Genomic DNA, 55,077 nt, shown 5'->3' with positions numbered 1-55,077 from the left:
ATCTGCTGTCCGCGCAGGTAGCGCTTCAATTCTGGAATGGCGATGGCGCCGCTGTGGAACACACTGGCCGCCAACACACCGTCGACGTCGGCCTGGTCGAAGGCGTCGGCGAAGTGCTCCATCGCTCCGGCACCACCGGAGGCAATCAGCGGCACCTGGCACAGCGCCCGCGCCTGCTGCAGCTGCACGACATCGTAGCCACGGCGCACACCGTCGCTGTCCATGCAGTTCAGCACGATCTCACCGGCTCCACGCCGTTGCGCTTCGACGATCCAGTCGAGCGTGCGCAGCGGCACCGCCTGGGTCTTGTCCGGATCGCCGCTGAAACGACGCACCCGCCATTGCCCGTCGGCCTCGCGCACCGAATCGACCCCCACCACAACGCACTGCACGCCGAACTCGTCCGCCAGCTCGGTGATCAGCTCCGGCCGGCCCAGCGCCGGCGAATTGATCGACACCTTGTCGGCACCGGCGAACAGCACGCGGCGCGCGGTTTCCACGCTGTCGATGCCACCGGCCACACAGAACGGAATGTCGATCAGGCGCGCGATGCGCTCGATCCAGGCGACGTCAACCGACCGTGCCTCGGGACTGGCGCCGATGTCATAGAACACCAGCTCGTCCGCGCCCTGGTCGCGATAGCGCTGTGCCAACTCGGCGATGTCGCCCATGTCGACGTGATCGCGGAAGCGCACGCCCTTGACCACGCGGCCATCGCGCACGTCCAGGCACGGAATGATGCGGCGGCTCAACATGCCAACGCCTCGCTCAGGTCCATGCGCTGCTCCAGCAGTGCCTTGCCGAGGATGGCACCGCCGCAGCCGGCAGCACGCGCCTCGGCCACATCGGCCACGTCACGGATGCCACCGGACGCCTGCACCACCACACCCGGCAACAGCGCCGACAGGTGCTGGTAGAGGCTGATGTTGGGCCCGGCCAGCATGCCGTCGCGGGCGATGTCGGTGCACAGCAGATGGCGCATGCCGGCGCGCGCGTAGCGCCGGGCCAGGTCATCCAGGGTCACCCCGGCGTTCTCGGTCCATCCGTGCACCGGCAGCTGCCACTGCCCCTGTGCGTCCTGGCGCGCGTCCAGCGCAATCGTGATGCGATCGGCGCCGAATTCCTCCAGCCAGCCGACCACTTCATCGGGACGACGCACCGCCAGCGAACCCACCACCACGCGGCCGGCGCCAGCGTCGAGGATGCGCGCCACATCGTCGCGGCCGCGCACGCCACCGCCGGTCTGCACCTGCAGCGGGGTCTGCGCACGAATGGATGCCAACAGCGGCGCCAGCGTGTAGCCACCGGCCCGTGCGGCATCCAGGTCGACCAGATGCATCCACTGCGCGCCCTGCGCGGCGAAGGCCTGCGCGCGCGGCAGAGGGTCATCCCCATAGGAGGTTTCCTGCGCGTAGTCGCCCTGGCGCAGCCGCACCACGCGGCCGTCGCGGATATCCAGCGCGGGGTAGACGATGAAACTCATGCAGCAGTGCCCTCGAGGAAGTTGCGCAGCATCAGCGAGCCGGTCTCGCCGGAGCGCTCGGGATGGAACTGTGCGCCGTAGTAGCGCCCCTGCTCCACCACGGCGGTGAACAGGCCACCGTGGTCGCAGGCAGCGACGGTGTGGGTATTGAGCGGCGCCGCATAGCTGTGCACGAAGTAGGCGCTGGCGCGTTCCGGCACGCCCTGCAGCAACAGCGATTCGCGCAGCGGCAGCAGGCGGTTCCAGCCCATGTGCGGCACGCGGATGCCACAGGCCGGCACCAGCTTGCGTACCACGCCCGGAATCAGTCCCAGTGTCTCTACGCCCGCTTCCTCGGAGCGTTCGAACAGCAGCTGCATGCCAAGGCAGATGCCCATCAGCGGCACCTCCAGTCGCTGCAGCGGTTCCACCAGGCCCTGAGCGTGCAGGCGCTGCATGCCGGGACCGGCGGCGCCGACGCCGGGCAGGATCACCCGCCGCGCACCAACCAGGCCGTCCGCATCGCGCACCAGCCGCACCGTCGCGCCCAGGCGCTCCAGTGCGTAGCGCACCGAGCCCAGGTTGGCGCCACCGGCATCGATCAGCGCAACATCGCTCACAACGCCCCCTTGGTACTCGGCAGTGCCGTGCCCTGCCGGGCCAGCGCCGGACGCAGCGCGCGCGCCAGCGCCTTGAAGCAGGCCTCCACCTTGTGGTGATCATTGTCGCCGCGCACCTGCAGGTTGAGGTTCAAACCGCTGGCATCACACAGCGAACGGAAGAAGTGCGGCACCAGCTCGGTCGGCATATCGCCCACGCGCTCGCGCTTGAACTCGCCCTCGAACACGAAATAGGGACGGCCGCTGAAGTCCAGCGCAGCGCTGGCCAGGGTCTCGTCCATAGGCAGGGTGAAGCCGTAACGGCCAATGCCGCGCTTGTCGCCCAACGCCTCGCGCAGGGCCTGGCCCAGGGCCAGCCCGGTGTCCTCGATGGTGTGGTGCTCGTCGATGTGCAGGTCACCCTCGGCCTGGATGTCCAGCGCGAAGCCGCCGTGCTTGCCGATCTGCTCCAGCATGTGGTCGAAGAACGGCAGGCCGGTGGCAATGCGTGCATCGCCCGCGCGGTCCAGGTCCAGCTCAACGCGGATCTTCGTTTCTTTGGTGTTGCGCTGGACAACGGCGGTGCGCGGCGCGTCGGCCAGCGCATGGGCGATTCCCGGCCAGTCCCACTGCCCACCAAACTGCGCGGTGCGCAGCTGGAAACCACGGATGTTGAGGTTGGCGGCAAACTGCAGGTCGGTGATCCGGTCACCGACCATGCCCGAGCGTGCCCAGTCGATGCTGCGGTCCTGCAGGTAGGCGGTCATCAGGCCGATGCCCGGCTTGCGGGTCGGCGCATTGTCCTGCGGCCAGCTGGAATCGATCAGCACGTCACGGAAGGTGATGCCCTGGCTCTCGAAGATCTGCAGCATCAGGTCGTTGGGGCCATCGAAGCTGGCGCGCGGGTAGCTGTCGCTGCCGAGGCCGTCCTGGTTGGTGACGATCACGAACTGGTAGCCGGCATCACGCAGCTTCAGCAGCGCCGGGATCACCTGCGGCACGAAGCGCAGCTTTTCGTAGGCGTCGATCTGGAAGTCGGACGGCTCCTCGATGAGGGTACCGTCGCGGTCAATGAACAGGATCGGGGTCATGCTGCGGCCCTCCGCGCCGACAGGGCCGCAAGCACGCGGTCATTCTCTTCGGGGCTGCCGATGCTGATGCGCAGCGCATCACCCAGCTGCGGCGCAGCGCGCTGGTCGCGCACCACCACGCCCGCAGCCAGCAGCGTATCGAACGCGGACTGGGGATCGGCGAAGCGGACCAGCAGGTAGTTGCCGGCCGAGGCATACACCCGGCACACGCCGGGCAGGCCGACCAGGGCTGCACGCAGGCGCTCGCGCTCGGCGATCACCGTGGTCACGCGCTCGGCGGTGCGCGCCAGCGCGGCCGGCTGCAGTGCCTGCACGGCCAGTTCCGCGCACGGCGTCGGCACCGGGTACGGCGCCTGGCAGCGACGCAGCAGGGCAATCAGCTCCGGGGCAGCGATCAGCGTGCCAACGCGGGCGGCCGCGAGCGCGTGCGCCTTCGACAGCGTGCGCAGCACCGCCAGATTGGCGTGCGCGGCCAGCAACGTGGTCGCCGACGGCCGTTGTGCATACTCGACATAGGCCTCGTCCACCACGACCAGCGCCTGCCCGCGCAGCGCAACCGCCACGCGCTCGACCTCATCCAGGGCGATGTCACTGCCGGCCGGGTTCGACGGCGCACACAGGAACACCAGCTTGGCACCCTGCGCCTTGGCCGCGTCGATCACCGCATCCAGATCGGTGCGCAGTCCATCCTCGCTGTCCACCAGCGGCACTTCAATCAAGGCGGCACCCTGCAGGCGAGCGCAGACGGCGTACATGCCAAACACCGGCGGCGTGACCAGCACGCCATCGCGACCCGGCACGCACAGCGCGCGCACCAGCAGATCAATGGCTTCGTCGCTGCCGCGACCGATCAGCAGCTGCTGTGGCGTCACGCCGTACAGCGCCGCCAGTCCCTCGCGCAGCGCGAGCGGCTGCGGCTCCGGATAGCGCCGGCTGCTGCCTGCGGGATCGGCCGCATTGGCCCAGGCCGACTCATTGGCATTCAACCAGACCTCGCCCTGCACCGCCGCGCTGCGTGCCGAGCTGTAGCCGGCGAAGGCCTGCAGGTCCGGGCGCACCAGTGCCAGCACCTCATCGATCGCCGCGCTCATGCCGCCACCTCCATGCGCAACGCAACGGCACGCTCGTGCGCATCCAGGCCTTCGGCACGGGCGATGATGCGCGCGCAGCCGCCGATCGCGGCCAGGCCGGCGGCGCTGGCGCTCTGCACGCTGATCAGGTTCTGGAAGCTGGCAACGCTCACGCCGCTGTAGGCACGCGCGGCACCGGCGGTGGGCAATACGTGGTTGGTGCCGCTGCAGTAGTCACCCAGTGCTTCGGGGGTGTAATCGCCCAGGAACACCGAGCCGGCCGCCTGCACCTTGTCCAGCCATGCGCGCGGATCACGCAGGGCCAGGATCAGGTGCTCTGGTGCATAGCGGTTGCTGATCGCGAACGCCTCGGCCAACGCATCGACCAGGATCAGCCGAGACGCCGACAAGGCCTGCCGTGTGATCTGCTGGCGCGGCAGCAGGGCGACCTGGCGCTCCACCTCGGCTTCGACCGCGGCCAGCATCGCCGCATCTTCGGTCAGCAGCAGCACCTGCGAATCCGGGCCGTGCTCGGCCTGCGACAGCAGGTCGGCGGCGACGAACGCCGGATTGGCGCCAGCATCGGCAATCACCAGCACCTCCGAAGGACCGGCAGGCATGTCGATGGCGGCGGCGCCGTCCTGTGCGACCTGCTGCTTGGCTTCGGTAACGAAGCTGTTGCCCGGCCCGAACAGCTTGTCGCAGGCCGGAATGCTGGCCGTGCCATAGGCCATCGCCGCGATCGCCTGCGCGCCGCCCAGCTTGAACACGCGCTGCACGCCGGTCAGGCGGGCGGCTACCAGCACTGCCGGATCGGCACTGCCGTCGGCGCGCGGCGGGGTGCACAGCACCACCTGCGGGCAACCGGCCAGCTGCGCCGGAACGCCCAGCATCAACGCGGTGGACGGCAACGGCGCGCTGCCAGCCGGTACGTACAGGCCCACCCGGCCGATCGGGCGCAGCATGCGTTCGCAGACCACGCCCGGCGCGGTTTCAACTGCATAGCCTTTGCCCATGCCAGCGGCGTGGAAGCGCGCAATGCGTTCGGCGGCGTCCACCATCGCCTGTCGCAGTTCGGCGGGCACGGCGGCTTCGGCAGCGGCGAATTCGGCTTCGGAAACTTCAAACGAGGCCAGCTCGACGCCATCGAAACGCGCCGTAATCGCACGCAGCGCATCGTCGCCCTGTGCACGCACCTGCGCGATCAGGGCCGCTACGGCATCGCGGGTCTGCTGCGCCACGGCCTGCACCGGGCGGGTCAATGCCGCGCTGCGCGCGGCCTCATCAAGTCGGGACCAGATCAGACGGTTCATGCCAGCGATCGCTCCACGCTCAGTACCATCAGGCCCTGCGCGCCCGCGCGCTCGAGTTCTTCCATGCGCTGCCAGCTCAGCGGGCCGGGGCACATGGTCTGCAGGCGCAGCGCGCCACCATCGGCCGGCAGCCGCACCAGCGGCTCGGCATCGGCCAGCAGCTGCGCCAGCGCGTCGACGCGATCTTCGCTGGCACGGAACATCAGCAGCTTGCGGTCCTGGCGCTGCACCACGCCGTCGAGGCGGCGCAGCAGCATCGCGCGCAGCGATGCACGTGCGTCATCCGGCACGCGCATCGCACCAGCCAGCACCGCCTCGCTGTCGAGCAGGTTGTGTACCGGGGTCAACTGGTTGGCACGCAGCGTGGCGCCGCTGGAGACCAGATCGCAGATCAGGTCGGCGGTACCCAGGCGCGGGGCGATTTCCACCGACCCGGACAGCTCGACCACCTGCGCGTCCACGCCCTGCTCCGCCAGCCACTGCTTGAGGATGGCCGGGTAGCTGGTGGCGATGCGGGTGCCGGCCAGCTGCGCCGGACCCTGCCACTGCCATTCCTCGGGCACCGCCAGCATCAGCCGGCACTGGCCGAAGCCCAGCCCGCGCAGCGCCTGGTAGGCGTCCGGCAGGCCGATCTGGCGACGCGCTGCGGCCTGCTCGTCCAGTTCATTGCGACCGACGATGCCGAGGTCGCAGACGCCATCGGCGATCAGGCCGGGGATGTCGTCGTCGCGCACCAGCAACAGGTCCACCGGCAGCGATTCGCCGTAGCAGAACAGCTTGTCGCGGCTTTCGCGCCAGCTCAGACCACAGGCGCTGAGCAGGTTGCGGGCGGGCTCGGCCAGCCGGCCACTCTTCTGGATGGCGATACGCAGCCGGTCTCGTGCCGGCGCTGCCTGGGTTGCACTCATGGGGGAGGTCTCGAAGTTCGGAACGGGGCGCGGATCAGCGCGAAGCAAGGCGGTCGATGGCGGCGGCATAGCCTCGATGGCCATGCTCGAGCGTGCGTGCCACACGTCCGGTGGTGGTCACGCTGACGCCGGTGCGCTCGTGGATCTCGCGGTACGGCACGCCCTGCTGCAGCAGCGGCACCACCTTCCAGCGGTCGGCCATGGCCTCCAGCTCGGCCGGGGTGCACAGGTCGCGCAGGAATGCCTCGACCTGCTCCGGCTCGCGCAGCGCGGCAAAGGCCCGGGCCAGGGCTTCCAGGTCGGCCTTCGGGTCTTTGGCGGCAATCTCGGGGCGGGCTTTCACGGGGTCGGGTCCATGCATCAATGTAATAGCGCGTTAGTACATTAGCGCATTCTTGCGCAGTGCGTCAAATCGGAGCCTCATGGGGTCAGGTCCGTTTTCCAAAGGAAAACGGATCTGACCCCTGGACCGGATGCCGGAAATGCAGAACGCCCACCAAAGGGCGGGCGTTCTGCTTTCAAATCAATAACCTGGCTCGACTCAGGGCAGGCAACGCACCTCCGCCTGCAGCGTCCCGCGCCGCGGGCACTCCCCGAACAGGCTGCCCTGCCGGCTCGGCAGGGACTGGATGTTCTGCAACGCCCCTGCACCCGCCGGGCACGTCCGCGAGGCCAGGGCCCGCAGGTCGCCCTCAAGCTGCGCGCGGTCGATCACGTGACAGCGATCAACCTGCAGCCGGTACTGCGCCGGGCCCAGCCGATCACTGCGCAGCACCGGGTCACTCTGGCAGCCCGCCAACAGGAGCACGGTGAGTACCCCTGCGACGGCCGGCTTCACACCATCGCCCTGGACTGCTCCAGCTCCACCAGCAGGGTGCTGGCCAGCTCGTCGCGCGACACTTCGAACTGCTGTTCACGCAGCAGGTCCTTCACCGCCACCACGCCGCGCGCGAGCTCGTCTTCACCGGCCAGCACCACGAAGCGGATGCCGGCCTTGGCCGCGTACTGGAACTGCTTGCCGATCTTCTTCGGCTCCATCTGCACTTCGGTATTGATGCCACCGGCGCGCAGGCGGCGCGCGATGTCCAGCGACTGCGGCATGCCCTGCTCGTCCATCAGCGCCACCAGCGCCTGCACGCTGCTGGCTTCGATGCCGTCGATCAGGCCCGCCTCGCGCAGCTGCCAGAACAGGCGCGACAGGCCGATGGAGATACCCACGCCCGGCAGCTTCGACTTGCTGTAGTGGCTGGCCAGGTCTTCGTAACGGCCGCCCGAACAGATCGAGCCGATCTGCGGGTGGTCGGTCAGCGTGGTCTCGTAGACGGTGCCGGTGTAATAGTCCAGGCCGCGCGCAATGGAGAAGTTCAGGCAGTATGCGGTTTCCGGCACGCCCAGCGCCTGCACCAGCTGCAGCACTTCGCGCAGTTCGGCGACGCCGGTACGCAGGATCTCCGAAGAACCGGCGTCGGCTTCCAGCGTGGCCAGCTGCGCCAGCGCATCGGCATGGCCCTGCGAACGCACAGCGACGAAGGCCAGGATCTTCTCGACCTGTTCTGCCGGGATGTTGAAGCCCTCGCCCACCAGCGTCTCGCGAACGTAATCGGCGCCACGCTTGTCCAGCTTGTCCACTTCGCGCAGCACCGCCAGCTGGCGCTCGCCTTCAGCCACGCCCATGCTCTCGAAGAAGCCGCGCATCAGCTTGCGGTTGTTCAGCTGGATGCTGAAGTCACCGATGCGCAGTTCCGAGAACACCGCATGGATGACCGCCAGCACTTCAGCGTCGTACCGCACGCTCAGACTGTCCTTGCCGATCACGTCGATGTCGCACTGGTAGAACTCGCGGAAACGACCGCGCTGGGCACGCTCGCCGCGGTACACGCGCTGCATCTGGTAACGGCGGAACGGGAAGGTCAGTTCGTGTTCGTGCTCGGCCACGTAGCGTGCCAGCGGCACGGTCAGGTCGAAGCGCAGCGCCATTTCCGGCAGCGAACGGTCGCCCGACTCGGCCGCGTTGGCCAGCGCGCCGGTGGACTGCACGAAATACACCTGGCGCTCGGTCTCACCACCGGACTTGGTCAGCAGCACGTCGGACAGCTCGAACACCGGCGTCTCCACCGGCAGGAACCCGAAGCGCTCGTAGTTGCGGCGGATGACGTCCAGCATGCGCTGGAACGCAATCTGCTCGCGCGGCAGCAGCTCAAGGGTGCCGGGCGGGGTACGGGGCTTGATCACGGGCGGAACTCCTGCTGGAACGGGACGTGGGAGGGGGCAACATTCTAGCGCCCCCGCCTCCGGCAGGGTCGAACGGCCGCTTGAAGTATCATAAGGCCCTCCCCGCCCGCGATACGCCCCCCGCAACATGTCACGGCCTTCCGGCGCTCCGCCCGCCACCAACGATCCCGCCTCGCCGTCCTGCACCACGCTGGACTGCCTGCACTGCTCGGTTCGGCACCTTGCGGTGTGCTCGGCGCTGTCGCCAGACGAAGTGCAGGCGCTGGAACAGGTCACCGTCTCGCAGCAGGTCAGCATGGGCAGCACGCTGGCACGCACCGGCGAAGAGCGCGACCATGTCTATACATTGACCGCCGGCGCACTGCGCCTGGTGCGCACCCTGGCCGACGGCCGGCGCCAGATCAACGGTTTCGTGCTGCCCGGCGACTATCTGGGCCTGAGCGGCAGCGACCACCATCGCTACGACATCGAGGCCATCGCCGACAGCCGCGTGTGCCGTGTCGCGCTGCCACAGATGAAGGCCCTGCGCAGCCGCTTCCCGCACCTGGAGCGCAAGCTGCTGCAGCGCGCCTGCCAGGAACTGGATGCCGCACAGGATGCTGCGCTGGCGCTGGCACGCCTGCAGCCGGCCGAGAAGCTGGCCGATTTCCTGCTGCGCCTGGCCGCGCGCGAGGCCAAGCTGGGGGGCGACGGCCTGCGCGTGTCGCTGCCGATGGGCCGCGGCGATATCGCCGACCATCTGGGCCTGACCATGGAAACGGTCAGCCGCACCTTCACCAAGCTGCGCCAGCAGGGGCTGATCGCCCTGCCCCACCTGAACGTGGTGGAGATCCTCGACGAGGATGGGCTGCGCACGCTGGCCGGTGAAGGGTTGATCTGACCGCATCGCGGTTGGTTGGGTTGCCGGCCAGCGGCCGGCACTACCGGACGGATGCAACACGGGTAGTGCCGGCCGCTGGCCGGCAACCGCCTCCATCTGCGATCAACGCAGCAACACCTCGCGCAACGCCGCGTAATCTGCCGCCAATGGTTCGGCGTGCGCCGGTCGCTGCAGCAACGCATCCAGCGCAGGCGGCACCGCCACCGTTTCGCCGATCAGCGGCTCGACCACAGCCTCGAACTTGGCTGGATGCGCCGTAGCCACCACCGCCCAGTCGCCCTTGGCACCGCGCGCGCGCAGATCCTGCAGCACCTTCACCGCCGTCGCCGTGTGCGGGCAGAACAGCTCGCCGCGGCTGGCATGCGCTGCCGCAATCGTCGCGCGGATGGTCACGTCATCCACTGCGAACGCGCGGAAAGCTGCACGCAGTTCTGCGTCGTCGCCGTGGTAGAGCCAGCGCAGTCGCTCGAAGTTGCTCGGCGCACCCACGTCCATTGCATTGGCCACCGTCGCCACACTGGCCTGCGGCTGGTAGTCGCCACCATTGAAGTACGCCGGCAGCACGGCATTGGCATTGGTGGCCAGCACGACCTGGCCGATCGGCACGCCCAGCGCGCGCGCCAGCACGGCCGCCATCGCGTTGCCCAGATTGCCGGTCGGCACCACCAGGTTGAGCCGGCGACGATGCGCGGCGTAGTGGGTCAACGCTGCATGCGCGTAGTAGCTCATCTGCGGCAGCAGTCGGCCCAGGCTGATGCTGTTGGCCGAGCTCAACGGCACCTGCGCCTGCAGTTCGCGGTCGGCCAGCGCCTGCTTGACCATCGCCTGGCAATCGTCGAATGCGCCCGTCACGCGCAGGGCCTGGATGTTGTCGCCGAAACAACCGAGCTGATGCGCCTGGCGCGGAGACACGCGACCCTCCGGATACAGCACCACCACGCGCACGCCCGGCTGGCGATGGAAGGCCGCAGCAACGGCGGCACCCGTATCGCCGGACGTGGCGACGACGATCGTCAGATCGCGATCCTTGCCGACCTGCAGCCGCGACAGCGTACCGGCCAGGAAGCGCGCGCCGATATCCTTGAATGCCGCCGTCGGCCCATGGAACAGCTCCAGCAAATGGTCACCCTCGCCGAGCGCACGCAGCGGCACCGGGAAGTCGAACGCTTCGCGGCAGATCCCCGGAAGCGCAGTCTCGAGTGCATCGCCCGCAAACAACGGTGCCAGCAGATCGGCGGCGGTATCGGCCAGGGTCGCCCCGGCCTGCAGCTCGCGCGCGGCCGGCAGATGCGCGGGAACATACAGCCCGCCATCGGGCGCCAATCCGGCGGCGATCGCCGCGCTGAGGCCAACGGCGGGCGACTGGCCGCGGGTCGAAACAAATTGCATGGGATCGGTTTCCAGAGAAGGGGAAGGATTCAGCACAGCCGGGCTCCCGGCGCATCCAGCGGCGATACCCAGGCGTCACTGTCGAAGCCGGCCGCAGCGAACGCTGCCTGGACCGGCGCCACGGCGGCACGGGCCTGGTCGGCATCCTCGAACCAGGCGAACACACTGGGTCCGGCACCGGAGATGCCCGCGCCCATTGCATGGGCCGACAGCGCTGCATCACGGGCGGCCTCGAAGCCGGCAATCAATCCGGCCCGTCGCGGTTCGACCAGCACGTCGCGCAGTCCCGCGCGTACCAGCGTCGCATCACTGCGATGGCAACCACTGAGCACCAGCGCGAGGTTCGCGCTCTGGGCCACGAACTCGCCCAGCGCATAGCTGCCCTGCAGGGCCTGGCGGGCACGGCGCGTTTCCAGCACCGCGTGCGGATGCACCAGCAGGCTGTGCCAGCTGGCAGGCACAGGGACCGGCAACAGGCGATCGGCCGTACACAGCGCCAGACCACCCAGCAGCAGCGGGCCGACGTTGTCACCGTGACGGCCACCACTGGCCACCGCCTCACCGTCCAGCGCATAGGGGTAGAGCGCCTCGCGCGGCAACGGGGCCTGCAGCAGCGCATTGGCGGCGACCAGCGCCGCGACACTCGACGCTGCCGAACCGCCCATGCCGGAACCGAACGGGATGCCCTTGTCGATCTCCACCGCGAATCCGAAATCCAGGCCCAGCCCTGCGCGCAGCGACATCAGCGCAGCCCCGGCGGTGTTGCCGGCGGCGTCCAGTGGCAGCGCGACAGCACTGCCACGGATCGCATCGATCCGCACCGCCGGCTCGTCGATGCGGCGCACGCTCACGGTGTCGCCGATACCGGCAATGGCATGGCCGAGAATGTCGAAGCCCACTGCCACGTTGGCCACCGAGGCAGGCGCGAACGCACGTGCGATCACAGCCGCGCTCCTTCACCGGCGGCGACCCGCAGCAGGTCCGCGAACACACCCGCTGCCGTCACCTCCGGACCCGCACCCGGCCCCTGCACCACCAACGGGTTGTCGCAGTAGCGACGGGTGCGGAACTGCACCACGTTGTCGGTCAGCCGCAGGTTGGCGAAGGCATGATCGCCCGGCAGTTCCTGCAGCCCCACCGAGGCGCCGTCGGCACCCAGCTGTGCCACATAACGCAGCACCGCACCACGCGCCCGCGCATCCTGCAGGCGTTGCAGCAGGCTGGCGTCGGACTCGCCCAGCCGCGCCATGAAGTCATCCACGCTGCCCTCGCGCAGCAGCGCCGGCACCAGGCTTTCCACTTCCACCTGCTCAAGACTGAGCGCGTGGCCGGCTTCGCGGGCCAGGATCACCAGCTTGCGCGCCACGTCCACGCCCGAAAGATCGTCACGCGGGTCCGGCTCGGTGTAGCCCATCGACCGCGCCTGCGCGACCAGCTGCGAGAACGGCTGGCTGCCATCGAAGCGGTTGAACAGCCAGGCCAGCGTGCCGGAGAAGATGCCTTCGATGGCCAGCACCTCGTCACCGGTATCGACCAGGTCACGCAGCGTGGTGATCACCGGCAGGCCCGCGCCCACCGTGGCCTCGTAGCGGAAACGCGCACCACTGGCCGCCGCCGCGGCGCGGATGCGCTGGTAGCGCGGCAGCGGCCCGGCGCCGGCCTGTTTGTTCGGGGTGACCACGTGGATGCCGGCTGCCAACCAGCCCTCATAGCGCTCGGCCACCTCGGCACTGCCACTGCAGTCGATCACCACCGCATGCGGCAGGTGCGCGGCCAGCAGGTGTTCGGTGAAGCGATCCAGATCGCTGGCCTCACCCGCCTGCTGAAGGGCTTCGCGCCAGTCGGCATGCAGCCCATCCGCATCCAGCCGCATGCGCGAACGCGAGGCCAGTGCGCGCAGGCGCAGGTCGACATTGGCCTTGGCCAGCAACTGCGGGCGCGCGGCCAGCAGCTGGTCCAGCAGCGCGGCACCGACGTTGCCAGGCCCGATCACACCCACCGCGAAGGTCTGCGGCGACAGCCAGAAGCCGGCATGCGCGGCGCGCAGGGCGCGGGTGGCATCGGCACTGTCCACCGCCACCGAAATGTTGCGCTCGGACGAGCCCTGCGCGATTGCCAGGATGTTCACCTGCGCGCGGCCCAGCGCCTCGAACAGGCGCGCCGCCACGCCAGGTTGGCCGGCCATGCCGTCGCCCACTGCCGCCAGAACGCTGACGCCCTCGCTGACCTGCACGCGCTGCACCTGGCCCACCGACAGCTCATGCGCAAACGCATGCAGCAGCGCCTCGCGGCCACGTGCAGCTTCGGCGGCGCGCACCACGCAGCAGATCGAATGTTCCGACGAACCCTGCGAGATCATCACCACCGACACCTGCGCCTGGCGCAGGGCAGCGAATACGCGCTCTGCAGTGCCTGGCACGCCGATCAGGCCGGTGCCTTCCAGGTTCAACAGGGCCAGGCCCGGGCTCAGGGTCAGGCCCTTTACCGGCCCACGCGGCGAGCGCTCGGCACTGATGCGCGTACCCGGATGCGCCGGTTGGAACGTATTGCGGATGAAGATCGGCAGGCCCAGGCGGATCGCCGGCGACATCGTCTGCGGGTGCACCACTTTGGCGCCGAAGTAAGCCAGTTCGCAGGCCTCGTCGTAGCTGAGCGATTCGAGCTGCACGGCTTCGGGTACCAGGCGCGGGTCGGCTGACAGCACGCCGTCGACGTCGGTCCAGATGTGCAGTTCATCGGCATTGAACAGCGCGGCGAAGATCGCGCCGGAGTAGTCACTGCCGTTGCGGCCCAGGGTGGTGATGCGGTCATCACGGTCACGCGCGACGAAACCGGTGGCGACCAGGCGCGGCTGAGGATGTTGAAGGCGCCATTGCGCGAGGCGGTCGGCGCTGGCTTCCCAGTCGACATCGACGCCCAGCTCGCCATGCCCGACCACCAGCACATCGCGCGCATCGAGCACCGCACAGTCTTCGCCCAAGGCACGCAGGTGGGTGCCAAGCAACTGCGCGGAGAACACTTCGCCCAGGCCCTGCACGCGGTCCAGCACCTCGCGCGGCAGCTCGCCGATCACCGCCAGCGCCGCCAGCACTTCGGCCAGCTGATCGAAGCGGGCGTCGATCCATTCGACCGTCTCGCCGACCTGCTCGCCCAGCAGCGCCACGGCGGCGCCACGGTGGCGCGCGCGCAGGGCATGCCAGGCCTCGCGCCAACCCTGGTCACCCTTTGCCGCCAGCTGCGCCAGATCGATCAGCGCGTCGGTGACCCCCTTCATCGCCGAGACGACAGTGACCTGCAGCGACTCAGGACGGGCCAGCAGCAGGCCGGCAACATGGCGATAGCGTTCGGCATCGGCCACCGAGGTGCCGCCGAACTTGTGCACGACAGTGGACGGTGCAGCCAGATCGGCCGGGGCAACGGGATGGGCGGGGGCGTGGGAAGACATGCAGACCTCGGTAGGAGGCCCCGTCGCATGCAGGTGTCGAGTTTCCCCGCCACCTGGATGGTGCGGGGCCGTGGTTTTCGGGAGTTACACGAAGACGACGGGCCGCACCAGGGCAGTGGTGACGGTGGTGGTGGTAATGGTGGTGGTGGCGACCGGCGCAGTCGGACGGCCCGCAATGGCGGGGGCGATCAGGCTGGCGTGGGCGGCATCAAGGACCATGACGCACAGAAAACACTGTGCGCCGGTCCGCTGTCAAGTGCTGCGATGCAAAAAATCATTGCGGCGATCATCGGCCAACGTGCCGGCATTTGGTTGCATCTGAGACCAAGCCGGCATCAGCACGCTTGACGCCCACATTCAGCCTGCATGTTCGGCGATCGCCCGTGGCGAGCGATGGGCATGCGCGCACAGCATCACGCCGGCCACCAGGAACACGATCGCCAGCGCCTCCAGCAGCGAGGGCCAGCGCTGCTGCCAGGCGAAGGCATACGCCAGCGCGAACAGCGTCTCGAACACGATCATCTGCCCGGTCAGGGTCAATGGCAACAGGCGGCTGGCACGGTTCCAGAACGCGTTGCCGAGGATCGAGGCCACCACTGCCACGCCGGCGCTGATCGCCCAGAAGCCACTCCACTGCGCCGCGGTGTGGGTACCGCTGTGGCCGATGAAGGCCATCGGCACCAGCAGCAGGGCCAGGCCGCCAGTGGTGACGCCGGTCAGAAACGACCAGTCGTGGCTGGACAGGTCCGGCCGGCGCGCCAGCCAACGACTGTTGCCGATCGAGTACAGCGCCCACGAGAACAGCGCACCGAACGCACAGAGCAGGCCAATCAGGCGCTGCCGCCACGGTGTTGCGAGGTGTTCGGACATCAATGCTTCCCAGCCCACCAGCGCCACGCCGAGCACGCACAGGCCCAGCGCCGGCAGCAGCTGCTTCAACGGCACCGCGCTCTGCTCGCGCACGCCAACCACAGTGACCACCACCGGAATCAGGCCGACAATCAATGACGCCGCCGCGCCACCGGCCCACTGCACCGCCGTGGCCAGCAGCAGGAAGTACACCAGGTTGCCGGCCAGGCTCAGCCACAGCAGCCCGAACCATTCGGCGCGGCCCAGCCGCGGTGCCAGCCGCTTCCAGCGCGGCAGCAGCAGAGCGATGGCAATCAGGCCATAGACCAGGTAGCGACCGGCGGACAGTTGCAGGGCATTGAACGACTGCAGCACGGCGGGCGCGAGAAAGACCACGCCCCACAGCGCGCCAGCGGCAACGCCATTGGCGATGCCCAGGGCCATCGGGTTGTTGCGCATTCGGGTTCTTCGGGGGAAGAGAACGGGCCGCGCAGTGTAAGCGCTGGCCAGCGGGCGCTCTTGACCGAGGCTATTGCCTTGTCATCTCTGTAGAGCCGAGCCAATGCTCGGCTGCGATTGGCCGCTGTGCAGATAAGGGCAGCCGAGCGTGGGCTCGGCTCTACAGGTCAGATGGCGCCCCTGCGCCAGGCGGCCGGCGTCTGCCCGCACTCACGACGCAGCGCACGGGTCAGTGCACTCTGCTCGGAATAGCCTGCCGCCAGCGCGATATCGCTGATCGGCGCCGCACTGGTACGCAGCTGGTGCTTGGCCCAACGCAACCGGCTTGCACTGAGCCAGGCCTGCGGGCTCAGCCCGAACTCCCGCTGGAACAGCGCATGCAACCGGCTTTCGCTGACGCCGACGAAGGCGGCCATGCGTGCTACCGGCCACGCCTGGCCAGGATCAACCTGCACCGCCGCGCACAGGCCCTGCAGGCGCGCACCACTGCCCGCCGGTGCGAACACCTGGAGCAGTTGCGGCAACAGGGCCGGCAGTGCCTGGCCCTCACACACCTGCGCCAGGCGCTGTCGCAGCGCCAGTGGCAGATGCAGCCAGCGCTGGCGGCACAGGTGTTCCTGGGTACCGTCATCGAGCACACCCGGGGGGCAGTCGACGATCACGAAAGCATTCGGGCCATCGGCCATCTGGTCGTGTGCTTCGCCAGCCGCGACGAAGGCCCCCTGCAGCAGGTCCAGGCGACCACCGCGGCCTTGCATCTCGAACTGCAGTTCGCCCTGCAGCGGCAGCACCCACTGCGCGTAGTCATGGCGGTCCAGGCCGGTGGCCTGGCCGTAGTGCCGCAGATGGAAGATCGCGCCCATATGACGAGTGTGCGCGTGCTGGCATTTCCCTGCAACGCGGCCCCGGCACCGGCCATGCTATGTTCCAGCCAGTTACAGACGCAGGGATGGCAGGATGAACAGCATGATCCGATTGCTTCCGCTGGCACTAGCCAGCGCCTTACCCCTGGCCGCCCTGGCCCAGGCGCCATCCGCGCCATCGGCCGCCGAGCGCATCGCACCTGCACCGCACTGCCTGGACGCACGTGACGTACGCCAGGTCGAGCAGGAGACACCGACCGCCATCGCGGTCCGTGACGGCAGGGGCCAGGCCTTCCGCATCGACTTCAGCGCAGCCTGCCCGGGTGTCAACGAAGCCAGCACACTGCGGCTGGAGGCGCCTTCGGGCTGGGCCTGCGGCCGCCCCAGTGAACAGGTGATGGTGGATGGCCGCCGCTGCGGCGTCGGCAGTGTCACCCCCATCGACAACCGGGAGTTCGCCAGCACCGCTCGCCAGAGCAGCCGCCTGTACGCGGCCACCCTGCCGCCGGTGAACGTGACCGCCACAGGCAAGCCCAGCCGTGGCGGCAGCAGCCCGCGCCATACCTTCCAGGCCTCGCCAGCGTTCTGCTTCGCCACCCGCCATGTGCGCAGCTGGAACGAGGATCCGCAAGGCGTGGTGGTGGAGACCAATCCGCGCCGCAATGGCGGCAATCGCTACTACCGCGTCGAACTGGCCGGCAGCTGCTCGATCCTGGCCGGGGCGACCTCGGTGGAATTCCAGTCCGGTTTCCAGAACGGCCTGATCTGTGGCAATCCGGGCGATCGCATCGTGGAGACGCCGTCCGGAATCCCCGGCGACATGCGCGCCAGCACGCCGCGCTTCGCCCGCCCGGGCTGCAGCGTGCTGGCGGTCTATCCGAAGAACGCGCCGGACCAGGCCTCGCGCTAGCCGTCCACGCCGAGGAAGGCGAACGGTGCACTGGGTACGAAGTGACCCAATGCATCGCCGGCGAACGTGTTGCGCTGGTCCTTGCCAAGGTCGAGCTTGAGCACCTGGCCGCCGAAATCGACCTTGTTCAGATCGATCCAGAAGGTGTTGGGGGTCAGCGCCGATTCGAAGAAGTACAACCGCCGCTTGTGGTCGGCCACCGTGCGCCAGCGCGTCGATGAGATGTTCGGCTCGCCCGGCGTGGTGATGCCATACGGCACCGACGCATTGCGGATCACGCTGAACACGCTGGCCAGCGCTTCCACCGGGTCCTCGGCCTTGGGAATGGCATTGATGTAGAACGACGCACGCGCGAAGCGGTCGGACGAGCGGTTGGTACCTGGCAGCATCACCGTGCCACCGATCTGCTGCCAGTAGCTGTTGAGTGCCAGCTGCTGCTCGAAGATCGGCGAGTTGGTCATCACCTGGTAGCGCCGGTCATGGTGGATCACCTGGCGCCCCCCGATGTACTCGACGATGGCACTGTCGCCGCTCGCGTCGGACAGCGACAGATGCAGCGTTGCCTGGCGGTCCTCGCCCGGCACCTTGTCGGTGACGATCGAGTACGGCTCACGCTTCAGCGCCGCCACCGCCTCGTCCACGGTCGCGAAATTGTCCAGCACATACTGCGCCCACAGCGAAATCGCCAGTCCCGGCTTGTTGCCGCGCTGCTGCGGATACTCCGATTCGACCAGCCACAGCAGGTTGGCCACCAGGCCCTTCTCGTTCATGCCATCGGTGGTCGACACGTCGTAGCCGGTGGCCACCACCGAACCATAGCGCGCTGTCCAGGCCAGCGACTTCGGTCCGGCCTGGCCGGTGCGCGCGATGCCGCGCGGCAGCACATAGAGGTTGGTCGCCACGTCGACCTTCCAGTCCATCGAGCGTGCGGTGATCACATCACCGTTGTCACCCAGGTACACCGCGCGCGTGCAGGCCAGCGCCGGTGCCACCGCAGCGGCCAGTGCGACCGCCAGCATTGCCCTGCCCGTCCACTTCATCCGTACCATGTCGTTGTGCTCCTTTCCCCGTGAACCCCGGATCTGACCGCACGCAGGGTGACACAGGGGTGAAGCCTCAGCGTACGACCCGATCGTGCAGCCAGAAACCTGCAAGCATTGCAGGCACGAACCACAGCGCTTCACGCGATGCGACTGCCAGCCCGGCGATGGCCGGTCCCGGGCAATAGCCAGCCCATCCCCAGCCGATACCGAACAGAGCGGCACCCAGGAGCAGGCGCGCATCGACATCACGCGCACTGGGCAGCTGGAAGCGCACCGCGAACCACGGCTGCGCGCGGCGCAGCACCCAGCGCTGGCCGACCGCACTGACCAGCAGCGCCGCGCCCAGCACCCACACCAGGGTGGGATCGAAATCACCTGCAATGTCGAGGAAGCCGAGCACACGGCGCGCGTCGGTCATCCCCGAAAGCGCCAGCCCCGCACCGAACAGCGCACCCGCCGCTGCCGCGGCCCCTGTCGCGCGGCTCATGCCGGGCCTCCGCCGTGGCGGATGAGGAACGTCGTCAGCATCGCGCAGGCCATGAACACCAGCACCGCCAGCAGCGAGCGCTTCGAGCCGCGAGCCATGCCACAGACGCCGTGACCACTGGTACAGCCACTGCCCAAGCGGGTGCCGAAGCCCACCAGCAGGCCGGCGCCGATCAACTGCCAGGCAGGCAAGGCATCGCGCAACTGTACCCGCGGCAACGCTTCGGGCAGCGACTGCCACCACAGCACCAGCCCGGCCGCCGCGAGCAGGCCAGACAGGAAGGCCCAGCGCCATCCGCGCTCGCCTTCCGCTGCGCGCAGGCTGCCTGCGGCGATCCCGCTGATACCGGCCACACGCCCGAGGGTGGCGAGCAACAGCACTGCGGCGGCGCCGATCAACCCACCGCCGGCTACCGCAGTCCACGGCAGGTTCATGCCCCGCCCTCATTCACGCCCTTCATGGGATTGCCCTTTTATTTAGATTTATCTAAATTAGACACGTCTAAACAAAAAGGTCAACCATGCCCAGCACCCCGCTCGACAGTGCCGCGATGGCCAAGCACGCCGCGCAGGCCGCTGCCCTGCTCAAGCGCCTGGCCCATCCTGCCCGCTTGCGCGTGCTGTGCCGCCTGGTCGAAGGCGAAGCGCCGGTACCGGAGCTGCAGGCGCTGACCGGATTGAGTGCGTCCGCGCTGTCGCAGCACCTGGCTGTGCTGCGCGATATGGACATCGTGGCGACCCGGCGCGAAGCACAGGCCATCCACTACCGCATGCAGGAAGGGCCCGCATTGGGCGTGCTGCAGGCGCTGCATGCCGCCTATTGCGGCGGCGGCACCTCGGGCTGACGCTCAGCCGGCGTGCAGTGCTGGCTGCACAACGTTGTCGAGCAGGTCCACCGGCGTCGGCGCGGAGCGATCACCCTGCAGCGTACGGGTAAAGCCCGACCAGTCACAGGATGACAGCTGGCGCAACAGCGCCTCCTCCACCGGCAGCGCGCGCATCGACCAGTACGGAAACTGGCGCTGGCCCAGGCGGCCGCGCGCCAGTTCAATGATGTCGATATGGCTGCCGGCCTGCAGGATGCGTTCGTAGACCGAACCGATGCCATCCGGCGGCCCTTCGATGTACTGCAGGAAACGCCCGCCGTCGTGCAGCAGCACGCCGGTCACGCCGGCCATCTTGTTGAAGCGGGCCGCATCGTCGACCAGCGCCTGCAGCCGTCGAGCGGAGAGATCCGGCAGCGCCCGGCTGACATAGGCGATCGCACGCAGTGGCATGGTGCTTCCTTGGCAATATCTGCCGCCACGGTAGCAGTTGCGGACGAGCCCGTCTCAGATCCACGCGTCGCTTGCTGAAGGATTCAGCTGGCCGCCGTTGCCGGGCCTTCAGAGCGCCGTGGCAGCGTCGCCTCGAACACCACCTGCCCCGCCTCGTTGCGCGCGCCGATGTGGCCGCCGTGCGCGCGGACGAACTGATCAACGATGTACAGGCCCAGCCCCAGGCCATTGCTGGGGTGGAAACTGGCCTTGAACGGCTCGAACAATCGCGGCAGCAGCGCGTCGTCGATCCGCCCGGCGTTGCTTACCCGCAGCAGCACGCTGCGCGGATCGCGGCCGTCCACCTCCACCCTCGCCTCGCTGCCATGGGTAAGCGCGTTGCCGACCAGGTTCGCGGCGACCTGGCCAAGCCGATCCAGATCACCCTGCAGGCGGGTATCGCCCTGCATGTCGAGATGCACCCGTGCGTGGCCGTGGGCGCTGCCCGCTTCGGCCACCACGGCACGCGTCACCTCCGCAAGATCGCAGGCACTTGCCTGCAGGCGCAGGCCGCCGCTGCGGATCCGCGAGAAGTCCAGCAGCTGCTCGACCATCCGCGCCATGCGCAGGGTGCTGGCTTCCAGGTGCTTCAGGGTCTGCTGCGCACCGGCATTGTCCTCTGGAAGCTCCAGCGCCAGCTTGTCGGCACACAGCAGGATCGCCGACAGCGGCGTGCGCAGGTCATGGGTGAGCACGGCCGCCATCGTCTCGTTGAGCTTGAGCGAACGTTCCAGCGCCTCGTTGCGCGCCTTCAGCAGCTGGCGCTGCTGGTAGAGCTCGATGAAGACGTTGACCTTGCTCAGGATCACCTGCGGTGCGACCGGCTTGTGCAGGAAATCGACCGCACCGGTTTCGTAGCCCTTGAAGGCACGCACCGGGTCATCCGGCGAGGCGGTCAGGAAGATGATCGGCACATCGCGGCTGCGGTGCGAACCGCGCATCAGCTCGGCCAGGGTGAAACCATCGATCTCCGGCATGTGCACATCCAGCAATGCCAGCGCCACCTCGTGCTCCAGCAGCAGCTCCAGCGCCTGCGCACCCGAGCCCGCAAGCAGCAGGTTCACGCCCTCGCGCTGCAGCAGCGCCTGCATGGCTACCAGGTTCTGCGGCACGTCATCGACGATCAGCAGGTTGACCGGGGTCTGCGACTGCGCAGGGTCCGGTGGCAACAGGTTCATGCAAACAACTCCTTCAGGCGACGGCACATCAGTTCAAGGGGCAGCACGGCATCGGCGCCAGCGTGCTGCAGGGCGGAGGCCGGCATCATCGATGCCTCGGCCTCCTCGGGACATTGCAGCCAGGCGCGGCCACCAGCGGCGCGCACGGCGGCCACGCCTTCGCTGCCATCACTGCTGGCACCGGTCAGCAGCAGGGCCAGCACCTGCGCGCCGAACACCGCTGCCGCCGACTCGAACAGCGGATCGATGGCCGGGCGAGAAAACAGCACCGGGGCGTCCACCGACAGCGCCAGCGAACCGGCGTCTTCCACCAGCAGGTGATAGTCCGGTGGCGCAAAGGTCACCGTGCCAGGCTGCAGCGGCTGCTTGTCTTCGGCCTCGCGCACCGGCAGCGCGCAGTACGGCGCCAGCACTTCGGCGATGCGGCTGCTGCGATCGCGTGGCAGGTGCAGCACTGCCAGCACCGGCGCCGGCAGTGCCGCAGGCAGCGCGCCAAGCACCGTCTGCAGCGCTGCGACCCCACCCGCAGAGGCCCCGATCACCAGCACGGCCGGTCGTATCGGCAGGCTCATCAGGCGACTTTCCGGTACAGGCGATGCTCGCGCGAACAGACCTCGAACGCACCGTGGTGGCGCCCGAACTGCAGCGACTCCTTGCTGCCCAGGCCAAGGAAGCCGCGATGCACCAGCGCATCACGGAACAGGCCCACCGCGCGATCCTGCAGGTCGCGGTTGAAATAGATCAGCACGTTGCGGCACGACACCAGGTGCACTTCGGAGAACACGGTGTCGGTGGCCAGGCTGTGGTCGGCGAACACCACGTTGCGGCGCAGCTGGCGGTTGAACACCGCGCCATCGTAGGCCGTGGCGTAGTAGTCGGAGAGCGAAGCGGTGCCGCCGGCCGCCAGGTAGTTGCGGCTGAACTGGGCCATGCGGTCGATGCCATAGGCGCCGGCTTCGGCGGTGGCCAGCGCTGCCGGATTGATGTCGGTGGCGTAAACGATGCTGCGCTCGAGCAGGTCTTCCTCGTGCAGCAGGATCGCCAGTGACCACACTTCCTCGCCCGTACTGCAGCCAGCCACCCACAGCTTCACCGAGGGATAGGTGCGCAGCACCGGCACCACCTGCTCGCGCAGCTCACGGAAATAGGCCGGGTCACGGAACATCTCCGACACCTGCACTGTGAAGAACTGCATCGCCTGCGCGAACAGGTCCGGCTCGTGCAGCAGGCGGTGCTGCAGGTCGGCCAGCCGCTCGCACTCGTAGCGCTGCATGGCCTGGCGGATGCGCCGCCGCAGCGACGATACCGCGTAGCTGCGGAAGTCGTAGTGGTAGCGCTGGTACAGCGCTTCCAGCAGCACCTTCAGTTCCAGGTCGAACAGCGCCTGCTCGTTCATTGCCGCGAGCACCAGACACGGCACAGCGAGACCAGCTTGTCGACATCGATGGGCTTGGCGATGTAATCGTTGGCACCGGCCTGCAGGCATCGCTCACGGTCGTCCGGCATGGCCTTGGCGGTCAGCGCGATGATCGGCAGGTCCTGCAGGTGGCGCTGCGCGCGGATCTCGCGCATCGCGGCCAGCCCATCCTTCTCCGGCATCATGATGTCCATCAGCACCAGATCGACCTCGCGCTCGGCCAGGCGATCCACCGCTTCCTGGCCATTGCGCGCGATCTCCAGCGTGACGCCGAGCGGTTCGAGCACGCTGGACAGCGCGAAGATGTTGCGGACATCGTCTTCGGCCAGCAGCACGGTACGGCCATCGAGCACGGTGTCGCGACGGCGCGCTTCGCGCAGCAGGCGCTGCTGGTCGGTCGGCAGGCTGGCCTCGACGCTGTGCAGGAACAGGGTCACTTCATCCAGCAGGCGTTCCGGCGAACGCGCACCCTTGATGATGATGCTCTTGGAATAGCGGCGCAGGCGCTGCTCTTCCTCGCGGCTGAGCGCGCGGCCGGTATAGACGATCACCGGCGGGAAACCGACCTCATCGTTGCCGGCCATGTGTTCAAGCAGGTCGTAGCCGCTGCCGTCGGGCAGCGACAGGTCCATCACCATGCAGTCGAACGTGACCGTGCTGAGCTGTTCCAGTGCATCGGCCAGGGTGCCCACCGCGACGATCTGCAGCTGGTCGCGGCCCAGCAGCAGTTCCAGGTTGCTGCGCAGCTCGCTGTCGTCCTCGACGATCAGCAGGCGCCGCACGTCGCGCTGGCTGGTCTGTTCCAGCTGCTCGATGGCCGTCACCAGCCGCTCGCGCGTGGTCGGCTTGATCGCGAAGCCGATCGCGCCCAGCTCGCGCGCCACCTGGCTGCGGTCCGTTGCCGAGACCACATGCACCGGGATGTGCCGGGTTTCGGGGTTGCGCTTCAGGCGCTCCAGCACGCTCAGGCCCGACACGTCCGGCAGGCCGATATCAAGCAGGATGCCGTTCGGACGCAGCTCACTGGCGAGCGTCAGCGCTTCTTCCGCCGTACCCGCCACCACGCAGTCGAAGTCCAGTTCATGGGCCAGGGCCACCAGTGCCTCGGCGAACGTGGCATCGTCCTCGACCGCCAGGATCAGGCGCCCGGCGCGCTGGCGGCGGCCGCGGTCGTCGGCCACGCCGGCCGACGCAGTGGCCGGCGCCGACGCAGTGGCAGCGCGCACCGGCGCCGGCGGCAGCACGGCCGGTGTCCGTGCCGGCGCCGGCACTGCCACGGGGGCCTCGGCAGCCTCGGCTGCGCTCGCCGCGGGGGCGCCCTGCAATGGCAGCTCCAGGATGAAGCAGCTGCCGCGCCCGGGCTCGCTGTCGACCTGGATCTGGCCGCCCATGCGCTCGGCCAGATCGCGCGAGATCGACAGGCCCAGGCCGGTACCGCCGTAGCGACGGCGGGTGCTGCCGTCGGCCTGGCGGAAGGCTTCAAAGATGACGTCCAGCTGCTCGCGGGCGATGCCGATGCCGGTGTCGCACACCTCGAACCGGATGCGGCCGTTGCCGGCCGCACGCACGTGCAGGCTGACCTTTCCGTGCTCGGTGAACTTCACCGCGTTGGCCAGCAGGTTCTTCAGGATCTGCTGCAGCCGCTGGCTGTCGACCACCAGCTGGCTCGGTGCCAGCGCATCGGCTTCGATCTGCAGGGCCAGGCCCTTCTGCCGCGCCATCGGCTCGAAGGTCTCGCGCAGGCGCTGCAGCGCGCTGTCGACCACCACCACTTCATCGGACAGTTCGACATGGCCGGCCTCGATGCGCGACAGGTCGAGGATGTCGTTGATCAGTGCCAACAGATCGTTGTTGGACGAAAGGATCGCACGGGCGTACTTCACCTGTTCCTCGGTGAGCGTGCCGTCCTTGTTGTCGGCCAGCAGCTTGGCCAGGATCAGCGAGCTGTTCAGCGGCGTGCGCAGTTCGTGCGACATGTTGGCCAGGAACTCGGACTTGTAGCGCGATGTCGCGGCCAGTTCGTTGCTGTTGCGCACCAGCTGGCTCTGCGCGACCAGCAGCGCCTGCTTCTGCGCCTCCAGCTCGTGGGTGCGCTCTTCCAGCTGCACGTTGCTCTGTTCCAGCTCGGCCTGCTGTTCTTCCAGGTGGCTCTGCGACTGCAGCAGGCTGCGGCTCTGCTCTTCCAGTTCCTCGTTGGCCACGCGCAGCTCTTCCTGCTGGGCCTGCAGCTCCTCGCCCTGGCGCTGCGACTCTTCCAGCAGCACCACCAGTTGCGCACGCAACAGCGATGCGCGCAGCGCCATGCCGATGGTCTCGGCACAGCGCTCCAGCAGCTCGCGATCCAGATCACGCTGTTCACCGACCCGGGCGCGGCCCAGTTCGATGATGCCGACCACGGCACCATCGCTGCTGAGCGGCGCCAGGATGCGCTCGCGCACCGGCAGCCGGCCCAGGCTGGTCTGCAGTTCAAGCACGGCGGCATCGTCGCCATGCAGGTGGCGGATCCGTTCATCACGAGCGACCTGCCCGGCCAGCCCTTCGTGCAGGGCCAGCGAGGCCGGCGCGCCCGAAGGCAGCGCCATGCCACCGGTCAGCTGCAGCCGTCCGCCTTCCAGCCGATAGACCGCACCGACCTCCGCGTCCAGCTGCCCGGCCAGGCTCGTCGCAGCCGCCTCGGCGATCTGCTCCGGCCCCAGGTCACCGCGCAGGCTCGACGCCACCGCGTTCTCGGCCTCCTGCAGCCAGAGCGCGCGCATGGCCTGGCGGCGGGCCTGGATGGCGCGCGAGACGATCAGCGCGATCATCAGGAAGGCGCAGCCACCGATGGTGCGGTTGACGAACGAGAACGACGAGTTGTTGCTGGCGGGCGCCACGTTGAAGCCGATCACCAGCAGGACACAGGCGATCATCGCGACCACGAACGGCGCGCGCGCACTGCGCTGGAACACCGTGACGCCCACGGCCAGGAAATAGGCCAGCCAGACCGCGTATCCCAGCGGTACCACCAGTTCCAGCGCGATGGTCGCCGCCAGCAATACGGCAGAGGTCATCCAGATCCAGCGGTCACGCGTAGTCGCACCAGGACGCATGCAGGTCGGTTCCAGAAGGCAAAGGGTGGAAGATGGTACTCCGTGTCGCATTCAGCCGCACAGGACAAATGGCACGTGTCAGGTGTGCACGCATCCTTCACACTTGAATGCCTAGCTTCACGTCCCTCACAGGGGTAACACTTATCTACACGTGGACGCAGCTGCCTCTACGACGTCCGTGCTGACGGACCCTTCCCGACAACTGCGATTGCTGATCGACAGCGTGCGCGACCATGCGCTGTACCTGCTTGATCCTGAAGGCATCGTCTGCAGCTGGAACCCGGGCGCCGAGCGCATCAAGGGCTATTCAGCCGATGAAGTGGTGGGTACGCACTTCGGTCGCTTCTACCTGGCCACCGAGCGCGAGGCCGGCGAACCGCAGCGCCTGCTCCGCCTCGCGGCGCAGCAGGGCCATGTTGCCAGCGAGGGCTGGCGGGTACGCCGCGACGGCTCCTCGTTCCGCGCCAGCGTGGTCATCGAGCCGGTCGTCGAAGCGGGCGAACTGCTTGGCTTCGTCAAGATCACCCGTGACATCACCGAGCAATGGCAGGCACAGCGACTGCTGCGCGATGCCCAGCGTGCGCTGCGCAACACCCAGCAGTTCGAGACGGTCGGCCGGCTCAGCCGCGGCCTGTCGCACGAGTTCAACAACCTGCTGACCACCATCGGCAACGCACTGGACCTGCTGTCGCTACGCGTCCGCGGTGACGATGCACGCGCCGCTGAGCTGCTGGACGCTGCGCAGGCGGCCACCGACCGCGGCGCCCTGCTGACCCGCCAGCTGCTGGCCTTCAGCACGGGCCAGACCCTGATCCGCGAACCGCTGGACATCAACACGCTGGTACAGCAATGGCTGCCGGGCCTGCAGCGCGCCTGCCCACCCACGGTGACGCTGGACGCCTGCCTCACGCCGGGCCTGCCGCAGGTGTGCACCGACGCGATGCAGCTGCAGGCTGCCCTGGCCAACCTGGTGGCAAATGCCGTGGAGGCCACCATCGATGGCGGGCGCATCCTGATCGGCACCGCGCTGGAACATCGGCTCGACCCGGATGCGGACACTACGCTGCAACGCGGCTATGTCACCCTCAGCGTCTGTGACGAAGGCCATGGCATGGCGGCCGACATCGCCGAGCGCGCCAGCGAGCCCTTCTTCACCACCAAGGACATCGGCAAGGGCAGCGGCTTGGGCCTGAGCCAGGTGTTCGGATTCACTACCCAGAGCGGCGGCTTCGTCGATGTGTCCACCACGCCCGGTGTCGGCACGACGGTAAGCCTGCTGTTACCCGCATCAGAGGAAGCAACCCATGACCGATGAACCGATCCGCGTACTGATGGTGGAGGACCAGAACGATCTGCGCGAGATGATCGGCCTGGCCCTGCGCGATTTCGGCATCGAGGTCGCCACCACCGCCGATGGCCACGAGGCGGCGGAGCTGCTCAAGGGCGAGGCGCGTTTTGACGTGGTGTTCAGCGATGTCAGCATGCCCAACGGCATGTCCGGCATCGAACTGAGCGAGCACGTCGCCCGCGAACAGCCGCAGGCACGCATGATCCTGTCCTCCGGCTATGCGCGCTCGCAGCTGCCGCCGCTGCCGGAGCAGGTGGAGTTCCTGCCCAAGCCCTATCGCCTGCGCCAGCTGGTTGAGCTGTTGAAGCAGGATTGACCTTTCGCCAGGCCTGGCGAAGCCGATCTGCGGGTGCTGGGGCCCTACCGCCGCGACTGCGTGGTCGAACGCGTGCTCGGCGGGGTTACCGAGGATCTGCTGCCCGAAGTGCCGGCACCGCTGTTCGCATCCCACTAGCGCCGCCCTGCCCTCGCACGGCGGTAGCCGGTCAGCGACTGCCCGGTGTGCCGCCGGAAGTAGCGGCACAGGTAGGACGCATCCTCGAAGCACAATCGCTCGGCGATGCGCCCGATCGGCAGCTCGCTGTAGCTCAGCAGCGCCTTGATCTCCAGCACCACCTGGCGGTCGATCAACGCCTTGGGTGTTTCATCGAAGCACTCGCGGGTCAGCTGTGAAAGATAGAACGGCGTGATGCACAACGCATCGGCATAAGACTGCACGTCGCGCTGGCGGGTACTGCGCTGGCCGACCAGTTCCCAGAAATTCCAGGCCAGGCGCTCGCGCCGGCTGACCGACGCTGCGGCCCCCTTCTGTGCCGGCAACAGCGTGGCGAATTTCAGGAAAAAGGTCTGCAGTAGATTGCGCAGCATCACGTGCCGATAGCGGCCCCCAGTATGTTGCGCGTCCATCAGCTGCTGCAGCCAGCCCTGCAGGAGCGGCACCTCCAGCGGCGACGGCACGCAATGGGGATGCTCATGCAGGAACTTGAACAGCGCGTTGGGCAGTACGTAGGCCACCTCCGAAGCCAGCGCCTTCGGCATCAGGCAGACCACCGCCAGGAAGCCTCGCGATCGCTTCCGCAGCAGCGCCAGCGTGTCCTCGGCCAGCACCAGCACGTCGTGCCGCTGCACCGCCACCTCACGGAAGTTCAGTGCGAAGCGCGCACGCCCGGACACGCACACCAGTACCGCCAGATACGCGTGCCCGAACGACAGCGGAACCCCCTGCCCCTCGGCCAGCGTACTGACCTCCAGGCGCATCGATTCGTCCTGATCCAGAAGCTGGGGTATGCGGTCCATTGGCCGATCCGGCTGCATTCCGGGGCACAGCATACCTGCGCCAACGAGGCAGTTGTGAAAAGTACCGAAAACATCAAGGTCCCGCCCTGTGCCGGTAACGCGGCACGGCCTAGCCTGTGCGCTCTCTTCCTGCCCCTGGAACGGCCATGCCGCTGCATACCGAACGCTTGATCCTGCGCCCCTGGCGCGACACCGACGCCGCCGACCTGTACGAATACGCCCGCGACCTGCGCGTCGGGCCCATCGCCGGATGGCCAGCCCACACCAGCATCGAGGAAAGTACCGAGATCATCCGCACCGTGTTCAACCGTCCGGAGGTCTATGCGCTGCAGAGCCGCGAAGATGGCCGCGCCATCGGCTGTGTCGGCATCCTGATCGGTGCCGACAGCAACTTCGAGATCGGCGAACGCGAAGGCGAGATCGCCTACTGGATCGGCGTACCGTACTGGGGGCGCGGCCTGGTGCCCGAAGCAGTGCGCGAAGTGATGCGGCACGCCTTCCTCGGCCTGCGCCTGGACGCACTGTGGTGCGGCTACTTCGCCGACAACCTGCAGTCCCTGAGCGTACAGAGCAAATGCGGTTTCCAGCATCACCATACCGAAGTGAACAAGTTCAACAGCTTCCTCGGCGACTACCGCACCGAACACATCAGCCGCATCAACCGCGATCAATGGCAGGCGCAACAGGCTTCCGCGCTGCGCGCGTGATCACCACTCAGCCGGCACGGTGCTGCATGAACAGCAGTTCCGGTGTCGAAGCGTCTTCCATCGGCTGAAAGCCCAGGTCGCGGTACAGGGTCACCGCCGCGACGTTGTCACGATAGACACGCAGGGTCAGCCGCTCCGCCCCGGGCGACTGCAACGCCTGCGCCATCAGCGCCTGCATCAGTACACGTCCCAGTCCACGCCCGCGTGCCCGCGGCGAAACGATGATGCGGCCCAGGTGCAGCGTGCCGGAGGTCGTTGGCCAGTACTGGCCGAAACCAAGGCAGTGGCCATGCGCATCCAGCAGCACCCAACCCGGGCGCTGCTGCAGTTGCAGTGCGTGCGCGAATGCGTCCGGCACGAGCGGATACGCCACGCCGGGACCGGCCCAGCGCCGGGTTGCGCTGGCCGACTCCAGCCACGCGCCGATGGCGGCGTAGTGCGGAGGCTGCACGGGGCGAAGGTACTCAGTCATGGCGTGCGCGCAAGGAAGGATGGCCGCCATGGTGCGCGATTCCGGTGGCCGAATCACGTTGCACGGCAGCGCTTGAATTTTGTCCTAGGACAATAAAAAATGCCAGCCGTCCAGGGTCGCCGCTGCAGACAACCTCCCTTCGCCCTCTGCCTTCGGGGTTAGCCATGATCCACGGCCTCAGCGCCTTTCCTCTTACGCCGATGAACGAATCGAGCATCGACCTGCACGCCTTCGCCGGGCTGGTCGAGCGTCTCGCGGCCGCTGGCGTGGGGTCGATGGGCGTGCTCGGCTCCACCGGCAGCTACGCCTACCTGGAAAAGGCCGAGCGCATGCGCGTGCTGCGCGAAGCGTTGGCCCATTCGGGCGATGTCCCGGTCATCGTCGGCATCGGTGCGCTGCGCACCCGCGATGTGCTGGCGTTGGCCCGGGACGCGGAAGATGCGGGTGCAGCCGGCCTACTGCTGGCACCCGTGTCCTACCAGCCATTGAAGGAGCACGAGGTCTACACGCTCTTCGAATCGGTGTGCACGGCGGTGGGCACACCGATCTGTGTCTACGACAATCCCGGCACCACCCACTTCCGGTTCAGCGATGAACTGCATGGGCGGATCGCCGCCCTGCCCAACATCGCCTCGATCAAGATCCCACGCCTTTCCGACGATCCTGCCGAAGCAGCGGCGCGCGTCACCGCACTGCGCGCCCATCTTCCAGCGCATGTCACGCTGGGCATCAGCGGCGACGCAGCCGCCGTGCGCGGACTGGCCGCTGGCTGCGATGGCTGGTACTCGGTAACCGGCGGGCTGTTCCCCGGGGTGGTGCAGCAGATCACCCGCGCGGCCGGCACCGGCGACATGGCGACGGCGCAGGCCGTGTCGGCGAGGCTGGCGCCGCTCTGGGCGCTGTACGACCGCTTCGGTGGCATCCGCGTCATGGCATGCGCGGCGGCACTGATGGGCCTGTGTGCGGAGGACTGCCTGCCACGGCCGCTGCTTGGGCTGCGAGGCGAAGAGCGTGCGCACGTGGCGCAGGTACTGCGCGGCCTGGAGCTGCTGTAGCGCTCGAAGAAGGGCGTCCCGGGCAGCGCGTGGATGGTGACCCCGGCCCGATTCGAACGGGCGACCTTCCCCTTAGGAGGGGGACGCTCTATCCAGCTGAGCTACGGGGCCATGCAGCCGGGAAGTTTACAGGCAACGTGCCCTGCCCTCCAAGCATTCATGTTCGGCCAGGCCTGGCTGGCGCGTTGCACCATGGCCGGCCGGGGCGCTCTGCTACCATCGGCGATTCAGTTCATCGCGTCCCCCACCTGCCCGCGATGGCGCCAAACAACGTAACGAAATACAGGAGTCTGCATGTCTTCCGAGCTGCTCAAGTCCCTTGGCCTGGACGCGATCAACGCTGGCACGTACCTGGGCAACGGGGAGTGGTCGAGCGCGACCAGCGGTGAGCTGATCACCCCGGTCAACCCGACCACCGGCGAGCCGATCGCGCAGGTCCGCGCGACCACCGAGGCCGAGTACGAGACCGTCGTTGCCCGCGCCCAGGAAGCCTTCAAGGTCTGGCGCACCACGCCGGCCCCGCGCCGCGGTGAAGCTGTGCGCCTTTGCGGTGAAGCACTGCGCAGGCACAAGGACGCCCTGGGTTCGCTGGTTGCGCTGGAAATGGGCAAGAGCAAGCCGGAAGGCGACGGCGAAGTGCAGGAGATGATCGACATCGCCGATTTCGCCGTGGGCCAGAGCCGCATGCTGTACGGCTACACCATGCATTCCGAGCGCCCCGGCCACCGCATGTACGAGCAGTACCACCCGCTGGGCCTGGTCGGCATCATCTCGGCCTTCAATTTCCCGGTCGCGGTGTGGAGCTGGAACTCGTTCCTGGCCGCCATCTGTGGCGACGTGTGCATCTGGAAGCCGTCCAACAAGACGCCGCTGACCGCCATCGCCTCGCTGAAGATCTGCAACGACGCCCTGCGCGAAGCCGGCTTCCCGGACATCTTCTTCCTGATCAACGATGCCGGCACCGCGCTGTCGGAAAAGATGGTCGATGACCGCCGCGTGCCGCTGATCAGCTTCACCGGCTCGACCCAGGTCGGTCGCACCGTCAACGAGAAGGTCGCGCGCCGCCTCGGCCGCTGCCTGCTGGAACTCGGCGGCAACAACGCCATCATCCTGGACGAAACCGCCGACCTGAAGCTGGCCGTGCCGGGCATCGTGTTCGGCGCCGTCGGCACCGCCGGCCAGCGCTGCACCACCACCCGCCGCCTGATCGTGCACCGCTCGATCTACGCCGACGTGCTGGCCACCCTGGTCAAGGCCTACAAGCAGGTGGAAGGCAAGATCGGCGACCCGACCGATGCGGCCAACCTGATGGGCCCGCTGAACAGCGAAGGCGCCGTGCAGCAGTTCCTCGATGCGATCGCCCAGGCCAAGGCGGCCGGCGGCACCATCGAGACCGGTGGCAGCCGCATCGACCGCCCGGGCAACTTCGTGTTGCCGGCCATCGTCTCCGGCCTGAAGAACAGCGACGCCGTGGTCCAGCACGAGACCTTCGCGCCGATCCTGTACGTGATGCCGTACGACACCCTCGATGAAGCCATCGACATGCAGAACGGCGTGCCGCAGGGCCTGTCGTCCTCGATCTTCACCCAGAACCTGAAGACTGCCGAGAAGTTCCTGTCGGCCGCCGGCAGCGACTGCGGCATCGCCAACATCAACATCGGCACGTCCGGTGCGGAGATCGGCGGCGCCTTCGGTGGCGAGAAGGACACCGGCGGTGGCCGCGAGTCCGGTTCGGATGCGTGGAAGGTCTACATGCGCCGCCAGACCAACACCATCAACTATTCGGATTCGCTGCCGCTGGCCCAGGGCATCAAGTTCGACCTGTGATGGCAGACGACGCGGACACGTCCGTGGGCCAGAGCCCCTCCGGGGATCTGGCCCCAGCGAGGGGTCGGATCCCCGCAGGGGCTCCGACCCTCGATTTCAGCGGCCGCCGCGTGCTCATCGCCGGCGGCAGCAAGGGCATTGGCCGTGAAATGGCGCTGGCCTTTGCCGGCGCCGGCGCACAGGTCTCGGTCTGCGCCCGCGGCCAGGCCGGCCTGGATGCCCTGCGTGCCGATGCACGAGCGCAGGGCTTCGAACTGCACGTGTTTTCCACCGATCTGGCCGATCCCGGCCGGATCCAGGCCTGGCTGCAGGCCGCTGCCGCTGCCCTCGGCGGTATCGATGTACTGGTCAACAATGCCACCGGCTACGGCATGGCCGACGACGAGGACGGCTGGGCCGCCAGCCTGCAGATCGACCTGATGGCGGCCGTGCGTGCCTCGCGCCTGGCATTGCCATGGCTGCGTGCCTCCAGCGACGCCTGCATCCTCAATCTGTCGTCGATTGCCGCGCAGCAGCCGCGCCCCGGTGGCGCGCCGTACGCCGCGGCCAAAGCCGCGCTTTCGCACTACACCACGTCACAGGCGCTGGCGCTGGCCAAGGACCGGATCCGGGTCAATGCCATCGCCCCGGGCTCGATCGAGTTCGATGACGGCCTCTGGGACCGTCGCCGCGTCGAGGACCCTGCGCTGTACCACGGCACCCTGGCGAAGATTCCGTTCGGCCGCTTCGGCCACCCGCGCGAGATCGCCGACGCCGCCCTGTTCCTGTGCTCGCCGCTGGCGCGCTGGGTCACCGGTAGCGTGCTCAATGTGGATGGCGGCCAGGTGTTGATGGGCTGATACCGGCACTTCGGTAGCCGCCAACCCTGGTTGGCATGCCTTTCGTCGACCAAGGTCGACGCCTACCAGGGCCGAAATCCCTTCGTCGACCAAGCTCGACGCCTGCCAAGGCCGAAATCCCTTTCGTCGACCAAGGTCGACGCCTACCAGGGCCGAAATCCCATTCGTCGGCCAGGGTCGACGCCTGCCATCGCATCCGCCGGGCATGGGATTGCCGGGGCAGAGGCACTATCATGTGCACACTGCCAAGGAGGACCCCGATGAGCGTGGCACCCCGACAGACAAGCGCCCTGGCCGTGGTCAGCCTGGTCATGGGCATCGCCAGCTGGACCGTCCTGCCCTTCGTGGCCAGCATCGTCGCCATCATCACCGGCCACATGGCCCGCGCCGAAATCCGCCGCCGCCCGCACGAACTGGAAGGCGATGGCCTGGCCGTCACCGGCCTGGTGCTGGGCTGGGTCATGGTCGGCGCGGCACTTGCCGCCATCGTGGTCTTCATCCTGTTCTTCGGCGGCCTGGCGTGGCTGGCGGCGGTGTCGAACTGACGCCATGACCGCCTCCGACAGCACTGAACGCTTCAGCAGCCGCGTCGCCGACTACGTCCGCTACCGGCCCGACTACCCACCCGCGCTGCTGGAGTGGCTGCATGGCCCGATGGGTGTCAGCCAGCAGGCGCGTGTGGCTGACATCGGCGCCGGTACCGGCATTTCCAGCCGCCTGTTCCTGGCCAGCGGCCATCCTGTTGTCGCGGTTGAACCCAATGCGGCCATGCGGGGCGCGGCCAAAGAATGGCTGGCACCGCAGTACCCGCAGTTCCGTGCGGTGGACGGCCGCGCCGAGGCCACCGCACTGGACGATGCCAGCATCGATCTGGTCAGCGTCGCGCAGGCCTTCCATTGGTTCGACACCGTGGCGGTACGCGCCGAGTGGCAGCGCATCCTGCGCCCCGGCGGCCAGGCCCTCATCTACTGGAATTCTCGCCTCCTCGATGCCACCCCGTTCCTGGTCGGCTACGAACAGCTGCTGCTGGACTACGGCACCGACTACACCGCCGTGGCCGAGCGCTACCAGGACGACGCCACCATGCAGGCCTGGTTCGGCGCTGGCCTGCGCGGCAGGGTGGAGCTGCCGAACGTGCAGCACCTGGACTTCGACGCCCTGCGCGGGCGCCTGCTGTCCTCCTCCTACGCCCCTCAATCCGGTCATCCGCGCCACGCACCGATGATCGACGCTCTGCAGCACCTGTTCGCCGCCCACGCGGTCGACGGCCAGGTCGCTTTTGAATATCGAACCCGAGCCTTCCTCGGCACGCTGGACTGAACCGACGCATGTATTCGCTTGCCCGCCCCTTCCTGTTCTCGCTCGACGCCGAGCGCGCCCACGGCCTTGGCCTGTCCGCACTGGACCTGGCCTATCGCACCGGCACCACGCCGCTGCTGGCCGCACGCATCGCGCCGATGCCCAGCACGGTGTTCGGGCTGACGTTCCCCAACCCGGTCGGCCTGGCCGCCGGCCTGGACAAGAACGGGGAGCACATCGATGCGCTGTTCGCGCTCGGCTTCGGCTTCGTCGAAATCGGCACGATCACCCCGCGCCCGCAGGCCGGCAATCCGCAGCCGCGCCTGTTCCGCCTGCCGGAACACAACGCGATCATCAACCGCATGGGCTTCAACAATGCGGGCGTGGACGCGCTGGTGCGCAACGTCGAGCGCGCGCGCAACCGCCGCGGCCTGCTCGGCATCAACATCGGCAAGAACAAGGACACCCCCAACGAACAGGCCGTGGACGATTACATCGCCTGCCTGGACAAGGTGTACGCGCTGGCCGACTACATCACTGTCAACATTTCCTCGCCCAACACCGCCGGCCTGCGTGAACTGCAGGAAGAAACCGCGCTGCGCCAGCTGGTCAGCCAGCTGCGTGACCGCCAGGAAGAGCTCGCGGCCCGCCACGGCCGCCGCGTACCGATGCTGGTGAAGGTGGCGCCGGACCTCAGCGAGCGCGACATCGATGCCGCCGCCCGCGTGCTGGGCGAGCTGCAGGTGGACGGAGTGATCGCCACCAACACCACCATCGACCACAGCAAGGTGGCCGGCGATCCGCTGGCCAACGAGGCCGGTGGCCTGTCCGGTGCGCCGGTGCTGGAGCAGTCCACGCTGGTGCTGCGCCGCCTGCGCTCGCGCCTGCCCGAGTCGGTGCCCTTGGTCGGCGTCGGCGGCATCCTGTCCGGTGCCGATGCCGTGGCCAAGATGGCGGCCGGTGCCGCGCTGGTGCAGTGCTACAGCGGCCTGATCTTCCGTGGACCGGCGCTGGTTTCCGAATGCGTGGAGGCGATCCGTCGCCGCCGCGAAGCGCCCAGCCGCGGCGCGGTGGCCCCACTGTGAGCGCGCCCATGGACACCATCGACGGCAACGCCCCGCTGCGCTGGACGCTCACCCAAAATGCGCCGCTGCAGGGACTGAACACCTTCCACGTGCAGGCCAATGCGGAACAGCTGCTGGAACTGCACGATGCCGCGCTGCTGCCGGAGGTGCTGGCACTGCCCGAGGTGGCCAACGGCCCACTGCTGGTGCTGGGTGCCGGCAGCAACGTCCTGATCGCCGAGGACCTGCCCGGTACCGTGCTGGTGTTCGGCAACCGCGACATCAGTTTCCTTGAACACCGCGCCGACCATGCCGTGATCCGCGCCGGCGCCGGCGTGCCCTGGCATGGCCTGGTGATGTGGTCGCTGCAGGAAGGCCTGTCCGGCCTGGAAAACCTGGCGCTGATTCCCGGCACCGCCGGTGCCGCACCGATCCAGAACATCGGCGCCTATGGCGCGCAGGTCGGCGAGTTCATCCAGGCGGTCGAAGCCTGGGACTGCCAGGAACAGGCCTGGGTGCGCCTGGATAACGAACAGTGTGGTTTCGCCTACCGCGACAGCGTGTTCAAGCAACAGCCCGATCGCTACCTGATCACCGCCATCGAACTGAAACTGCCACTGCTGCACGATCTGCGCATGGACTACGCCGGCATCCGCGAAGAGCTGCAGGCGCAGGGCGTGGTGCTGCCGGGCGCGGTGGACGTGGCCAATGCGGTGATCGCGATCCGCCGCCGCAAGCTGCCCGACCCGGAGGTACTCGGCAATGCCGGCAGCTTCTTCAAGAACCCGGTGCTGCCGCTGGAGCAGGTCGACGTGCTGCTGCAGCATTTCCCCGACCTGCCGGTGTTCCCGGCCGAGCAGGACGACAAGCGCAAGGTCTCGGCGGCCTGGATGATCGAATCCTGCGGCTGGAAGGGCTTCCGCGACGGCGATGCCGGCGTGGCTCCCAGCCACGCGCTGGTGCTGGTCAACCACGGCAATGCCAGCGGCGCTGAACTGCTGGCGCTGGCGCGCCGCATCTCGGCCTCGGTGCTGGAGAAGTTCGGCGTGCCGATCGAACCGGAGCCCCGCCTGCTCGGCGCACAGTGGTGAACAGCCCCACCCTTTCCCCCAGCGCCACCCCGATGCGGGCGGCGCTGCTGATGCTCGGCAGCACGATGGCGTTCGGCCTGATGGCGGTGGCGATCCGCTATGCCACGCGCTACGTGCCTACCCAGGAAGTGGCGTTCTTCCGCAATGCCTTCGGCCTGCTGGCGCTGCTGCCGATGCTGCTGCGGCCGGGCCGTGCGCCGCTGAAGACGCAGCAGCTGCCGCGCTATTTCGTGCGTAGTGCGATTGGCCTGGGCTCGATGCTGTGCGCGTTCTGGGCACTGGGCCACCTGCCGTTGGCGCAGGCGGTGTCGCTGTCGTACTCCACGCCGCTGTTCGTCACGATTGCCGCCGTGCTGTGGCTGGGTGAAACCGTGCGCGTGCGCCGCTGGGCCGCGGTCGTGGTCGGCTTCATCGGCGTGCTGGTGATCGTGCGTCCCGGCACCGCCGGCTTCACCGCCGGCAGCCTGGTCGCGGTGGGTGCGGCGGTACTCAGCTCGCTGGTGGCGATCCAGATCAAGCAGCTGACCCGCGTCGACAGTGCCGATACCGTGGTGCTCTATACCTACGTGTTCTGGGTGCCGCTGTCGCTGGTGCCGGCGCTGTTCGTCTGGGTCTGGCCGACCGGGTCGGCCTGGCTGTGGCTGCTGGCCACCGGCGTGCTCGGCACCGTCGGCCAGCTGTTGTGGACCCGCGCGCTACGGCTGGGCGAGGTCTCTGCCCTGACCCCGATCAGCTTCCTGCAGCTGCCACTGGTAACGCTGTTCGGCTGGCTGCTGTTCAACGAAACGGTAGACCGCTGGACGATCATCGGTGCCGGCATCATCCTCGCCGCCAACGCCTACATCGCCCACCGCGAAGCCGTGCTGTCACGCCGCGCTGCAAGCGCGGCGGCCTCTGCAGCGGCCAAGCCCGCAGAGTAGATCCACACCCCGCGCAGACACCGCGGCCCCCTGTAGAGCCGAGCCATGCTCGACTCATCGCGCAGCGTGAGGGTTCATCGTGGAAATGCCATCCACGCATGGCGTGGATCTACAGCGCGCGATACACCCGCTCTGCCGCGTCGAATACATTGCCCGGTGCGAACTGTTCGCTGAGGAAATGCAGCGACTGCCGGCGCAGCTGCGGCGAACGGTCCTCTCCATCGCTGCCCAGCAGGACCTGCTGGAACTCGATCAGGTCCTGCAGGATGCGCCAGTGCCGGTACCAGGCGGTCCAGCGTGGATCGCCGCGGTCACTGCCATAGCCTTCCTCGAATCCCAACGGGTTCTCGCGCCCCCAGCGCCCACCGACCGCGCCACCGATGAACATCAGGTCGCGCTCGCGCGGGGCCAGCGACAGGCCATCCCAATCGATCAGGTGCAGGCTGCCGTCATTGCCCATCAGCAGATTGCCGGCATGCAGGTCGGTGTGGCACAGGTGCAGCCGCACCGGGACATCCTGCAACGCCGCGTGCAGCTGCAGTGCCTGCGCATGCAGCGCCGCGATGCGCGCATGCTGCTGGTCCCAGACGGATACGAAGGCCCGGCCCAGCCCATCCCTGGCGGCCGCCAGGCCCTCGCCGGCCAGCCATTGCCCGACCGTATCAAGCGCCGCGGTTTCCATCCGCAGGCTCGGCAGCGCCTTCTGCAGCGCCGGTGGCGGGCACGCCTCGTGCAGGCGCCGCAGCACCTCGCCCAATCGTTGCCACTGCGTGCGGCTCAACGCCGCCTCGAAGCCGGACTGGCCTTCCACATACGGGAACAGGGTGAACTGCAGGCCCCAGCGCTGCACTGACGCTCCACCGGTCAGGGCCGGCCAGGGCGCGACGATTTCCTCGATGCCCAGCGTGCCGCGCAGCCAATGCAGGGTGTCCCAGACGGCAGGGGCAACCTGGTAACTGCGGCACTTCAACCACCATTGCCCGCGCCGTGCATCGATGCGATACACACTGGCGTTGGCATCGGCGCCAACCGGGCGTGGCACCACGGCATTGGCGGTGATGCCATAGGACTGCTGAAGGACTTCGCCGAGATGCTGCGCCGAAGCGAATGACATGGATGCAAGCGGAGAGTATTACCTGCCGCCACTATCGCAGATGCGCGGGCCGCGACACAGACATGTCCGTCACAACATCGTGCCTGCGCGACCAAAGTGCTAGCCGGCGACGCGTCGCATCACCGCTTCCAATGGGCCCCGCGCGAACCGCCAGGACCACAGCCACGCTGCGCCCGTGGCCAGCATCAGGAACAACAATGCCCACAGCAGCACCGACGCGAGCGACGCGCTGCCATCAAGCAGGCCCAGGCCTTCCAGCGTGCCCATGCCCAGCAGGATATGGCCGACGTACAGGGTCAGGGTCATGCGCCCGGCCGCGGTGAACGGTTCCAGCCAGTCACCCGGTCGTACACGCGTCAGCCACAGGCAGGCGGCAATGACACTGCAGGCCGCGCCCGCGCCTGTGAGTACGTAGGCCGGTCCCGGTGGCATCGGCTGCGTTCCCAGCCACGCCTGCCAGGGCGTTCCCTGCGCAAGCTGCTGCACGCCATGTCCAGCCACGATCAGCATCAGGCCCAGCACCAGCAGCGCGCGCTGGACCCGCGGTTGCGACAGTTGCAGCCGCGCCAGCAGCATGCCCAGCAGGAAGAAGCACAGCCACGGCAGCAGCGGATGGAACCCATTGAACAGCAGGTTGCGGGCCGCGCCCGGCCATTGCCACAGACCGGCGTATTCCAGCGTCTGCCAGTTCCATCCCTGGCTGTAGTCCCAGTGCAGCAACGCCCAGAACGAACAGGCCGCGATCCCCACGATGCTGGCCAGCAACACCCGCGGCGAGGCCCGCAGCCACAGCACGGCCAGCGCGAAATACACCGCGTAGTAATGCAGGATATCGGCCGGGAACAGCGTCAGGTTGAGCAGGCCCAGCACCAGCAGGAACAGTGCGCGCCGCCAGGTCTGCACACTGGCCGGCCACCAACCCTGCCGATGCGTGCCCAGTACCAGGCCCAACCCGGCCAGCGTAACGAACGTCGCCGAAGCCTTGCCTTCCAGAAAGTGGAAGACGCCTGCCAACCATCCGGCGCCCTCTGCCGGCACGGCCATCGCCAGGCGGAAGTTGACCAGCACCATGCCGGCCAAGGCCAGGTAACGCGCCAGATCAACGCCGTGCAGTCGCCGGTCGACGGCGCTCATGCGCGTGCGCCCAGCAGCAGCGCAAGCAGGCCGAGATCCAGCGATGCCTCATCGGTGCCCCCGGCTTCGCCCAGCCCTCGGCGCAGGGCATCGCTTTCGATGGCATCCAGCAGCACCTGTGCCTGCAGTGCCGGGGCCAGCACGGGGCGCCGACGTTCGCGCCGTGCCACCTGCTGCAGGGCTTCGGCCAGCGTCGCCTGCAATTGCCTGCGATTGGCCGCAAATGCCTCGGCCACGGCCGGATTGCGTGCGCTCTCGGCCAGCACTTCGACGGCGAGCGTTGCCCACTCCGGTTGCCGGCACAGTGCGTGGAAGTCCTGAAGGAAAACCAGCACCCGTGCGCGCTCGCCATCGGACGCGGCCAGTCGCTGCAGCAACGGTGCCAGTTCCTCGCCTTCGGCCACGGCCACCGCAAGGATGATCGCCTCCTTGCCCGGGAAGTGGTTGTAGAGATTGCCGAGGCTGACGCCGGCCGCCTGCGCGATGTCACGCATGCTGGTCTGGTGGAAGCCCTTCACGAGGAAACACTGCAGGGCGGCCTGCAGGATCTGCGCGATGCGTTGCCCGTTGCGGTCGGTTCGGTTCATGCCACAAATAGTGAACGAACGTTCGTCCATTTTTAAGGGCGCGCGCATCCGCTGGCAGGGCGCCGTTCAGCCCTGCCCTACGCTGCCCTGTGCGGTTTCAGAAGAACTCGTCGAGAAGACGGTAGAACGCCAGCCGCCGTTCGTCGGGCACAACGCCATAGCGCCGGAACAGCGGCGCGACCCAGCGCGTGTCGCCGAAGTTGTGGACCAGGCTGCGCGCGGCGAGCGCCAGATCCTGGTAGCGATCGGCCACACCCAGCCGGCCACAGTCGATGAAACCGCTGAAACGGGCTTCGGCTGCCAGCAGGTTCGGCAGGCAGGCGTCGCCGTGGCTGACCACCAGATCCTCGTGATTGGGCCGGGTAGCGCGCAGTTCGGCGAACACCTGCTGTGCGCTCTGCCCCAGGCGCTCGTCATCGAAGTCATCGGCGTCGACCAGGCCCGCCTCGACCCGTGCCTGCGCGGCCTGCAGGCGCGAGGCCAGCCGCTGGTCGAACGGACAGGCTGCCACCGGTATGGCATGCAGGCCCCGCAGCGCATCGGACAGCAGTTCCACCAGGCGCTGGGGCGGAAGCTCAGGCGACGAGGCCAGGTCGCGGCCGGGCAGCGCGCTCATCAGCAACCAGCGCCGGCCCGCTTCTTCGGCAGTGGCAATCACTGCAGGCGCCGGCTGCCCCTGGCCCTGCAGCCAACGCAGGCGGGCAATTTCATCGCCCAGCTCACTGAAGGCGTCGATCACTTCCGATTTCAGGAAGGCATCAGCCTGTCCCGGGCGATGCACACGGGCGACGTCTGCGCGCGATACGCCGATCGACTGTCGCTCGATGCGCGCATCGGCCAATGTTTCCCGCCACGCCCACGGCAGCGGCATGCCATCAGTGAAGGGATCGGGTGCTTCCATGGCGGGATGCTCCTGCTGCCGGTGACCCACGGATTCTCGCTCATCCTGCACGGACCCCGGCCAACAGCAGCGCGGAAAGGTACATGCCTGCGCCGAACACGCTGTGTGCCACCAGGCTGCGCAGCCGCGCCTTGCCAGGCGCCGGGGTCTTCGAAGCGGCAATGCCGGCGCCCATGCCCGGCTGCAGGATGAAGAACGGCGCGGCAACGCTGAGAATGCCGAAGGCCAGCGCCGGCCACAGGGTCGGTGCCTGCACCCAACCGTTCCCGACCACGGCCAGCAACACCGCGGCGAAGACCACACCGATCACGTAATGCGCGGTCCACCCCAGCGCGCGCTCGCCGGCCACCGGCAGCGAACGACCAATGCCCTCATGGCGGAAGCGCCCACGCCGCAGGTGGCCGAGCCAGCGGCCGACCATCGCAAAATCCAGCGACGGAATGCCGAGCAGCCTGCACTGCAGCAACGCCCACAGATCCATCAGCGCGGTCGCGCCCACGCCGATCACTACCGCATCGATCACCAATGTCGTCGCCCAGCCACTCATTCCGCCCACCTTCAATTATTTGCTTGAATGATAGAGCGATGCTAGCGTGCCCGGCATGAACGCTGCAACCGAGCTGCCACCGTCCCCGCTGGAAGCGCTGGCCGAGATCGCCCGCACCCTGGGCCACCCGCACCGCCTGGCCCTGCTGGAGCACATCGCCCAGGGCGAGCGTGCGGTCGAGCGCCTGGCCGAACTGAGCGGCCTGTCGGTGGCCAATACCTCCCAGCACCTGCAGCAGCTGCGTCGTGCCGGCCTGGTGCAGACCCGCCGTGACGGCAAGCGCATCCTCTACCGCAGCGCTGACGGCCCACTGGCCAACCTGCTGGCCGCGCTGCGCGACTATGCCGACCACCAGCGCAGCGAAATGCAGGGCGTCCTCACCGACAGCCTGCAGCGCCGCGATGCACTGGAAGGGCTGACCGTCGAGCAGCTGCTGGAGCAACGCGACAGCGTGGTACTGCTGGACGTGCGGCCGCGCGAGGAATTCGATCTGGGGCACCTGCCCGGCGCGCTGAACATTCCCGCTACGGAACTGCACGCGCGGATGGACGAACTGCCGCGCGCCGTCCACATTGTCGCGTACTGCCGCGGGCCCTACTGCGTGCTGTCCAACGATGCAGTGATGATGCTGCGCGAAGCCGGCCTCAGCGCGCAGCGACTGGCCGCCGGCTATCCCGAATGGAAGGCCGCAGGCCTGCAGGTTGAACTGCCCCGACACTGAGCGAACCGTTTGTCATGGATGATGCGATTTCCCCGTTGATCGATGCTGCCTGGCAACGCGTGTTCGCCGGCCAGCGCACGTTGCAGCAGGGGCCGCAGCTGCACCTGGCGTGCAGCGATGATGTCGATGAGGGTGAGGACGGCATGCTGTTACAGCCGGTCGCGGGCCCCGCCCGAGCGCTGTTGCGTCCTGCCCTGGCCGCTCGCCTGCAACTGCGTGCGCAACCGCACTGGACACTGGCGCAGCTGCAACAGCGCTTGCAGCAGCTCGGCCAGCATACGCACGGCGCGGATCGTGTCTTCTACTTCCCCACCGCAACACTCGCCGCCCTCGCCGAACACCCTGCCCCACCACATATCCGCCGCCTCGGCGCGACCGACGCGGCAGCGTTCAACGCGTTCCAGGCCACCGCCAGCGAGGACGATCTCGATGCCGCATGGGTCGAGCTGGATCACTGGCAGGTGTTCGGTGCCTTCGACGGCGAGCGCCTGGTCGCTGCGGGAAGCATGTACCCCTGGAGCCTGGATCCAGCCTTCGCCGATATGGGCGTACTGACCCTGCCCGAGGCCCGCGGTCGCGGTCACGCGCGACAGCTGGTACACGCCATGGCCGTGTCCGCGCGGGCGTCCGGGCTGCAGCCGCAATACCGTTGCCAGCTCGACAACACCGCCTCGATCATCACCGCCGGACGCAGCGGCCTGCGCGCGTTCGCCGATTGGGACACCATTCTGGCGGCCGACTGAGGCCGCCGCAGCACAACAAGGAAGCCACATGAAATTGATGGTCATCGGCGCCAGCAGGGGCCTCGGTCGAGCGTTCGTCGAAGGCCTGTGCAGTGCGGGCGACACCGTCATCGGCGTTTCGCGCAGCCGCCCGCACGACCTTGAATGCCCCGAGGGCGTCACCCTGCAGTGGATCGAAGCGGATCTGTCCCAGCCCACACTTGCTGCCAATCACATCGCAGCGCAGGCGCCGGCCGATCTGGATGTGCTCATCCACAACCTGGGCATCTGGGAAGAGACGGCCTTCAGCGACGAGTACGCCTTCCTCGACGAAAGCGATGCCGCGCTTGCCCAGCTGGTCGACGTCAACATCACCGCCACCCTGGTGCTGCTGCGGCGCCTGCTGCCGAGGGTACTGGGCGCAGCACGTCCACAGCTGGTGCTGACCGGCTCGACCTCGGCGCTGCCGCGCAGCGGCCGCCCGGAAGTGGCGTTCGGCGCATCCAAGTTCGCGCTCAACGGCATCGCCGATGCGCTGCGCGAAGGCTTCCGGGATCGGCGCCTGGCGGTAACCAGCCTGCAGCTGGGCTACCTCAACACCGACGATGCACTGTCAGTGCCGGTAGCGGACGCCGCAGCGCGCGGCGACGGCGAACTGGTGCCGGTCCATGATGTCGTGGCGATGGTACGCACCCTGCTGCAGCTGTCACCGTCCTCCTTCGTGCGCGAACTGGTGCTGCCCGCCATCGCCGACCCGCGCTACTGACCGCAGGGACCTTGGCCTGGCCCTTGGTGGCCGCACAGGCGCCTGTGGTTTACCCTGCTCGTCACTGGCCGTCGGTCACAGGCGGGAACCTGCTATGGATGCGCTTTCACGGGTCTCGGTCCAGGTCCTGGACAGCGCCCTGCCCAGCCTGCCGCTGTACCTGCTGCAGGCCACGGCGGTGATCGGCATGATCGGCGTGCTGCTGATCGCCACCCGTCGCGCCGGGCACGCCATTGAAGGACGGCGCCTGTATGTCGGCATAGCGCTGGGCCTGATCTACCTGTTCAACTCCTGGTTCGTGGCCCGTTACACCCAGGGTGTGGTCAAGCTGCACCTCGGCTTCGACATCCTGCTGGTCAGTGGCCTGCTCGGTGGCTGGCGCGGCGGCTTGGCCTGCCTGGCCGCCGCCCTGCTCGCCCGCTACCAGTTCGTCGGCACCCAGTTCTTCCTGCCTGCCAGCCTCGAGGCCGTGTTGCAGATGGTGGCCGGCGTCTGGCTGCGCAGGCGCCTGCACCCGCGCATGCTCAACGAACTCTCACCACGCATGATCCTGCAGGCGTGGTCCGTCCGTATCGGGATGACCGCCCTGGGCCTGGCGCTGGGTGTGGCGATCATTGGGGCCGATCAACTACCGGTGGCCGAACTGGCGATCCAGCGTGTGCTGGCACTGCCGGTCTCGCTGCTGGTACTCGGCGCAGTGTTCGCACTGGTCTACAACGATGCCCAGATCGATGCGCAGCGCCAGCGCGAACAGGCGTGGCTGCGCATCGATCCGATCAGCGGCCTGCCCAACATGCGTGCGCTCGGTGAACGCCTGCAGCGGTACTGGCGCGACAACGACGGCATCGGCAAGGCCTGCCTGATCGTGACCGAGATGGGCAACCTGCGCGATCTGCGCCTGCGCTACGGGCCATTGCAGGACAACGGCCTGTGGCAGCGCGATACACCGGCCGACGTCCACCGGTTGCTGCCATCGCTGGCGGTGGACGACGTGGAGGTCTACCAGTTCGGTGATGCCGCGCTGGCGATCCTGGTGCGCGGCATGACCTTGTCCGAACTGCGCATACAACCGCAGATCACCGAGCTGGCCAGCAACCTGGCCGATCGGGTCGGCCGCGATTGGCCTGGCTTCCGGCCGCTGTTCCGCTGTGCGGTGGTTGAATTGAAGCCCCCCGTTGATGCCGACGAAGGACATCTTCCGTTCCGCGCGATCACCGTGGCACTGAGCGCGATCGAATCCGGCGTCGTGTTCTTCGACGACCCGATCCAGCGCGACGGCGAGATCGACGCCCTGATCGAAGCCGCCCTCGAACGCTGGCTGCAGCAGGGCGACGCACCGCTGTGCTACCAGCCCAAGCATCGCCTGCAGGACCGCCAGCTGGTCGGCGCCGAAGCGCTGCTGCGCATGCGCGATGGCGAAGGCCGGCCGATTGCACCGATGCGGGTGATCTCGCTGCTGCGCCGGCAGGGCCGGCTGGCAGACCTGGAATGGGCCACGCTGCAGTCGGCGGTGCACTTCCTGCAGCACTGCCGGCAGGACGGCGCGGCGCTGACCATCGCAGTCAATGTGTCAGCCGAATCCCTGCGCCTGCCCGACTTCGGCCTGCGCCTGCAGGAACTGCTGCAGCTGCACGACATCCCCGGCGCGATGCTGCGGCTGGAAATCGTCGAGTGGACCGAGATCGTCGAGCGTGACCTGGTCGATGCCAACATCGCACAGCTGCTGGCGGCCGGAGTCACCCTGTCGCTGGATGATTTCGGCGCGGGCTATTCGACCCTGATCCTGCTTTCGCAGCTGGCCATCGCCGAGGTCAAGATCGAGCAGGCGTTGATCGCCACGCTGTCCGACGCCAAGTCGCAGTTGATCGTTCGCTTCATCGTCGAAGTCGCGCACCGCTGCGGCGCGATCGTGGTGGCCGAGGGGACCGAAACCCTGGCGCAGGAACAGCACCTGCGCGCGCTGGGCGTGGATGTCGGCCAGGGCTATCTGTACTCGGCCGCACTGCCGGCCGACGAGTTCCGTCGCTTCGCCGCCAGCTAGACCGCGTAGAAACCCAGGAACATGGCCACCGCCGATTCGGCGACGCGTGCGCGTTCCTGCGCGGTCAATGGTGGCTGCCCCATCGTCACCTGCGGCCAGAACGCGAAGCTCTTCACCAGCCCATGCAGCTGGTGGCCGGCGAATTCCGGATCAACCTCTCGCAACCGGCCATCGGCGATCGCTGCGCGGATCCACGCACTCTCGCCACTTTCCTTCTCGCCCATGCGGCAGACGATGGCCTGCGCCCGCTCCGGTGAGTGGATGACCTCGGCCATCGCCACCCGTGCCAGGTCGATGAAGTTGGCATCGCTGAGCAGTTCCAGCTTCTGGCCCAGCAACTGCAGCAGCTGCGCCTGCAACGGCTGGTCCGCGCGATACGGCAGTGCGTCGCTGGCCACGCTGCGTTCCCACAGCTCCTCAAGGATCATAGAAAACAGCGCTTCCTTGCTCGGGAAGTGGTTGTAGACGGTGCGCTTGGAGACCCCGGCCACCTCGGCGATGCGGTCCATGCTGGTCGCCTCGTAGCCCGATGCACGGAACTCCTCCACCGCCGCGCGCACGATGGCCTCGCGTTTGCGGTCGGTCAGGCGTTGTGGGGCACGGGGCATGGCGGAAACCGGATAGCTGAACGGACGCCACCATTTTACACCCAGTAGTGTACTTTTGAAAAATGTGAAACTACACTGTGCAGTGTACCCAGCGGACGTCCCCCATGAAGCGCCTGCTCCTTGTCCTCCTGCTTGGAATCCTCGCCGTGACCGCCTACACCTTCTGCAAGTCCTGGTCCCTCCCCGACTTCCCCGATTCGCCGCAGTACCGCGACGGCAAGTTCCGCAATGCCCTGCCCCGTCCGGCGATGGGCCTGCGCGACGGTGCGGAGATCTGGTGGACGTTCCTGTTCAACAAGCCCAAGGGGACCGTGCCCGCCCACCCGATTCCGGTGAAGCCGCTGGATCGCGCCTCCCTGGATGCTGCGCCGGATCGCAGCCTGTTCCGGCTTGGGCACTCCACGATCCTGCTGAAGCTGCGTGGCCAGTACTGGCTGACCGACCCGGTGTTCTCCGAGCGCGCCTCACCGGTGCAGTGGATGGGGCCGGCGCGCTTCCACGCACCGCCGATCAGCATCGACGAACTGCCGCCCATCGCCGGCGTGATCCTCTCGCACAACCACTATGACCATCTCGACCGTGCCGCGGTAATGCAGCTGGCCGGCAAGACCGCGCGCTTCATCGCACCGCTCGGCGTCGGCGACCAGCTGATTGCATGGGGTGTGGACGCCAGCAAGGTGGAACAGCTGGACTGGTGGCAGTCGACTGAAGCCAGTGGCCTGCGCTTGACCGCGACCCCGGGCCAGCACTTCTCCGGCCGCGGGCTGGGTGACAGCGACCGCAGCCTGTGGGCGTCATGGGTGATCCAGGACGGCGACTTCCGCATCTTCTTCAGCGGCGACACCGGCTACTTCGATGGCTTCAAGGCCATCGGCGAGAAGTACGGACCGTTCGACCTGACCATGATCGAGACCGGCGCCTACGATCCGCGCTGGGCGTTCGTGCACATGCAGCCGGAACAGACCCTGCAGGCGCACCTGGACCTGCGCGGCAAGTGGCTGCTGCCGATCCATAACGGCACCTTCGACCTGGCCCTGCACGCATGGCAGCAGCCGTTCGAGCGCATCACTGCATTGGCCGCCGCAAAGAATGTGCCGGTGGCCACGCCGATGATGGGCGAAGCACTGGACATGCAGGCGCCGCAGGCGGGTACGCGATGGTGGGAGACGGTGGAGCTTTAGCGGGGGATGCCGTTTGACCTGCCGGAAGCCATGTAGAGCCGAGCCATGCTCGGCTGCGTCAACCACGGAAGCGGCCTGCGGCGCTGCAGTGCGTCATGTAACCGATTACATCCCTTGCTAGCGTAGCGCTCGCCCGATTCCGGTCGAACCTGCGAGGCAGTCCGTAATGACGTTGCGCGCCGAACGCTCCAAGGTCTCCCGCTCAGCTATCCCATGGCGATCTGCCGCCGCCCTGCTGTTGGCCGCCCTGGCCTCCAGCGCACAGGCACAGACCCTCCCCCCGCGCAGCCAATGGCAGGCCAGCAGTTCCTCGCAGCAGGTACCGGCGATGGCGATCGGCCACCTGATCGACGGCGACCCGAAGACCGTGACCGGCGGCGCCTTCAGCCCCGGCCACTGGTTCCAGATCGATCTGGGCGCGCCCACCCTGCTGGCCGGCGCGCGCCTCACCTGGGATGTCTCCAACCCGGAAGGCTATTCGCTGCAGACCTCACTGGATGGCAGGCAGTGGCAGACCGCGTACACGATGGCCGATTCGCTAGGCGACGTGGAAACGCTGTACTTCGCGCCGCGGCAGGCACGCTACCTGCGGCTGGCCAGCCCGCAGCGCACCTCCGATTGGGGCGTGTCGATCTTCGAGATGGAGCCACTGGACAGCACGCTCAGCGCACGCATCAGCGGTATCGATGCAACGCAGGCAGCGGTGCTCTGGCAAGGCGGCGGCACCGTCGCGATGCCGGCCGGGGCAAATGGATCCCATACGTTCGAGATCACGCTGCCGCGGGCCCAATCAACGGCTGGCCTGGTCGTCGACTGGCCGATGGCGCGCGCGGCGCCGCGCGACTGCAGGTGCAGGATGCACAGGGCCGTTGGCAGGACCTCGCACACGATGCACAAGCGGCCAATCATCGACAAAGCTGGCTGGCCGCCACTGCAGCACAACCCTTACGTACATTCCGCCTGAGCGTGGACGGCGCTGCACCGCAGATCGCGCGCCTGCGCCTGCTCGGCCCGAAAGCCGTGATGACGCCGATGAAGCGCTACCAGATCGCTGCCAGCGGCGCGCAGCGCGCGTTGTTCCCGGCGTCGCTGCAGATGCAGCAGACCTATTGGACCGCAGTGGGCGTGCATGCGGGCCGGCAGAAGTCGATCTTCGACGAATACGGCAATCTGGAAGCCTTCAAGGGCGCGCCACTGGTGCAGCCGATCTGGCGAAGTGCTGACGGCCGCGCCGCTGGCGCGGCAGGACAGCCGATACAGCACGCGCTGCGGGATGGCTGGAAGCCGATGCCCTCCGCTACGTGGTCACCGCAGCCCGGGCTGGAGTTGCGCAGCGAGGTATTCGCCATCGAGCGCAACGGACAGCCGGTAACGTTCCTGCGTCATCGCCTGCACAACACCGGAAAAACCCGGATCGACGGCACGCTCAGCCTGGTCGTGCGCCCGATGCAGATGAACCCGCCATGGCAGAACGGCGGGCTGTCGCCGATCCGCGATGTGGCCATCGACAGGCAATCCGTGCGCATCAATGGCCGCACGCTGCTGCAGTCGCTCACGCCAGTGGCTGCGTCCGGCGCGGCGCCGTTCGGCAGGGATGGCGCCACGGAAATCACCGCGGACATCGCTGCCGGCCAACTGCCTTCCGCGCAACAGGCGCATGATGACCAGGGTCTTGCCTCGGCTGCGTTGGACTACCGCGTCTCGTTGGCGCCGGGAACCAGCGATGCCATCGTGGTCGCGTTCCCGTTGGGCACCGCCGCCGCGGATGCCAATGGCGTGCTGCCCGAAGCGCCTGCGCTGGATCTGGCCACGCTTCCCCGCGATGCCAATGCGGCGTTCGATTCACTGGCCACGCAGGCGTCCGCGGACTGGCAGGCACGGCTGGGCCAGGTCGGCCTGCGCCTGCCCGACCCATCACTGGTGGACATGCTGCGCGCGCAGGCCGCCTACATGCTGATCAACCAGACCGGCCCGGCGATGCAGCCCGGCCCGCGCAACTACAACCGCTCCTTCATCCGCGACGGCATGGCCACCTCGGCCGTGCTGCTGCGCATGGGCGGGGCCAAGGTCGCGCGCGACTACCTGGCCTGGTACAGCGAACACGGCGTACATGCCAACGGCCTGGTCTCGCCGATCCTCAATGACGATGGCAGCGTCAACACCGGCTTCGGTTCGGACATCGAGTACGACAGCCAGGGCCAGTACGTGGCGCTGGTCGCCGACGTTGCACGGCTGGATGGCGGACCCGAGTCGGTGCGTGACTACCTGCCGAAGGTAAAGGCCGCGCTGCACTTCCTGCAGGAACTGCGCGAGCGCACGCTGGTGCCCGGTTACAAGGCTGACCAGCCTGCCCCGGAACGCTTTGCGGGCATCCTTGCACCATCGATCAGCCATGAGGGCTATCCATCACCCACCCACAGCTATTGGGATGACTACTGGGGCCTGAAGGGGTGGCATGACGGCGCGTGGCTGGCCGAGGCGCTGGGCGACCACGAAACCGCCCGTTGGGCGCGCGAGCAGTACAAAGCGCTGTACGACGCATTGCGTGCCTCGATCCGCGCAACGATGGCGTGGAAGGGCATCGACTTCATTCCGTCATCGGCCGATCTTGGCGATGGTGACCCCACGGGCGTGTCGATCGCCCTGGACCCGACCGGCGCGCAGAGCGTGTTGCCGGCAGATGCGTTGCGGACCACCTACGCCCGCTACCTGGAAGACGTGCGCAAGCGCAGCCAGCCCGGTGCGCTGTATGCCTACACGCCGTACGAGATCCGCAACGTGCTGAGCTATGTGCACCTGGGCCAGCCAGACGTGGCTGACGAGCTGCTGCAGGGCCTGCTTCATGACCGGCGCCCGCTTGAATGGCAGGTGCTGGCCGAAGTAGTGCATTCACGGCTGCGCTTCCCGCGCTACCTCGGCGACATGCCACATACCTGGATCGGCGCCGAATACGGCCGCACCCTGTTCGGCATGCTGATGCGCGAAGACGATGATGCGCTCTCGCTGCTGCCGGGCACACCGCCCTCGTGGGTGGCGGGGGATGGATTGGCGGTGGAACGCCTGCCGACGGCGTATGGCACATTGCAGATGCAGGCGCGGCAGCGCGACGGGGTGCTGAGGGTGGGGCTTGGCAAAGGGCTGCGCGGCGGAACGGCGGTGAAGGTCTGGTGGCCGGCGCGCACGATGCCGAAGACGGTGCGTGTGGACGGACGCAGCGTTTCCGACTTCGACGCCGAGGGCGTGCGCCTGGCGAAACCGTTCAGAACGCTGGAGGCGCGTTGGTAAAGCAGCCGAGCATGGCTCGGCTCTACAAAAGCGGAGGTCGCGCCGGGCCACGCCCGGTGTCATTGCAACGTCGGCAATCCCGGCGGGTTGGTCTGCGACTGCGGCACGGCTTCCTCGGCCACGTTCCACCGTTTCAGCGCCTGCGCGTAGGTGCCACTGGCGATCTGGGTGTTCAGCGCCTGCGTCACTGCATCAGCCAGGCCGCTGCCCTTGCGCGTGGTCACCGAGATCGCCGCAGCGTTCGGCCAGCCACCGGGGAACAGGCCTACGCGCCGCACCTTACCGTCGCGTGCGGAATAGGCGCCGGTGGCGTTGGGCTCGAACGACACATCGGCACGGCCGGTGATCACCGCCAGCCGCCCGACCACGGCGTCATCGAAGTACTGGTACTCCACCGGTTTCAATCCCGCCGCGATGTTCTGCTGGTCCCACTGCCGCAGGATCTGGTCCTGGTTGGTGCTGGCACCCACCACGACCTTCAGCCCGGCCACATCGGCCGGCTTCTCGATCTTCTGGATCGGCCCGTCTGCGCGCGTGTAGATGCCCAGCAGGTCGAAACGGTAGCTGGAGAAATCGAACTTCTTCTTGCGCTCTTCGGTAACCGTCACGTTCGACAGCACCGCATCGTACTTGCCTGATTCCAGACCCAGCGGCCAGTCGGCCCAGGCCACCGGCACGATCACCAGCTTCAGGCCCAGCGCATCGGCGATCAGGCGCGCGATGTCGGGCTCGATGCCCACAACGTCCTTGCTGTCGGCCCCGTAGTCGGCCAGCGGCAGCTGCCCTGGATGGGTGGCCACGGTGAACGACCCGGGCGTGACGAAGCGATACCCCTTGGGGATCAATGACTGCGCCTCTGGATCGAACGTGCCTTTCAACACCGCCGTGTTCGCACCGGCCAGGCTGGTCGCGGCCACGGTGCCGGCATCCGGTGCCTGCCGCACGCGCGAATAGACGATACCGGCGATGCCGATGACCAGCACGCCCACGATGAACAGGGTGCTGCGTGAGGGACGACGCGGTGCTGCAGGGCTCATGGTGTTCCTTTCTCGGTTACAGGGTCTTGGCCAGGAAATCGGCGGTGCGCTGCTGGCGCGGGCGTTCGAACAGCACCTCGGGCGTGCCCTGCTCGATCACCCGGCCCTGGTCCATCATCACCACGTGATCGGCTACGCGGCGGGCGAAGCTCAGCTCATGGGTGACGATCACCAGCGTAGTGCCGGAGCGGGCCAGCTCCTCGATCACGCTCAGCACCTCGGCTACCAGCTCCGGGTCCAGCGCCGAGGTCGGTTCGTCGAACAGCAGCACCTTGGGCTGCAGGGCCAGCGCGCGGGCAATCGCGATGCGCTGCTGCTGGCCACCGGACAGCTGGCGCGGGAAGGCATCGGCCTTGTCGGCCAGGCCGACCCGTTCCAGCAGCGTGCGCGCCTGCTGCTCGGCCTGCGCGCGCGGCACGCCACGCACCGCGATCGGTGCCTCGATGATGTTCTCCAGCGCGGTCAGGTGCGGGAACAGGTTGAAGCCCTGGAACACCATGCCCACTTCTGCACGGCGGCGTCGGATCTCGCGCTCGGGCAGCTCGTACAGGGTGTCGCCCTCGCGGCGGTAGCCGATCAGCTGGCCGCCGACAGTCACGTAACCGCCGTCGGCGCGTTCCAGGTGGTTGATCAGCCGCAGCAGCGTGGACTTGCCGGCGCCCGAAGGGCCGATCAGCACGGTCACGCTGCCGGCGCGCAGGTCCAGGTTCACGTCTTCCAGCACCGGCTGGTCGCCAAACACCTTGCCTACGCCATGCAGCGACACCGCCGCGCCCTCGCCCGCTTCAACCTGGGTGGCGATACGCGGGCGGCTTGCTACGCGCGGTGCGGCTTCGCCCTGCACACGCGGGGGCGATGACACCCGCGACACCGAGCGCTCGCGCTGCAGCTGGCCGCGCGCGAAGCGTTGCTCCACGCGCCGCTGCAACAGCGACAGCACGGTAAGGATCACCAGGTACCAGACGGTGGCCACCATCAGCAGCGGCACCACTTCCAGGTTGCGGCGGTAGATCACCTGCACGGTGTAGAACAGCTCCGGCAGCGCCAGCACGTAGACCACCGAGGTGCTCTTGGCCAGGCCGATCACATCGTTGAACGCGGCCGGCAGGATCGAACGCATCGCCTGCGGCAGGATGATGCGGCGCACCTGGCGGCCACGCGGCAGGCCAAGTGCCGCTGCCGCCTCGTACTGGCCATGGTCGACCGAGAGGATGCCACCACGGATCACTTCGGCCGAGAACGCGGCCTGATTCAAGGTGAGGCCCAGCACTGCGGCGGTGAACACGCCGATCAGCTGCGTGGTCGGGTACGAGAACAGGCTGATGCCGGTGAACGGCACGCCCAGTTCGATGGTGCTGTACAGGTAGCCCAGGTTGTTCAGCAGCAGCAACAGCACCAGCAGCGGGATCGAACGGAACAGCCATACATAGCCCCACGACACCGCCGACAGCAGCGGCGAGCCGGACACGCGGGCCAGCGCCAGCAAGGTACCCAGTGCGAAGCCGAGGCCGGTACCGAGCGCGGTCAGCAGCAGCGTGCGACCCAGGCCTTCCAGTACAGGCCGTGCGAAGAACCACTCGGCGAACGTGCCCCAGCCCCAGCGCGGATTGCCCAGCACGGATTGCAGCCCGATCAGGATCAGCGCCAGTGCCAGCACCGTGCCGAAGACCTGCAGCGGATGCCGGGCCGGCACGATCTTCAGCGCCGGTGCTGGCGCGGGGGGTGCGGCAATGCCATCCAGCGCAGTCGAAGGCGTGCTCATGCGTGGGCTCCGTGCAACACGGTCTTCGACGGCGAAAGCACTGGCGCCGGCGCACGTAGATGCTTCTCGAACGGCAGATGCGCGATGGTTTCCGGGTCGGCCTGCAGGTCGAACAGCGCGGTATAGCCGTGGCTGAGGTACAGGCCGACGGCTTCAGGCTGGCGGAAGCCGGTGGTCAGGAACACCCGCCGGTACCCTTGCCGCGCCGCCTGGTCTTCCAGTTCCTGAAGCACGCGACGCGCGATGCCCTGCCTGCGCAGCCCGGGCAGCGTCCAGATGCGTTTGAATTCGGCGGTGTCCGGATCGCGGTGCGGCATGAAGGCGCCGCCGGAGATCGCCACACCATCGCGCAGCAGCAGCACGAACGCGCCTACCGGCGCCGCGAAGGCCTGCGCCGGATAGCGTTGCAGCTCCTCGCGGGCGCTGCCGCCGATGCGTCGGCGCACGTCGGCGTAGCGGCTGTCGTACTCCTGCTCCAGGCCATCGAACAGCGGCCGCGCCAATGGATCATCCACCGAGGTATAGAGGAAGCGTTCGTTGCTGCTCATGCCACGTCCTTCACCAGATAGTCTTCGGCCAGTCGCGCCCACAGGCTGGCGGCCGGTGCGATGGCCGCGTCGTTGAACACATAGCGCGGGCTGTGCAACGGCGCGCTGTCGCCGTTGCCGACGAACACGAAACTCCCGGGCCGCGCCTGCAACAGGAAAGCGAAGTCCTCGCTGGCGGTGCGCGGCGCGAACTCCGGCACCACCTG

54 protein-coding genes, 1 tRNA gene and 2 pseudogenes (2 of these 57 running past the window's edge) are annotated in these 55,077 nt (G+C 67.9%); 21 read left to right on the top strand and 36 right to left on the bottom strand.

What is annotated here, in order from left to right:
• The 10 genes from hisF to hisS form a co-directional block, all read right to left on the bottom strand.
• Window positions 1–755 carry the 5' portion of an imidazole glycerol phosphate synthase subunit HisF gene (gene hisF / locus VG561_RS13210; RefSeq protein WP_111206151.1) on the bottom strand. It extends 22 nt beyond the left edge of the window, so the window shows 755 of its 777 coding nt (coding positions 1–755); it begins with the start codon at window positions 753–755; its stop codon lies off the left edge, out of view.
• Window positions 749–1,483, bottom strand: a complete 735-nt coding sequence (gene hisA, locus VG561_RS13205) for a 1-(5-phosphoribosyl)-5-[(5-phosphoribosylamino)methylideneamino]imidazole-4-carboxamide isomerase (protein ID WP_111206150.1) — start codon at window positions 1,481–1,483, stop codon at window positions 749–751. The genes hisF and hisA overlap by 7 nt, the downstream gene beginning before the upstream one ends.
• Window positions 1,480–2,082 (bottom strand): imidazole glycerol phosphate synthase subunit HisH, encoded by a 603-nt coding sequence (gene hisH / locus VG561_RS13200; protein ID WP_032957991.1) that lies wholly within the window; start codon window positions 2,080–2,082, stop codon window positions 1,480–1,482. Before hisH ends, hisA begins: the two co-directional genes overlap by 4 nt.
• On the bottom strand, window positions 2,079–3,152 hold the full coding sequence (hisB, locus tag VG561_RS13195) for a bifunctional histidinol-phosphatase/imidazoleglycerol-phosphate dehydratase HisB (RefSeq protein ID WP_053494372.1): 1,074 nt from the start codon (window positions 3,150–3,152) through the stop codon (window positions 2,079–2,081). Before hisB ends, hisH begins: the two co-directional genes overlap by 4 nt.
• Window positions 3,149–4,243, bottom strand: coding sequence for a histidinol-phosphate transaminase (gene hisC, locus VG561_RS13190; protein WP_049440829.1), 1,095 nt, complete (start codon window positions 4,241–4,243; stop codon window positions 3,149–3,151). The genes hisB and hisC overlap by 4 nt, the downstream gene beginning before the upstream one ends.
• Window positions 4,240–5,535 (bottom strand): histidinol dehydrogenase, encoded by a 1,296-nt coding sequence (gene hisD / locus VG561_RS13185; protein WP_111206149.1) that lies wholly within the window; start codon window positions 5,533–5,535, stop codon window positions 4,240–4,242. Before hisD ends, hisC begins: the two co-directional genes overlap by 4 nt.
• Window positions 5,532–6,443: an ATP phosphoribosyltransferase gene (gene hisG, locus VG561_RS13180; RefSeq protein ID WP_032957997.1), complete on the bottom strand. Its 912-nt coding sequence runs from the start codon at window positions 6,441–6,443 to the stop codon at window positions 5,532–5,534. Before hisG ends, hisD begins: the two co-directional genes overlap by 4 nt.
• A gap of 34 nt (window positions 6,444–6,477) precedes the next feature.
• On the bottom strand, window positions 6,478–6,786 hold the full coding sequence (locus VG561_RS13175) for a YerC/YecD family TrpR-related protein (RefSeq protein ID WP_005416326.1): 309 nt from the start codon (window positions 6,784–6,786) through the stop codon (window positions 6,478–6,480).
• 198 nt (window positions 6,787–6,984) lie between these two features.
• A complete protein-coding gene (locus tag VG561_RS13170; protein ID WP_229767322.1) occupies window positions 6,985–7,251 on the bottom strand; it encodes a hypothetical protein in 267 nt (88 codons plus the stop codon).
• 26 nt (window positions 7,252–7,277) lie between these two features.
• Window positions 7,278–8,675 carry a histidine--tRNA ligase gene (hisS, locus tag VG561_RS13165; protein WP_423179664.1) on the bottom strand — a complete coding sequence of 466 codons (1,398 nt, stop codon included), beginning with the start codon at window positions 8,673–8,675 and terminating at the stop codon, window positions 7,278–7,280.
• Window positions 8,676–8,802: 127 nt separating this feature from the next.
• Between hisS and VG561_RS13160 the strand changes: the two genes are divergently transcribed.
• Window positions 8,803–9,555: a Crp/Fnr family transcriptional regulator gene (locus tag VG561_RS13160; protein WP_010482595.1), complete on the top strand. Its 753-nt coding sequence runs from the start codon at window positions 8,803–8,805 to the stop codon at window positions 9,553–9,555.
• Between the two features lie 102 nt (window positions 9,556–9,657).
• Here the strand turns inward: VG561_RS13160 and thrC are convergent, their stop codons facing one another.
• From thrC to thrA, 3 genes are read right to left on the bottom strand one after another with little or no spacing between them, the layout of a single operon-like run.
• Complete coding sequence (gene thrC, locus VG561_RS13155) at window positions 9,658–10,944, bottom strand: threonine synthase (RefSeq protein ID WP_423179663.1); 1,287 nt, start codon at window positions 10,942–10,944, stop codon at window positions 9,658–9,660.
• 29 nt (window positions 10,945–10,973) lie between these two features.
• Window positions 10,974–11,888, bottom strand: a complete 915-nt coding sequence (locus VG561_RS13150; RefSeq protein WP_032957682.1) for a homoserine kinase — start codon at window positions 11,886–11,888, stop codon at window positions 10,974–10,976.
• Entirely contained in the window at window positions 11,885–14,389 is a 2,505-nt protein-coding gene (gene thrA / locus VG561_RS13145; RefSeq protein ID WP_227864038.1) for a bifunctional aspartate kinase/homoserine dehydrogenase I, read from the bottom strand. Before thrA ends, VG561_RS13150 begins: the two co-directional genes overlap by 4 nt.
• A gap of 27 nt (window positions 14,390–14,416) precedes the next feature.
• Between thrA and VG561_RS13140 the strand changes: the two genes are divergently transcribed.
• Window positions 14,417–14,737 carry a hypothetical protein gene (locus VG561_RS13140; RefSeq protein ID WP_164072103.1) on the top strand — a complete coding sequence of 107 codons (321 nt, stop codon included), beginning with the start codon at window positions 14,417–14,419 and terminating at the stop codon, window positions 14,735–14,737.
• Window positions 14,738–14,746: 9 nt separating this feature from the next.
• Here the strand turns inward: VG561_RS13140 and VG561_RS13135 are convergent, their stop codons facing one another.
• Both VG561_RS13135 and VG561_RS13130 read right to left on the bottom strand, forming a co-directional pair.
• On the bottom strand, window positions 14,747–15,697 hold the full coding sequence (locus VG561_RS13135) for a DMT family transporter (protein ID WP_423179662.1): 951 nt from the start codon (window positions 15,695–15,697) through the stop codon (window positions 14,747–14,749).
• A 167-nt stretch (window positions 15,698–15,864) separates the two neighbouring features.
• Window positions 15,865–16,560 carry a helix-turn-helix transcriptional regulator gene (locus VG561_RS13130; RefSeq protein WP_014646939.1) on the bottom strand — a complete coding sequence of 232 codons (696 nt, stop codon included), beginning with the start codon at window positions 16,558–16,560 and terminating at the stop codon, window positions 15,865–15,867.
• A gap of 103 nt (window positions 16,561–16,663) precedes the next feature.
• Between VG561_RS13130 and VG561_RS13125 the strand changes: the two genes are divergently transcribed.
• On the top strand, window positions 16,664–17,470 hold the full coding sequence (locus VG561_RS13125) for a DUF6491 family protein (RefSeq protein WP_423179661.1): 807 nt from the start codon (window positions 16,664–16,666) through the stop codon (window positions 17,468–17,470).
• On the opposite strand, the gene VG561_RS13120 is transcribed toward VG561_RS13125, so the two are convergent.
• The 3 genes from VG561_RS13120 to VG561_RS13110 all read right to left on the bottom strand — a co-directional run bounded on the left by VG561_RS13120 (window position 17,467) and on the right by VG561_RS13110 (window position 19,434).
• Entirely contained in the window at window positions 17,467–18,519 is a 1,053-nt protein-coding gene (locus tag VG561_RS13120) for a linear amide C-N hydrolase (protein WP_014646937.1), read from the bottom strand. The genes VG561_RS13125 and VG561_RS13120 overlap by 4 nt on opposite strands.
• 67 nt (window positions 18,520–18,586) lie before the next feature.
• On the bottom strand, window positions 18,587–19,000 hold the full coding sequence (locus VG561_RS13115) for a DUF6691 family protein (RefSeq protein ID WP_049440814.1): 414 nt from the start codon (window positions 18,998–19,000) through the stop codon (window positions 18,587–18,589).
• Window positions 18,997–19,434: a YeeE/YedE family protein gene (locus tag VG561_RS13110; RefSeq protein WP_134808805.1), complete on the bottom strand. Its 438-nt coding sequence runs from the start codon at window positions 19,432–19,434 to the stop codon at window positions 18,997–18,999. The genes VG561_RS13115 and VG561_RS13110 overlap by 4 nt, the downstream gene beginning before the upstream one ends.
• 86 nt (window positions 19,435–19,520) lie before the next feature.
• Here VG561_RS13110 and VG561_RS13105 point away from each other — a divergent pair, with 86 nt between their 5' ends.
• On the top strand, window positions 19,521–19,844 hold the full coding sequence (locus VG561_RS13105; RefSeq protein WP_032957672.1) for an ArsR/SmtB family transcription factor: 324 nt from the start codon (window positions 19,521–19,523) through the stop codon (window positions 19,842–19,844).
• Between the two features lie 3 nt (window positions 19,845–19,847).
• Here VG561_RS13105 and VG561_RS13100 read toward each other — a convergent pair whose 3' ends face one another.
• From VG561_RS13100 to VG561_RS13080, 5 genes are all read right to left on the bottom strand, one after another.
• Entirely contained in the window at window positions 19,848–20,276 is a 429-nt protein-coding gene (locus tag VG561_RS13100) for a BLUF domain-containing protein (RefSeq protein WP_049406521.1), read from the bottom strand.
• A gap of 83 nt (window positions 20,277–20,359) precedes the next feature.
• Window positions 20,360–21,493 carry a hybrid sensor histidine kinase/response regulator gene (locus tag VG561_RS13095; RefSeq protein ID WP_423179660.1) on the bottom strand — a complete coding sequence of 378 codons (1,134 nt, stop codon included), beginning with the start codon at window positions 21,491–21,493 and terminating at the stop codon, window positions 20,360–20,362.
• Window positions 21,490–22,065 carry a chemotaxis protein CheB gene (locus tag VG561_RS13090; RefSeq protein WP_046430340.1) on the bottom strand — a complete coding sequence of 192 codons (576 nt, stop codon included), beginning with the start codon at window positions 22,063–22,065 and terminating at the stop codon, window positions 21,490–21,492. The genes VG561_RS13095 and VG561_RS13090 overlap by 4 nt, the downstream gene beginning before the upstream one ends.
• Window positions 22,065–22,889: a CheR family methyltransferase gene (locus tag VG561_RS13085; protein ID WP_075076806.1), complete on the bottom strand. Its 825-nt coding sequence runs from the start codon at window positions 22,887–22,889 to the stop codon at window positions 22,065–22,067. The genes VG561_RS13090 and VG561_RS13085 overlap by 1 nt, the downstream gene beginning before the upstream one ends.
• Window positions 22,886–25,999 (bottom strand): response regulator, encoded by a 3,114-nt coding sequence (locus tag VG561_RS13080; protein ID WP_423179659.1) that lies wholly within the window; start codon window positions 25,997–25,999, stop codon window positions 22,886–22,888. The genes VG561_RS13085 and VG561_RS13080 overlap by 4 nt, the downstream gene beginning before the upstream one ends.
• 151 nt (window positions 26,000–26,150) lie before the next feature.
• Between VG561_RS13080 and VG561_RS13075 the strand changes: the two genes are divergently transcribed.
• Together VG561_RS13075 and VG561_RS13070 are read left to right on the top strand one after the other, a co-directional pair.
• On the top strand, window positions 26,151–27,314 hold the full coding sequence (locus VG561_RS13075; protein WP_401730139.1) for a two-component system sensor histidine kinase NtrB: 1,164 nt from the start codon (window positions 26,151–26,153) through the stop codon (window positions 27,312–27,314).
• Window positions 27,304–27,663, top strand: coding sequence for a response regulator (locus VG561_RS13070; RefSeq protein WP_014646927.1), 360 nt, complete (start codon window positions 27,304–27,306; stop codon window positions 27,661–27,663). The genes VG561_RS13075 and VG561_RS13070 overlap by 11 nt, the downstream gene beginning before the upstream one ends.
• Before the next feature lie 85 nt (window positions 27,664–27,748).
• Here VG561_RS13070 and VG561_RS13065 read toward each other — a convergent pair.
• Window positions 27,749–28,643: pseudogene (locus VG561_RS13065) on the bottom strand (helix-turn-helix domain-containing protein).
• A 146-nt stretch (window positions 28,644–28,789) separates the two neighbouring features.
• Here VG561_RS13065 and VG561_RS13060 point away from each other — a divergent pair.
• On the top strand, window positions 28,790–29,350 hold the full coding sequence (locus VG561_RS13060; RefSeq protein ID WP_262224682.1) for a GNAT family N-acetyltransferase: 561 nt from the start codon (window positions 28,790–28,792) through the stop codon (window positions 29,348–29,350).
• A 7-nt stretch (window positions 29,351–29,357) separates the two neighbouring features.
• On the opposite strand, the gene VG561_RS13055 is transcribed toward VG561_RS13060, so the two are convergent.
• Entirely contained in the window at window positions 29,358–29,822 is a 465-nt protein-coding gene (locus tag VG561_RS13055) for a GNAT family N-acetyltransferase (protein WP_180835432.1), read from the bottom strand.
• Between the two features lie 164 nt (window positions 29,823–29,986).
• Here VG561_RS13055 and VG561_RS13050 point away from each other — a divergent pair, with 164 nt between their 5' ends.
• Window positions 29,987–30,877 (top strand): dihydrodipicolinate synthase family protein, encoded by an 891-nt coding sequence (locus VG561_RS13050; RefSeq protein ID WP_164077563.1) that lies wholly within the window; start codon window positions 29,987–29,989, stop codon window positions 30,875–30,877.
• Between the two features lie 34 nt (window positions 30,878–30,911).
• Here VG561_RS13050 and VG561_RS13045 read toward each other — a convergent pair.
• Window positions 30,912–30,988: transfer RNA gene (locus VG561_RS13045), tRNA-Arg, on the bottom strand.
• A 183-nt stretch (window positions 30,989–31,171) separates the two neighbouring features.
• Here VG561_RS13045 and VG561_RS13040 point away from each other — a divergent pair.
• From VG561_RS13040 to VG561_RS13010, 7 genes are all read left to right on the top strand, one after another.
• Window positions 31,172–32,704 carry an aldehyde dehydrogenase family protein gene (locus VG561_RS13040; RefSeq protein WP_014646923.1) on the top strand — a complete coding sequence of 511 codons (1,533 nt, stop codon included), beginning with the start codon at window positions 31,172–31,174 and terminating at the stop codon, window positions 32,702–32,704.
• Entirely contained in the window at window positions 32,704–33,543 is an 840-nt protein-coding gene (locus tag VG561_RS13035) for an SDR family NAD(P)-dependent oxidoreductase (RefSeq protein WP_423179658.1), read from the top strand. Before VG561_RS13040 ends, VG561_RS13035 begins: the two co-directional genes overlap by 1 nt.
• Window positions 33,544–33,803: 260 nt before the next feature.
• The gene (locus tag VG561_RS13030) at window positions 33,804–34,088 is read left to right on the top strand and encodes a DUF4190 domain-containing protein (protein ID WP_014646921.1); all 285 of its coding nucleotides are present in this window, start codon (window positions 33,804–33,806) and stop codon (window positions 34,086–34,088) included.
• 4 nt (window positions 34,089–34,092) lie between these two features.
• Window positions 34,093–34,863, top strand: coding sequence for a class I SAM-dependent methyltransferase (locus tag VG561_RS13025; RefSeq protein ID WP_423179657.1), 771 nt, complete (start codon window positions 34,093–34,095; stop codon window positions 34,861–34,863).
• Between the two features lie 8 nt (window positions 34,864–34,871).
• Window positions 34,872–35,927, top strand: a complete 1,056-nt coding sequence (locus tag VG561_RS13020) for a quinone-dependent dihydroorotate dehydrogenase (protein ID WP_032962331.1) — start codon at window positions 34,872–34,874, stop codon at window positions 35,925–35,927.
• 8 nt (window positions 35,928–35,935) lie between these two features.
• Entirely contained in the window at window positions 35,936–36,997 is a 1,062-nt protein-coding gene (gene murB / locus VG561_RS13015) for a UDP-N-acetylmuramate dehydrogenase (RefSeq protein ID WP_014646918.1), read from the top strand.
• A gap of 32 nt (window positions 36,998–37,029) precedes the next feature.
• On the top strand, window positions 37,030–37,917 hold the full coding sequence (locus VG561_RS13010) for a DMT family transporter (protein WP_053494447.1): 888 nt from the start codon (window positions 37,030–37,032) through the stop codon (window positions 37,915–37,917).
• Between the two features lie 109 nt (window positions 37,918–38,026).
• Here VG561_RS13010 and VG561_RS13005 read toward each other — a convergent pair whose 3' ends face one another.
• The 5 genes from VG561_RS13005 to VG561_RS12985 form a co-directional block, all read right to left on the bottom strand.
• Entirely contained in the window at window positions 38,027–39,031 is a 1,005-nt protein-coding gene (locus VG561_RS13005) for a phosphotransferase (protein ID WP_423179656.1), read from the bottom strand.
• 99 nt (window positions 39,032–39,130) lie between these two features.
• A complete protein-coding gene (locus tag VG561_RS13000; protein ID WP_046430305.1) occupies window positions 39,131–40,165 on the bottom strand; it encodes a DUF418 domain-containing protein in 1,035 nt (344 codons plus the stop codon).
• On the bottom strand, window positions 40,162–40,752 hold the full coding sequence (locus VG561_RS12995) for a TetR/AcrR family transcriptional regulator (protein WP_049440788.1): 591 nt from the start codon (window positions 40,750–40,752) through the stop codon (window positions 40,162–40,164). Before VG561_RS12995 ends, VG561_RS13000 begins: the two co-directional genes overlap by 4 nt.
• Before the next feature lie 97 nt (window positions 40,753–40,849).
• The gene (locus tag VG561_RS12990; RefSeq protein WP_053494449.1) at window positions 40,850–41,653 is read right to left on the bottom strand and encodes an APH(3')-II family aminoglycoside O-phosphotransferase; all 804 of its coding nucleotides are present in this window, start codon (window positions 41,651–41,653) and stop codon (window positions 40,850–40,852) included.
• A 40-nt stretch (window positions 41,654–41,693) separates the two neighbouring features.
• Window positions 41,694–42,200: a DUF2938 domain-containing protein gene (locus tag VG561_RS12985; RefSeq protein ID WP_053494450.1), complete on the bottom strand. Its 507-nt coding sequence runs from the start codon at window positions 42,198–42,200 to the stop codon at window positions 41,694–41,696.
• 55 nt (window positions 42,201–42,255) lie between these two features.
• Between VG561_RS12985 and VG561_RS12980 the strand changes: the two genes are divergently transcribed.
• From VG561_RS12980 to VG561_RS12965, 4 genes are all read left to right on the top strand, one after another.
• Window positions 42,256–42,921, top strand: coding sequence for an ArsR/SmtB family transcription factor (locus VG561_RS12980; RefSeq protein WP_032959997.1), 666 nt, complete (start codon window positions 42,256–42,258; stop codon window positions 42,919–42,921).
• A gap of 14 nt (window positions 42,922–42,935) precedes the next feature.
• Window positions 42,936–43,664, top strand: a complete 729-nt coding sequence (locus tag VG561_RS12975; RefSeq protein WP_046430294.1) for a GNAT family N-acetyltransferase — start codon at window positions 42,936–42,938, stop codon at window positions 43,662–43,664.
• A 28-nt stretch (window positions 43,665–43,692) separates the two neighbouring features.
• Window positions 43,693–44,409: an SDR family NAD(P)-dependent oxidoreductase gene (locus VG561_RS12970; protein WP_197620950.1), complete on the top strand. Its 717-nt coding sequence runs from the start codon at window positions 43,693–43,695 to the stop codon at window positions 44,407–44,409.
• Window positions 44,410–44,503: 94 nt separating this feature from the next.
• Window positions 44,504–46,450 carry an EAL domain-containing protein gene (locus VG561_RS12965; protein ID WP_423179655.1) on the top strand — a complete coding sequence of 649 codons (1,947 nt, stop codon included), beginning with the start codon at window positions 44,504–44,506 and terminating at the stop codon, window positions 46,448–46,450.
• Here the strand turns inward: VG561_RS12965 and VG561_RS12960 are convergent.
• Window positions 46,447–47,058, bottom strand: coding sequence for a TetR/AcrR family transcriptional regulator (locus tag VG561_RS12960; RefSeq protein ID WP_014646907.1), 612 nt, complete (start codon window positions 47,056–47,058; stop codon window positions 46,447–46,449). The genes VG561_RS12965 and VG561_RS12960 overlap by 4 nt on opposite strands.
• 104 nt (window positions 47,059–47,162) lie before the next feature.
• On the opposite strand from VG561_RS12960, the gene VG561_RS12955 reads away from it, so the two are divergent.
• Both VG561_RS12955 and VG561_RS12950 read left to right on the top strand, forming a co-directional pair.
• Window positions 47,163–48,239, top strand: coding sequence for an MBL fold metallo-hydrolase (locus VG561_RS12955; RefSeq protein ID WP_180835522.1), 1,077 nt, complete (start codon window positions 47,163–47,165; stop codon window positions 48,237–48,239).
• Between the two features lie 166 nt (window positions 48,240–48,405).
• Window positions 48,406–51,524 (top strand): annotated as a pseudogene (locus tag VG561_RS12950) (discoidin domain-containing protein).
• A gap of 59 nt (window positions 51,525–51,583) precedes the next feature.
• Here the strand turns inward: VG561_RS12950 and VG561_RS12945 are convergent.
• The 4 genes in view from VG561_RS12945 to VG561_RS12930 are tightly spaced (at most 16 nt apart) and all read right to left on the bottom strand, a layout consistent with a single transcriptional unit that may run on beyond the window.
• A complete protein-coding gene (locus tag VG561_RS12945) occupies window positions 51,584–52,561 on the bottom strand; it encodes an ABC transporter substrate-binding protein (protein ID WP_423179654.1) in 978 nt (325 codons plus the stop codon).
• Window positions 52,562–52,577: 16 nt separating this feature from the next.
• Window positions 52,578–54,323 (bottom strand): amino acid ABC transporter permease/ATP-binding protein, encoded by a 1,746-nt coding sequence (locus VG561_RS12940; RefSeq protein ID WP_288496650.1) that lies wholly within the window; start codon window positions 54,321–54,323, stop codon window positions 52,578–52,580.
• Window positions 54,320–54,871, bottom strand: coding sequence for a GNAT family N-acetyltransferase (locus VG561_RS12935; protein ID WP_423179653.1), 552 nt, complete (start codon window positions 54,869–54,871; stop codon window positions 54,320–54,322). Before VG561_RS12935 ends, VG561_RS12940 begins: the two co-directional genes overlap by 4 nt.
• On the bottom strand, window positions 54,868–55,077 hold the end of the coding sequence (locus VG561_RS12930; RefSeq protein WP_423179652.1) for a M20 aminoacylase family protein. It continues 1,011 nt past the right edge of the window; the window shows 210 of its 1,221 coding nt (coding positions 1,012–1,221); its start codon lies beyond the right edge, outside the window; its stop codon occupies window positions 54,868–54,870. Before VG561_RS12930 ends, VG561_RS12935 begins: the two co-directional genes overlap by 4 nt.

This window comes from Stenotrophomonas sp. CASM110, from assembly GCF_049384345.1.
Lineage (GTDB): Bacteria > Pseudomonadota > Gammaproteobacteria > Xanthomonadales > Xanthomonadaceae > Stenotrophomonas > Stenotrophomonas muris.
Note: the sequence above shows the minus strand (reverse complement) of the source record. Positions and strands in the feature narration are given on the sequence as shown.

What these genes read in the sequence shown, in the direction of transcription:
- hisA (WP_111206150.1), bottom strand. Translation starts at nt 1,483, where the DNA reads ATGAGTTTCATCGTCTACCCCGCGCTGGATATCCGCGACGGCCGCGTG.
- hisB (WP_053494372.1), bottom strand. Translation starts at nt 3,152, where the DNA reads ATGACCCCGATCCTGTTCATTGACCGCGACGGTACCCTCATCGAGGAG.
- hisC (WP_049440829.1), bottom strand. Translation starts at nt 4,243, where the DNA reads ATGAGCGCGGCGATCGATGAGGTGCTGGCACTGGTGCGCCCGGACCTG.
- hisD (WP_111206149.1), bottom strand. Translation starts at nt 5,535, where the DNA reads ATGAACCGTCTGATCTGGTCCCGACTTGATGAGGCCGCGCGCAGCGCG.
- hisG (WP_032957997.1), bottom strand. Translation starts at nt 6,443, where the DNA reads ATGAGTGCAACCCAGGCAGCGCCGGCACGAGACCGGCTGCGTATCGCC.
- VG561_RS13160 (WP_010482595.1), top strand. Translation starts at nt 8,803, where the DNA reads ATGTCACGGCCTTCCGGCGCTCCGCCCGCCACCAACGATCCCGCCTCG.
- thrC (WP_423179663.1), bottom strand. Translation starts at nt 10,944, where the DNA reads ATGCAATTTGTTTCGACCCGCGGCCAGTCGCCCGCCGTTGGCCTCAGC.
- thrA (WP_227864038.1), bottom strand. Translation starts at nt 14,389, where the DNA reads ATGTCTTCCCACGCCCCCGCCCATCCCGTTGCCCCGGCCGATCTGGCT.
- VG561_RS13140 (WP_164072103.1), top strand. Translation starts at nt 14,417, where the DNA reads ATGCAGGTGTCGAGTTTCCCCGCCACCTGGATGGTGCGGGGCCGTGGT.
- VG561_RS13135 (WP_423179662.1), bottom strand. Translation starts at nt 15,697, where the DNA reads ATGCGCAACAACCCGATGGCCCTGGGCATCGCCAATGGCGTTGCCGCT.
- VG561_RS13130 (WP_014646939.1), bottom strand. Translation starts at nt 16,560, where the DNA reads ATGGGCGCGATCTTCCATCTGCGGCACTACGGCCAGGCCACCGGCCTG.
- VG561_RS13125 (WP_423179661.1), top strand. Translation starts at nt 16,664, where the DNA reads ATGATCCGATTGCTTCCGCTGGCACTAGCCAGCGCCTTACCCCTGGCC.
- VG561_RS13120 (WP_014646937.1), bottom strand. Translation starts at nt 18,519, where the DNA reads ATGGTACGGATGAAGTGGACGGGCAGGGCAATGCTGGCGGTCGCACTG.
- VG561_RS13115 (WP_049440814.1), bottom strand. Translation starts at nt 19,000, where the DNA reads ATGAGCCGCGCGACAGGGGCCGCGGCAGCGGCGGGTGCGCTGTTCGGT.
- VG561_RS13110 (WP_134808805.1), bottom strand. Translation starts at nt 19,434, where the DNA reads ATGAACCTGCCGTGGACTGCGGTAGCCGGCGGTGGGTTGATCGGCGCC.
- VG561_RS13105 (WP_032957672.1), top strand. Translation starts at nt 19,521, where the DNA reads ATGCCCAGCACCCCGCTCGACAGTGCCGCGATGGCCAAGCACGCCGCG.
- VG561_RS13100 (WP_049406521.1), bottom strand. Translation starts at nt 20,276, where the DNA reads ATGCCACTGCGTGCGATCGCCTATGTCAGCCGGGCGCTGCCGGATCTC.
- VG561_RS13095 (WP_423179660.1), bottom strand. Translation starts at nt 21,493, where the DNA reads ATGAACCTGTTGCCACCGGACCCTGCGCAGTCGCAGACCCCGGTCAAC.
- VG561_RS13090 (WP_046430340.1), bottom strand. Translation starts at nt 22,065, where the DNA reads ATGAGCCTGCCGATACGACCGGCCGTGCTGGTGATCGGGGCCTCTGCG.
- VG561_RS13085 (WP_075076806.1), bottom strand. Translation starts at nt 22,889, where the DNA reads ATGAACGAGCAGGCGCTGTTCGACCTGGAACTGAAGGTGCTGCTGGAA.
- VG561_RS13080 (WP_423179659.1), bottom strand. Translation starts at nt 25,999, where the DNA reads ATGCGTCCTGGTGCGACTACGCGTGACCGCTGGATCTGGATGACCTCT.
- VG561_RS13070 (WP_014646927.1), top strand. Translation starts at nt 27,304, where the DNA reads ATGACCGATGAACCGATCCGCGTACTGATGGTGGAGGACCAGAACGAT.
- VG561_RS13060 (WP_262224682.1), top strand. Translation starts at nt 28,790, where the DNA reads ATGCCGCTGCATACCGAACGCTTGATCCTGCGCCCCTGGCGCGACACC.
- VG561_RS13055 (WP_180835432.1), bottom strand. Translation starts at nt 29,822, where the DNA reads ATGACTGAGTACCTTCGCCCCGTGCAGCCTCCGCACTACGCCGCCATC.
- VG561_RS13050 (WP_164077563.1), top strand. Translation starts at nt 29,987, where the DNA reads ATGATCCACGGCCTCAGCGCCTTTCCTCTTACGCCGATGAACGAATCG.
- VG561_RS13040 (WP_014646923.1), top strand. Translation starts at nt 31,172, where the DNA reads ATGTCTTCCGAGCTGCTCAAGTCCCTTGGCCTGGACGCGATCAACGCT.
- VG561_RS13035 (WP_423179658.1), top strand. Translation starts at nt 32,704, where the DNA reads ATGGCAGACGACGCGGACACGTCCGTGGGCCAGAGCCCCTCCGGGGAT.
- VG561_RS13030 (WP_014646921.1), top strand. Translation starts at nt 33,804, where the DNA reads ATGAGCGTGGCACCCCGACAGACAAGCGCCCTGGCCGTGGTCAGCCTG.
- VG561_RS13025 (WP_423179657.1), top strand. Translation starts at nt 34,093, where the DNA reads ATGACCGCCTCCGACAGCACTGAACGCTTCAGCAGCCGCGTCGCCGAC.
- VG561_RS13020 (WP_032962331.1), top strand. Translation starts at nt 34,872, where the DNA reads ATGTATTCGCTTGCCCGCCCCTTCCTGTTCTCGCTCGACGCCGAGCGC.
- murB (WP_014646918.1), top strand. Translation starts at nt 35,936, where the DNA reads ATGGACACCATCGACGGCAACGCCCCGCTGCGCTGGACGCTCACCCAA.
- VG561_RS13010 (WP_053494447.1), top strand. Translation starts at nt 37,030, where the DNA reads ATGCGGGCGGCGCTGCTGATGCTCGGCAGCACGATGGCGTTCGGCCTG.
- VG561_RS13005 (WP_423179656.1), bottom strand. Translation starts at nt 39,031, where the DNA reads ATGTCATTCGCTTCGGCGCAGCATCTCGGCGAAGTCCTTCAGCAGTCC.
- VG561_RS13000 (WP_046430305.1), bottom strand. Translation starts at nt 40,165, where the DNA reads ATGAGCGCCGTCGACCGGCGACTGCACGGCGTTGATCTGGCGCGTTAC.
- VG561_RS12995 (WP_049440788.1), bottom strand. Translation starts at nt 40,752, where the DNA reads ATGAACCGAACCGACCGCAACGGGCAACGCATCGCGCAGATCCTGCAG.
- VG561_RS12990 (WP_053494449.1), bottom strand. Translation starts at nt 41,653, where the DNA reads ATGGAAGCACCCGATCCCTTCACTGATGGCATGCCGCTGCCGTGGGCG.
- VG561_RS12985 (WP_053494450.1), bottom strand. Translation starts at nt 42,200, where the DNA reads ATGAGTGGCTGGGCGACGACATTGGTGATCGATGCGGTAGTGATCGGC.
- VG561_RS12980 (WP_032959997.1), top strand. Translation starts at nt 42,256, where the DNA reads ATGAACGCTGCAACCGAGCTGCCACCGTCCCCGCTGGAAGCGCTGGCC.
- VG561_RS12975 (WP_046430294.1), top strand. Translation starts at nt 42,936, where the DNA reads ATGGATGATGCGATTTCCCCGTTGATCGATGCTGCCTGGCAACGCGTG.
- VG561_RS12970 (WP_197620950.1), top strand. Translation starts at nt 43,693, where the DNA reads ATGAAATTGATGGTCATCGGCGCCAGCAGGGGCCTCGGTCGAGCGTTC.
- VG561_RS12965 (WP_423179655.1), top strand. Translation starts at nt 44,504, where the DNA reads ATGGATGCGCTTTCACGGGTCTCGGTCCAGGTCCTGGACAGCGCCCTG.
- VG561_RS12960 (WP_014646907.1), bottom strand. Translation starts at nt 47,058, where the DNA reads ATGCCCCGTGCCCCACAACGCCTGACCGACCGCAAACGCGAGGCCATC.
- VG561_RS12955 (WP_180835522.1), top strand. Translation starts at nt 47,163, where the DNA reads ATGAAGCGCCTGCTCCTTGTCCTCCTGCTTGGAATCCTCGCCGTGACC.
- VG561_RS12945 (WP_423179654.1), bottom strand. Translation starts at nt 52,561, where the DNA reads ATGAGCCCTGCAGCACCGCGTCGTCCCTCACGCAGCACCCTGTTCATC.
- VG561_RS12940 (WP_288496650.1), bottom strand. Translation starts at nt 54,323, where the DNA reads ATGAGCACGCCTTCGACTGCGCTGGATGGCATTGCCGCACCCCCCGCG.
- VG561_RS12935 (WP_423179653.1), bottom strand. Translation starts at nt 54,871, where the DNA reads ATGAGCAGCAACGAACGCTTCCTCTATACCTCGGTGGATGATCCATTG.